At 74.4% G+C, this 55,544-nt stretch carries 55 protein-coding genes, 2 tRNA genes and 2 pseudogenes (2 of these 59 cut by a window edge); 33 read left to right on the top strand and 26 right to left on the bottom strand.

Features of this window, described 5'->3' with window-relative positions; genetic code table 11:
- Together DT076_RS19410 and DT076_RS11140 are read left to right on the top strand one after the other, a co-directional pair.
- A protein-coding gene (locus DT076_RS19410; RefSeq protein ID WP_456073041.1) for a GNAT family N-acetyltransferase crosses the window boundary here: on the top strand, positions 1 to 278 show its 3' portion. 712 nt of this gene lie to the left of the window's left edge; the window shows 278 of its 990 coding nt (coding positions 713–990); its start codon lies off the left edge, out of view; it ends in the stop codon at positions 276 to 278.
- Between the two features lie 35 nt (positions 279 to 313).
- Positions 314 to 2,407 (top strand): hypothetical protein, encoded by a 2,094-nt coding sequence (locus DT076_RS11140; RefSeq protein WP_114126749.1) that lies wholly within the window; start codon positions 314 to 316, stop codon positions 2,405 to 2,407.
- A 15-nt stretch (positions 2,408 to 2,422) separates the two neighbouring features.
- Here the strand turns inward: DT076_RS11140 and DT076_RS11135 are convergent, their stop codons facing one another.
- Together DT076_RS11135 and DT076_RS11130 are read right to left on the bottom strand one after the other, a co-directional pair.
- Positions 2,423 to 3,433 (bottom strand): PHP domain-containing protein, encoded by a 1,011-nt coding sequence (locus DT076_RS11135; protein WP_114126748.1) that lies wholly within the window; start codon positions 3,431 to 3,433, stop codon positions 2,423 to 2,425.
- A 2-nt stretch (positions 3,434 to 3,435) separates the two neighbouring features.
- Entirely contained in the window at positions 3,436 to 4,125 is a 690-nt protein-coding gene (locus DT076_RS11130; protein WP_147264129.1) for a Pr6Pr family membrane protein, read from the bottom strand.
- 39 nt (positions 4,126 to 4,164) lie between these two features.
- Between DT076_RS11130 and DT076_RS11125 the strand changes: the two genes are divergently transcribed.
- From DT076_RS11125 to DT076_RS11075, 11 genes and pseudogenes are all read left to right on the top strand, one after another.
- Positions 4,165 to 4,467 carry a TfoX/Sxy family protein gene (locus DT076_RS11125; RefSeq protein ID WP_114126746.1) on the top strand — a complete coding sequence of 101 codons (303 nt, stop codon included), beginning with the start codon at positions 4,165 to 4,167 and terminating at the stop codon, positions 4,465 to 4,467.
- Positions 4,468 to 4,478: 11 nt separating this feature from the next.
- On the top strand, positions 4,479 to 5,675 hold the full coding sequence (locus DT076_RS11120; RefSeq protein ID WP_114126745.1) for a PucR family transcriptional regulator: 1,197 nt from the start codon (positions 4,479 to 4,481) through the stop codon (positions 5,673 to 5,675).
- Between the two features lie 124 nt (positions 5,676 to 5,799).
- Complete coding sequence (locus DT076_RS11115) at positions 5,800 to 6,759, top strand: DUF222 domain-containing protein (RefSeq protein WP_147264128.1); 960 nt, start codon at positions 5,800 to 5,802, stop codon at positions 6,757 to 6,759.
- Positions 6,756 to 7,319 (top strand): HNH endonuclease signature motif containing protein, encoded by a 564-nt coding sequence (locus tag DT076_RS11110; protein ID WP_147264127.1) that lies wholly within the window; start codon positions 6,756 to 6,758, stop codon positions 7,317 to 7,319. The genes DT076_RS11115 and DT076_RS11110 overlap by 4 nt, the downstream gene beginning before the upstream one ends.
- A 223-nt stretch (positions 7,320 to 7,542) precedes the next feature.
- Positions 7,543 to 8,010, top strand: a complete 468-nt coding sequence (locus DT076_RS11105; protein WP_114126742.1) for an MSMEG_6728 family protein — start codon at positions 7,543 to 7,545, stop codon at positions 8,008 to 8,010.
- Positions 8,011 to 8,113: 103 nt separating this feature from the next.
- Positions 8,114 to 9,331 (top strand): acyltransferase domain-containing protein, encoded by a 1,218-nt coding sequence (locus DT076_RS11100; RefSeq protein WP_114126741.1) that lies wholly within the window; start codon positions 8,114 to 8,116, stop codon positions 9,329 to 9,331.
- Entirely contained in the window at positions 9,328 to 10,365 is a 1,038-nt protein-coding gene (locus DT076_RS11095; protein WP_114126740.1) for a beta-ketoacyl-ACP synthase III, read from the top strand. Before DT076_RS11100 ends, DT076_RS11095 begins: the two co-directional genes overlap by 4 nt.
- Before the next feature lie 97 nt (positions 10,366 to 10,462).
- Entirely contained in the window at positions 10,463 to 10,708 is a 246-nt protein-coding gene (locus tag DT076_RS11090; protein ID WP_114126739.1) for an acyl carrier protein, read from the top strand.
- 84 nt (positions 10,709 to 10,792) lie between these two features.
- Positions 10,793 to 12,043, top strand: a pseudogene (locus DT076_RS11085) (beta-ketoacyl-[acyl-carrier-protein] synthase family protein); the annotation flags it as partial.
- Between the two features lie 65 nt (positions 12,044 to 12,108).
- Positions 12,109 to 13,536, top strand: coding sequence for an acyl-CoA carboxylase subunit beta (locus tag DT076_RS11080; RefSeq protein WP_114126737.1), 1,428 nt, complete (start codon positions 12,109 to 12,111; stop codon positions 13,534 to 13,536).
- A gap of 3 nt (positions 13,537 to 13,539) precedes the next feature.
- Positions 13,540 to 14,355, top strand: a complete 816-nt coding sequence (locus tag DT076_RS11075) for a phosphotransferase (RefSeq protein ID WP_199539124.1) — start codon at positions 13,540 to 13,542, stop codon at positions 14,353 to 14,355.
- Between the two features lie 100 nt (positions 14,356 to 14,455).
- On the opposite strand, the gene DT076_RS11070 is transcribed toward DT076_RS11075, so the two are convergent.
- Positions 14,456 to 15,136 carry a 4a-hydroxytetrahydrobiopterin dehydratase gene (locus DT076_RS11070; RefSeq protein ID WP_199539123.1) on the bottom strand — a complete coding sequence of 227 codons (681 nt, stop codon included), beginning with the start codon at positions 15,134 to 15,136 and terminating at the stop codon, positions 14,456 to 14,458.
- 46 nt (positions 15,137 to 15,182) lie between these two features.
- On the bottom strand, positions 15,183 to 15,680 hold the full coding sequence (locus DT076_RS11065; RefSeq protein WP_114126734.1) for a DUF3145 domain-containing protein: 498 nt from the start codon (positions 15,678 to 15,680) through the stop codon (positions 15,183 to 15,185).
- A gap of 143 nt (positions 15,681 to 15,823) precedes the next feature.
- Here DT076_RS11065 and DT076_RS11060 point away from each other — a divergent pair, with 143 nt between their 5' ends.
- Entirely contained in the window at positions 15,824 to 16,543 is a 720-nt protein-coding gene (locus DT076_RS11060; RefSeq protein WP_114126733.1) for an AAA family ATPase, read from the top strand.
- Positions 16,544 to 16,549: 6 nt separating this feature from the next.
- Here the strand turns inward: DT076_RS11060 and DT076_RS11055 are convergent, their stop codons facing one another.
- The 5 genes and pseudogenes from DT076_RS11055 to DT076_RS11035 form a co-directional block, all read right to left on the bottom strand.
- The gene (locus DT076_RS11055; protein WP_199539122.1) at positions 16,550 to 17,290 is read right to left on the bottom strand and encodes a YggS family pyridoxal phosphate-dependent enzyme; all 741 of its coding nucleotides are present in this window, start codon (positions 17,288 to 17,290) and stop codon (positions 16,550 to 16,552) included.
- Complete coding sequence (locus DT076_RS11050) at positions 17,287 to 18,240, bottom strand: VWA domain-containing protein (RefSeq protein WP_233493877.1); 954 nt, start codon at positions 18,238 to 18,240, stop codon at positions 17,287 to 17,289. The genes DT076_RS11055 and DT076_RS11050 overlap by 4 nt, the downstream gene beginning before the upstream one ends.
- Entirely contained in the window at positions 18,231 to 19,208 is a 978-nt protein-coding gene (locus tag DT076_RS11045; protein ID WP_233493876.1) for a VWA domain-containing protein, read from the bottom strand. The genes DT076_RS11050 and DT076_RS11045 overlap by 10 nt, the downstream gene beginning before the upstream one ends.
- Positions 19,205 to 20,197, bottom strand: coding sequence for a DUF58 domain-containing protein (locus DT076_RS11040; RefSeq protein WP_407642724.1), 993 nt, complete (start codon positions 20,195 to 20,197; stop codon positions 19,205 to 19,207). Before DT076_RS11040 ends, DT076_RS11045 begins: the two co-directional genes overlap by 4 nt.
- 122 nt (positions 20,198 to 20,319) lie before the next feature.
- Positions 20,320 to 21,324, bottom strand: a pseudogene (locus tag DT076_RS11035) (AAA family ATPase); the annotation flags it as partial.
- Between the two features lie 293 nt (positions 21,325 to 21,617).
- On the opposite strand from DT076_RS11035, the gene DT076_RS11030 reads away from it, so the two are divergent.
- Genes DT076_RS11030 through DT076_RS11020 form a run of 3 tightly spaced genes read left to right on the top strand, consistent with a single transcriptional unit; the run spans position 21,618 to position 24,754 of the window.
- Positions 21,618 to 22,532, top strand: coding sequence for a hypothetical protein (locus DT076_RS11030; RefSeq protein WP_114126730.1), 915 nt, complete (start codon positions 21,618 to 21,620; stop codon positions 22,530 to 22,532).
- Positions 22,529 to 23,443 (top strand): HAD family hydrolase, encoded by a 915-nt coding sequence (locus DT076_RS11025; protein WP_114126729.1) that lies wholly within the window; start codon positions 22,529 to 22,531, stop codon positions 23,441 to 23,443. The genes DT076_RS11030 and DT076_RS11025 overlap by 4 nt, the downstream gene beginning before the upstream one ends.
- A 36-nt stretch (positions 23,444 to 23,479) precedes the next feature.
- Entirely contained in the window at positions 23,480 to 24,754 is a 1,275-nt protein-coding gene (locus tag DT076_RS11020) for a glycosyltransferase 87 family protein (protein WP_114126728.1), read from the top strand.
- 153 nt (positions 24,755 to 24,907) lie between these two features.
- Here DT076_RS11020 and DT076_RS11015 read toward each other — a convergent pair whose 3' ends face one another.
- Positions 24,908 to 25,477 carry a protein-L-isoaspartate O-methyltransferase family protein gene (locus DT076_RS11015; RefSeq protein ID WP_114126727.1) on the bottom strand — a complete coding sequence of 190 codons (570 nt, stop codon included), beginning with the start codon at positions 25,475 to 25,477 and terminating at the stop codon, positions 24,908 to 24,910.
- Positions 25,478 to 25,486: 9 nt separating this feature from the next.
- The gene (locus tag DT076_RS11010) at positions 25,487 to 27,268 is read right to left on the bottom strand and encodes a chorismate-binding protein (protein WP_114126726.1); all 1,782 of its coding nucleotides are present in this window, start codon (positions 27,266 to 27,268) and stop codon (positions 25,487 to 25,489) included.
- A 64-nt stretch (positions 27,269 to 27,332) separates the two neighbouring features.
- Here DT076_RS11010 and DT076_RS11005 point away from each other — a divergent pair, with 64 nt between their 5' ends.
- Genes DT076_RS11005 through DT076_RS10995 form a run of 3 tightly spaced genes read left to right on the top strand, consistent with a single transcriptional unit; the run spans position 27,333 to position 28,528 of the window.
- Positions 27,333 to 27,752, top strand: coding sequence for a MarR family winged helix-turn-helix transcriptional regulator (locus DT076_RS11005; protein ID WP_114126725.1), 420 nt, complete (start codon positions 27,333 to 27,335; stop codon positions 27,750 to 27,752).
- Between the two features lie 21 nt (positions 27,753 to 27,773).
- A complete protein-coding gene (locus DT076_RS11000) occupies positions 27,774 to 28,217 on the top strand; it encodes a hypothetical protein (RefSeq protein ID WP_114126724.1) in 444 nt (147 codons plus the stop codon).
- A complete protein-coding gene (locus DT076_RS10995; RefSeq protein ID WP_114126723.1) occupies positions 28,214 to 28,528 on the top strand; it encodes a hypothetical protein in 315 nt (104 codons plus the stop codon). Before DT076_RS11000 ends, DT076_RS10995 begins: the two co-directional genes overlap by 4 nt.
- Before the next feature lie 31 nt (positions 28,529 to 28,559).
- Here the strand turns inward: DT076_RS10995 and DT076_RS10990 are convergent, their stop codons facing one another.
- Positions 28,560 to 29,480 (bottom strand): helix-turn-helix transcriptional regulator, encoded by a 921-nt coding sequence (locus DT076_RS10990; protein ID WP_114126722.1) that lies wholly within the window; start codon positions 29,478 to 29,480, stop codon positions 28,560 to 28,562.
- 102 nt (positions 29,481 to 29,582) lie between these two features.
- Here DT076_RS10990 and DT076_RS10985 point away from each other — a divergent pair, with 102 nt between their 5' ends.
- Complete coding sequence (locus DT076_RS10985; protein ID WP_114126721.1) at positions 29,583 to 30,542, top strand: oxidoreductase; 960 nt, start codon at positions 29,583 to 29,585, stop codon at positions 30,540 to 30,542.
- Between the two features lie 76 nt (positions 30,543 to 30,618).
- On the opposite strand, the gene DT076_RS10980 is transcribed toward DT076_RS10985, so the two are convergent.
- Positions 30,619 to 30,692: transfer RNA gene (locus DT076_RS10980), tRNA-Ile, on the bottom strand.
- Between the two features lie 40 nt (positions 30,693 to 30,732).
- The gene (gene otsB / locus DT076_RS10975; protein WP_114126720.1) at positions 30,733 to 31,590 is read right to left on the bottom strand and encodes a trehalose-phosphatase; all 858 of its coding nucleotides are present in this window, start codon (positions 31,588 to 31,590) and stop codon (positions 30,733 to 30,735) included.
- A 110-nt stretch (positions 31,591 to 31,700) separates the two neighbouring features.
- Between otsB and DT076_RS10970 the strand changes: the two genes are divergently transcribed.
- From DT076_RS10970 to DT076_RS10960, 3 genes are all read left to right on the top strand, one after another.
- Positions 31,701 to 33,116 carry an alpha,alpha-trehalose-phosphate synthase (UDP-forming) gene (locus DT076_RS10970; RefSeq protein WP_407642723.1) on the top strand — a complete coding sequence of 472 codons (1,416 nt, stop codon included), beginning with the start codon at positions 31,701 to 31,703 and terminating at the stop codon, positions 33,114 to 33,116.
- A complete protein-coding gene (locus tag DT076_RS10965; protein ID WP_114126718.1) occupies positions 33,113 to 33,682 on the top strand; it encodes a hypothetical protein in 570 nt (189 codons plus the stop codon). The genes DT076_RS10970 and DT076_RS10965 overlap by 4 nt, the downstream gene beginning before the upstream one ends.
- Positions 33,683 to 33,700: 18 nt before the next feature.
- A tRNA-Asn gene (locus tag DT076_RS10960) sits at positions 33,701 to 33,776 on the top strand.
- A 22-nt stretch (positions 33,777 to 33,798) separates the two neighbouring features.
- On the opposite strand, the gene DT076_RS10955 is transcribed toward DT076_RS10960, so the two are convergent.
- Positions 33,799 to 34,512, bottom strand: coding sequence for a MerR family transcriptional regulator (locus tag DT076_RS10955; protein ID WP_199539121.1), 714 nt, complete (start codon positions 34,510 to 34,512; stop codon positions 33,799 to 33,801).
- An 81-nt stretch (positions 34,513 to 34,593) separates the two neighbouring features.
- On the opposite strand from DT076_RS10955, the gene DT076_RS10950 reads away from it, so the two are divergent.
- Positions 34,594 to 35,070 carry a DUF6194 family protein gene (locus tag DT076_RS10950; protein WP_114126717.1) on the top strand — a complete coding sequence of 159 codons (477 nt, stop codon included), beginning with the start codon at positions 34,594 to 34,596 and terminating at the stop codon, positions 35,068 to 35,070.
- Between the two features lie 9 nt (positions 35,071 to 35,079).
- Here the strand turns inward: DT076_RS10950 and DT076_RS10945 are convergent, their stop codons facing one another.
- Both DT076_RS10945 and dnaG read right to left on the bottom strand, forming a co-directional pair.
- A complete protein-coding gene (locus tag DT076_RS10945; RefSeq protein WP_147264126.1) occupies positions 35,080 to 35,946 on the bottom strand; it encodes a sigma-70 family RNA polymerase sigma factor in 867 nt (288 codons plus the stop codon).
- Positions 35,947 to 36,064: 118 nt separating this feature from the next.
- On the bottom strand, positions 36,065 to 37,948 hold the full coding sequence (gene dnaG, locus DT076_RS10940) for a DNA primase (protein WP_114126715.1): 1,884 nt from the start codon (positions 37,946 to 37,948) through the stop codon (positions 36,065 to 36,067).
- A 72-nt stretch (positions 37,949 to 38,020) separates the two neighbouring features.
- Here dnaG and DT076_RS10935 point away from each other — a divergent pair, with 72 nt between their 5' ends.
- Positions 38,021 to 38,389, top strand: a complete 369-nt coding sequence (locus DT076_RS10935) for a thiol-disulfide oxidoreductase DCC family protein (protein ID WP_199539120.1) — start codon at positions 38,021 to 38,023, stop codon at positions 38,387 to 38,389.
- Positions 38,390 to 38,521: 132 nt separating this feature from the next.
- Positions 38,522 to 39,544: a DMT family transporter gene (locus DT076_RS10930; protein WP_114126714.1), complete on the top strand. Its 1,023-nt coding sequence runs from the start codon at positions 38,522 to 38,524 to the stop codon at positions 39,542 to 39,544.
- A 17-nt stretch (positions 39,545 to 39,561) separates the two neighbouring features.
- Here the strand turns inward: DT076_RS10930 and DT076_RS10925 are convergent, their stop codons facing one another.
- The 5 genes from DT076_RS10925 to DT076_RS10905 all read right to left on the bottom strand — a co-directional run bounded on the left by DT076_RS10925 (position 39,562) and on the right by DT076_RS10905 (position 45,800).
- Complete coding sequence (locus tag DT076_RS10925) at positions 39,562 to 40,653, bottom strand: HD domain-containing protein (RefSeq protein WP_114126863.1); 1,092 nt, start codon at positions 40,651 to 40,653, stop codon at positions 39,562 to 39,564.
- Positions 40,654 to 40,779: 126 nt separating this feature from the next.
- On the bottom strand, positions 40,780 to 41,973 hold the full coding sequence (dusB, locus tag DT076_RS10920) for a tRNA dihydrouridine synthase DusB (protein WP_114126713.1): 1,194 nt from the start codon (positions 41,971 to 41,973) through the stop codon (positions 40,780 to 40,782).
- 41 nt (positions 41,974 to 42,014) lie between these two features.
- On the bottom strand, positions 42,015 to 43,403 hold the full coding sequence (locus DT076_RS10915; RefSeq protein WP_114126712.1) for a glycine--tRNA ligase: 1,389 nt from the start codon (positions 43,401 to 43,403) through the stop codon (positions 42,015 to 42,017).
- 169 nt (positions 43,404 to 43,572) lie between these two features.
- Positions 43,573 to 45,252, bottom strand: a complete 1,680-nt coding sequence (locus DT076_RS10910; RefSeq protein WP_114126711.1) for an MDR family MFS transporter — start codon at positions 45,250 to 45,252, stop codon at positions 43,573 to 43,575.
- Positions 45,252 to 45,800: a MarR family winged helix-turn-helix transcriptional regulator gene (locus DT076_RS10905; RefSeq protein ID WP_114126710.1), complete on the bottom strand. Its 549-nt coding sequence runs from the start codon at positions 45,798 to 45,800 to the stop codon at positions 45,252 to 45,254. The genes DT076_RS10910 and DT076_RS10905 overlap by 1 nt, the downstream gene beginning before the upstream one ends.
- A 90-nt stretch (positions 45,801 to 45,890) precedes the next feature.
- Here DT076_RS10905 and DT076_RS10900 point away from each other — a divergent pair, with 90 nt between their 5' ends.
- Positions 45,891 to 47,840, top strand: a complete 1,950-nt coding sequence (locus DT076_RS10900; RefSeq protein WP_158548110.1) for a prolyl oligopeptidase family serine peptidase — start codon at positions 45,891 to 45,893, stop codon at positions 47,838 to 47,840.
- On the top strand, positions 47,837 to 48,346 hold the full coding sequence (locus DT076_RS10895; RefSeq protein ID WP_114126708.1) for a DUF6328 family protein: 510 nt from the start codon (positions 47,837 to 47,839) through the stop codon (positions 48,344 to 48,346). Before DT076_RS10900 ends, DT076_RS10895 begins: the two co-directional genes overlap by 4 nt.
- Before the next feature lie 4 nt (positions 48,347 to 48,350).
- Here DT076_RS10895 and DT076_RS10890 read toward each other — a convergent pair whose 3' ends face one another.
- Positions 48,351 to 48,668 (bottom strand): antibiotic biosynthesis monooxygenase family protein, encoded by a 318-nt coding sequence (locus DT076_RS10890; RefSeq protein ID WP_114126707.1) that lies wholly within the window; start codon positions 48,666 to 48,668, stop codon positions 48,351 to 48,353.
- Between the two features lie 94 nt (positions 48,669 to 48,762).
- Between DT076_RS10890 and DT076_RS10885 the strand changes: the two genes are divergently transcribed.
- The 4 genes from DT076_RS10885 to DT076_RS10870 all read left to right on the top strand — a co-directional run bounded on the left by DT076_RS10885 (position 48,763) and on the right by DT076_RS10870 (position 52,009).
- On the top strand, positions 48,763 to 49,734 hold the full coding sequence (locus DT076_RS10885; RefSeq protein WP_114126706.1) for a metal ABC transporter substrate-binding protein: 972 nt from the start codon (positions 48,763 to 48,765) through the stop codon (positions 49,732 to 49,734).
- Positions 49,721 to 50,557, top strand: a complete 837-nt coding sequence (locus tag DT076_RS10880) for a metal ABC transporter ATP-binding protein (protein WP_114126705.1) — start codon at positions 49,721 to 49,723, stop codon at positions 50,555 to 50,557. The genes DT076_RS10885 and DT076_RS10880 overlap by 14 nt, the downstream gene beginning before the upstream one ends.
- Before the next feature lie 2 nt (positions 50,558 to 50,559).
- Entirely contained in the window at positions 50,560 to 51,552 is a 993-nt protein-coding gene (locus tag DT076_RS10875; protein WP_407642722.1) for a metal ABC transporter permease, read from the top strand.
- A gap of 67 nt (positions 51,553 to 51,619) precedes the next feature.
- The gene (locus DT076_RS10870) at positions 51,620 to 52,009 is read left to right on the top strand and encodes a Fur family transcriptional regulator (RefSeq protein WP_114126861.1); all 390 of its coding nucleotides are present in this window, start codon (positions 51,620 to 51,622) and stop codon (positions 52,007 to 52,009) included.
- Positions 52,010 to 52,016: 7 nt separating this feature from the next.
- Here DT076_RS10870 and DT076_RS10865 read toward each other — a convergent pair whose 3' ends face one another.
- From DT076_RS10865 to DT076_RS10855, 3 genes are all read right to left on the bottom strand, one after another.
- Positions 52,017 to 53,525 carry a M1 family metallopeptidase gene (locus tag DT076_RS10865; protein WP_114126704.1) on the bottom strand — a complete coding sequence of 503 codons (1,509 nt, stop codon included), beginning with the start codon at positions 53,523 to 53,525 and terminating at the stop codon, positions 52,017 to 52,019.
- Positions 53,522 to 54,265 (bottom strand): DNA repair protein RecO, encoded by a 744-nt coding sequence (gene recO / locus DT076_RS10860; RefSeq protein WP_114126703.1) that lies wholly within the window; start codon positions 54,263 to 54,265, stop codon positions 53,522 to 53,524. Before recO ends, DT076_RS10865 begins: the two co-directional genes overlap by 4 nt.
- Positions 54,266 to 54,335: 70 nt before the next feature.
- Positions 54,336 to 55,544: the 3' portion of a hypothetical protein gene (locus DT076_RS10855; RefSeq protein ID WP_114126702.1), read on the bottom strand. Its footprint extends 198 nt past the window's final position; 1,209 of the gene's 1,407 nt are visible here — the last part of the coding sequence; its start codon lies beyond the right edge, outside the window; its stop codon occupies positions 54,336 to 54,338.

The raw sequence follows: 55,544 nt of genomic DNA, 5'->3' as shown, positions 1-55,544 counted from the left end.
AGGACGGTGGCATCGTGCGGCTGTGGACGTCCCCCGACTCCGGCACCACCCGTTGGGCGGTGCTGTCGTGCCTGTGGGTCAGTCCGCGGCACCGCGGTGAGGGTCTGGGTACCGCGCTGACACTGGCCGCGGCCCGGCGGGCGGCCGAGCACGGCGCCCGGGGGCTGCTGCTCCAGGTGCTGCCCGGCAACGACCCGGCGACCGCGCTGTACGCCCGGCTCGGTCTGCGCCGGCACCACCGCTACGCCTACTGGGGGCGGTCCGAGCCGCAGGCGTGACAGGATGCCGCCCGGACCGGGAGCTGAGGAGGGTCGTGGGACGTCGGGTCGTGCTGGTGCTGGTGCTGCTGCTCGCCACCTGGGGGCTGGCGGTGCCGGCCACGGCGGCCCCTCCGCCGCGGACGCTGGAGGAGCTGGTCCAGCGGCTGCGCCAGGACCCGGTGCAGGTCAACACCATGATGGGCCTGGGTGCCACCGCGCAGGTGGACGCGGCGCTGACCGAGCTCACCGACCGGGCACCGGTGCCGGTGTACGTGGTGATGGACCTGCTGCCCCAGGACCAGGAGCTGCCGGAGTACGACCCCCGCACCGCCGAGCGGCTCGCGGTCCGTCTCTCCGCCGAGCTCGGCCCCGGGTTGTACGTGCTCTCCTTCGGTGAGACTGCCGAGTCGATCATCGGCCACCGCGAGGTGCAGGTCTTCGGGGTCGACCAGCAGGTGCGCAGCGACTTCTACGCAGGCAGCTCCCACTTCTACGACATCACCGACTACACCGGCGCCGAGGCGCTGCGGGTCTACCTCGGCCTGCGCGCGGTGGTCGAGGGCGGCGACGCCGTGGAGGCGCTCGGCCGTGACGACCTGGGGCGGATCGTGCCCTGGGCCTTCCCCGGCGACCTGGAGGACCACCTCGAGGCGCTCGAGCTGCGCGCCGGCACCACGGTGGGCGTGCCGCTGGCGCTGGGCGGGCTGCTGCTCGGGGTGGCCGTCCACCTGCGTCGGGCCCGCCGCCGGGCCGGGCTGCCCGGACGTCCGGTCGTCGCCGTGCTCGGCACCGTGCTGGGGCTGGCGGCCCTGCCCGCCGCCGGCGTCCTCACCTTCGCCCTGCTCACCCCGCAGGTGCCCCCGCTGCCGCGACCGGGCGAGCAGGAGGCAGCCGCTGCGGAGACTTTCCGCTCCGGCAGGCAGGTGCACGTCTCGGCCGACCTCGAGGGCTGGCTCGGTGCCGACCAGCTGCGCCGCATCGAGGACGCCGCCGCAGCCGCCCCGGTGCCGGTGCGGGTCGCCGTCTGGTACCCCACCCAGGGCACCGACGGCCTGGAGCTGACGGCACACGCCCTCGGCGACCCCGCCCTCTACGTCAGCGCCAGCCCCGACGAGGTGGACGGCTTCGCCTACCGCCTCGAGGGCGGCGTCGCGGGCGGCAGCTCGTGGTCGACCGAGGCCGACCCGGAGACCTTCACCGCGGAGGTCCTCGACACGATCGGGCCCGAGGCCCTGGACGACTACCGACCGGCGGGCTCGCCCTACCACCCGCTGCTCGGCGAGGACCCGGGTGAGGCCCTGACCATCGGCGCCTTCCTGGGCGCACTGGCGGCCGCCCCCGCCTTCCCGGTCGGCTGGTTGCTGGCCCTCCCGTGGGCCCGCAGGACCGGCTCCTCGCGGCCTCCCGCGCCGGTGGACCGGGCCCGGCGCCGTGCGGAGGCCGCCGAGGCCCGCCCGACCACCGCTGCGCCGGCCACCGCGGGCTCCTCGTCCGGCGCTGCTGCCTCCTCGAGCGCTCCGACCGCCTCCCCGCCTGCCGCGGCCCTCGGGTCGGACCGGTCCGAGAGGCCGGGCACCCCATCCCCGCCCGGGCCGCCCGAGCCGGCGCGCGGCGGACTGGTCCCGCGTGCGCCGGAGCCCCTCGGCTCCGGGGTGGCGGAGGGCTGGCTGCGTTCGGCCCGCTACGAGCTGGGCAACCTGCAGCGCACGCTGCGCTTCCTCGGCCCCACCGCGGCGGCGAGCCCGGCGGCGGAGGCGGCCCGCCAGCACGCCGCGGCGGCCGAACAGCTGGTGGACGGCTCGACCCGTCCGGCCGACCACCTGGGCGCCTGGGTGCTGGCCCGCCGCGGCTCCGAGGCCGCGGCCGCCGCCACCGCGTTGCGGCCGTTCGAGCCGACGGAGGGCTGCTGGTTCCACCCCGAGCACACTCGCGGCACCGAGCAGCGCACCTTCGAGGGTCGGGCGGTGCCGTGCTGCCGGCGCTGCGCCGACGAGCTGGACGCGGGCCGGGAGCCGGCGATGCTCGACCTGCCCGGCCCGGACGGCGATCCGGTGCACTTCCACCGCTCGGGGGCCGAGCCGTGGGCCTCGACGGGCTACGGGGCGGTCGAGCCGGACCTGCCGGCGCGGCTGGGCGCGCTGCGCTGAGCCCGTCCGGGCTCGTCAGCCGCGGGTCCAGGCGAGCAGCTCCTCGACCGGCCAGGTGTTGATGATCCGCTCCAGCGGGACGCCGGCCGCCTCGGCCCGGGCGCAGCCGTAGGCCTGGAAGTCGAGCTGGCCGGGGGCGTGGGCGTCGGTGTCGATGGAGAACAGGCACCCGGTCTCGACCGCCAGCGCGAGCAGCTCGTCGGGCGGGTCGCAGCGTTCGGGCCGGGAGTTGATCTCGACCGCGACGTCGAACTGCCGGCAGGCCTCGAAGACCACCTCGGCGTCGAAGGTCGACGGCGGCCGGGTGCCCCGCTCCCCCTCGATCAGCCGGCCGGTGCAGTGGCCCAGCACGTTGGTGCGCGGGTTGGCGATGGCGGTGACCATCCGGTGGGTCATCGTCTCGGAGTCCGAGCGCAGCTTGGAGTGCACGCTGGAGACGACCACGTCCAGCTCGCCGAGCAGGTGGGGGTCCTGGTCGAGGGTGCCGTCCTCGAGGATGTCGACCTCGATGCCCTTGAGCACCCGGAACGGGGCCAGCGCCTCGTTGATGGAGTCGACGACGTCCATCTGCTCGCGCAGCCGGTCGGCGGTCAGCCCGCGAGCCACCCGCAGCCGCGGGGAGTGGTCGGTGATCGCGCAGTACTCGTGCCCGAGCGACTGCGCGGTGATCATCATCTCCTCCAGCGGGCTGCCGCCGTCGGACCAGTCGGAGTGGCAGTGCAGGTCACCGCGGACCGCCTCGCGGACCCGTTCCCCGCCGGTGGCCAGCGGCGTCTTCTGCTCGCGCAGCCCGGCGAGGTAGTCCGGGACTCGTCCGGCGAGCGCCTGGGTGACGACCGCCACCGTCTTGGGTCCGAGACCGGGCACCTGCGACCAGGAGCCCTCGCGCTGGCGGCGGGACCGCTCCTCGGCCGGCATCGCCTCCACCGTCGTCGCGGCCCGGCGGTAGGCCTTCACGCGGTGGGTGTCGGCGCGGCTGCGTTCGAGCAGGAAGCCGATCTCGCGCAGGGCCAGCACCGGGTCCATGCTCACTCCTCCCTTGTCGACGACCGGGTCACCGGCACGGGACGGCCGTCGCCGGCCACCACCGGAGGTGGCCAGCGCAGCGCCCGCAACCGGCCCACACCCCACCACAGGTAGCCGGTGCAGAGGAAGGCCGCGGTGAGCACGAGCACCCAGTCGCCGAAGTCCCGCGCGGTCGGGTCGAGGAAAGCGTAGAGGGCCTCTCCCCCGGCGACGTAGCCGACCAGGTAGCCGACCGGCACCACCAGCCAGGCCAGCGGCGTCCACCACGGCAGGTGCTGGTTGCGGCCGACCAGCAGCCAGTCCGCGATCAGGAGCAGCGGGGTGAGCAGGTGGGTGAGGAGACCGCCCGTGGTCGGGTAGCCGCCGCCGAGCAGGCTGGCGTGCACGAGCAGGGTGATGGTCAGGTAGGTGGTCGCCGCCCCGCGGAGCACGCCCCAGCGGGTCTCGGACGCGCCGCGCAGCACGGCCGGGGTGAGCAGCGCGGCGGTGACTGCGACCGCGCCGCAGAGGTTGGACACCACGGTGAAGTAGCGCAGGGTCTCCCAGCCGCCGGGCACCAGGCTGAGCAGCACCCCGGCCCAGGCGCAGCAGGCGACCAGCGTCCGCCACAGCACCACAGCCACCAGCGTCGGGCCGTCGGTGCGCGGACGGGCCCGTCGGAGCACCGCCATCGCCACCTCGCTTCCGGCCACACCCTGTCACGCCGGCCGCAGGTGGGCCACGATGGGGCCGTGGAGGAGCTGGAGGACCGGGTCCGGGCGACGCTGGCGGGGCACGAGGACGTCCGGGAGGTGCGGATGTTCGGCTACCGCTGCTTCATGGTCGGGGAGAAGCTGCGGGTCGGGGTGGGCGGCGCGGGCGGGCTGCTGGTGCGCACCGGACCGGAGCGCTACCAGGAGGCGCTGGGCTGGCCGGGCGCGCGTCCGGCGCTGATGAAGGACCGGCCCATGCCCGGCTGGGTCGACGTCGACGCCGCCACCCTCGGCACGGTCGAGGCGCTGCGGCGTTGGGTGGGGCTGTCGCTGGAGCAGTAGGGTCGCTGCCCATGGCGAGCGGACGGGCGGGTGAGCGCGGTGGCCCCTCGCCGCGGACCCGGACGGCGATCGCCCGACGGCTGTCGGCGGCGTCGGGCCAGATGACCACGGCTGCGGTCGCCGAGATGGAGCTGCGCCACCCCTGGTTCGCCGAGCTGGACGCCGACAAGCGCTCCTGGATCACGCTGGTGGCCCAGGCCGGCATCGACGGTTTCGTGCAGTGGTTCGGCGACCCGGACGGCTCGGCCACCGGCGCCGACATCTTCGGCCACGCGCCGCGGGCGCTGGCCCGGGCGATCTCGCTGCAGCAGACGGTGGAGCTGGTGCGCACCACGATCGAGGCCGTCGAGGAGCAGCTGCAGCAGGTGATGCCCCGCGGTGACCGCGCACACCTGCAGGTGGCCATCACCCAGTACAGCCGTGAGGTCGCCTTCGCCGCGGCCGAGGTGTACGCCCGGGCGGCGGAGATGCGCGGGGCCTGGGACGCCCGGCTGGAGGCCCTGGTGGTCGACTCGGTGCTGCGTGGCGACACCGACGAGACGGTGCTGTCGCGGGCCTCGACGCTGGGCTGGCGCTCCACCCAGTCGGTGGTGGTGATGATCGGACCGGCGGACGAGGACGCGGGCACCTCCGCGCTGGAGGACGTCCGGCGGCTGGCGCGCCAGCGCGGGCTCGACTCGCTGGCGGCCGTCCAGGGTGAACGGCTGGTGGTGGTCCTCGGCGGGGCGGCGCTGGACGACCAGGATGCCGCCGTCGCCGCCGCCACCCATCTCGTCGGTCCGTTCGGGCCGGGGCCGATCGTCGTCGGGCCGCCGGTGGAGCACCTGGTGGAGGCGTCCCGGTCGGCCCGGGCCGCCTTGTCGGGTCTACGCGCGGCGCCGGCGTGGCCGTCCGCGCCCCGGCCGGTGGGGGCCTCGGACCTGCTGCCCGAGCGCGCCCTGGCCGGGGACGGGCACGCCCGCCGCGCCCTGGCCACCGAGGTCTACGCACCCCTGGCCGCGATCAACGGCGAGCTGCTGGAGACCCTCACCGCCTTCCTCGACCAGGGCTCCTCCATGGAGGCCACCGCCCGGGCGCTGTTCGTGCACCCCAACACCGTGCGCTACCGCCTGAAGCGCGTGCAGCAGGTGACCGGCTTCAGCCCCACCGACCCTCGCGAGGCCTACACCCTCCGCATCGCCCTCACCCTCGGCCGCCTGCAGCGCTGACCGCCCGCGACGCCGCGAGCCTTGTTCGGGCGGTGACGGACGGGCCGGTCAGGAGTCGGTGACCATCAGCTCATTCGCACACGCCATCGAAAGACTGTCAGACCCGATCCGTAGCGTGTTCTCCATGACGACGACGGCAGGCCCGACCCCGGCAGGAGTGCTGGTCCGCGCGCGCGAGCTGCGCTCGGTGGCGCTGGCCGCCGAGGCCGCGCTGCTCGAGCAGGCCGCGGTCTGGGCCGACCTGCACCCCCCGGTCGAGCCGTGGCTGGCCGCCGGCCGCAGCGACGGCGGCCGGGCGACCGGGATCCCGCTGGCCGGGGCCGGCACGCCCGAGGTCGCGGTCGATGCGGTGGCCGAGTGGGCTGCCTCGCTCGGGCTGTCGACCGGGTCCGGCGAGCGGCTGATCGGGCAGGCGCTGGAGCTGCGCCACCGGCTTCCCCGGCTGTGGGCCCTCGTGCAGGACGGCGGGGTTCCCGCGTGGCAGGCCCGCCAGGTCGCCGAGCGCATCATGTCGCTCACCGCCGAGGCCGCCGGATTCGTCGACGCCCAGGTCGCTGGTGTGGTCGGTCGCATCGGGCTCACGCAGCTGGAGCGCCTGGTCGAGACCGCCCTCCTCCGCTTCATGCCCGCCGAGGCCGAGGAGCGCCGCCAGCAGGCCGCCGACTCCCGGTGCTTCCGGGTCGAGCACGACACCACCGGCGCCCGGCAGGGCATCTCGACCGTCTTCGGCCGGCTCGACCAGCTGGACGCCGTCGCCCTCGACACCGCCGTCGGCGAGGGCGCGACCGCGCTCGCCCGGCTCGGCTGCACCGACTCCCTCGACGTCCGCCGCTCCCGCGCCGCCGGCGACCTCGCCCGCCGCCAGCCGGCACTCGACCTCCTGCTCGCCGAGGCCGACGGCGACACCCCGGCGGCTCGGGAGGGCGCGGCACGTGCCGTCGAACGCGTCGTGCTGTACGTGCACCTCTCCGCCGCTGCCGTCGCCGGGCCGGCGGAGCCGGGGCAGGTGGAGAACACCGGCACGCCCGTCACCGCCGACCAGGTGAGGGAGTGGTGCGGACGGCCCGGCGCCGGGTCACGGTGAAGCCAGTCATCGACCTAGCGGCCGAGGACGCGACGGAGGCCCACCCCTTCACCACCGCGATGCGGGAGAAGATCGCGTTGCGCGACCGGACCTGCGTGTTCCCCTACTGCACCTGGCCGGCGCACCCGTACCGGCGTGGGGTCGGCTCGGAGGAGACCGGCTGGTCGGTCGACCACGACCACGTCGTCGCCTTCGCCGCGGGTGGTGCAACGTCCACCGCCAACGGCGCGCCGCTCTGCCGGGTGCACCACAACCTCAAGACCCACGCGGGCTGGCGCTACCGGGTGGTGGGCACCCGCTCCTACCTCTGGAGCAGCCCGCACGGGTACCGCTACCGCCGCGACCGTGACGGCGGCACCACCGACCTGGGCCACCCCCGCCCACCGGCACCATCGCCCGGTGACTGGCCATCCCGAGCGGAACCTCTGAGCACCAGCATCCCGGCCGCCCTCGGCCCATCGCGCCGCCTCCGCGGTCGCCTGCCCTGGGAGCGCGACCGAGCCCCGGCGCCACCAGTCGGCGACGCGGCCGGTGCAGTCGGATCAGCACCGCCGTTCTGACCGACCCGGCTCGCGCCCGTCCCCTGCAGCCCCGTACCTGCCGCGAGCAGCACACCTCACCGCTTCCCGTCCGGCCGCACACCGCACCCTGCCGTCAGCTGCGAGCTGCCGGCAGGGCAGTGGTGCTGCACCGACCGCGTCGTCTCCGCCCACCACCGTGTCCAACGGCCACAATCACCAGGGGTCCGACGACCGCGATCGGTCCGCGACGTAGCGTGGACGGGTGCAGACCTTCCTCCCCTACGCCGACTTCACCGCCAGCGCGCGGGTGCTCGACGTCAAGCGGCTGGGCAAGCAGCGGGTGGAGACGCTGCAGGTGATGCGCGCGCTCACCATCGAGGGCTACGGCTGGCGCCACCACCGGGTGGCGAAGATGTGGACCTGGCGGCGGCCCTCGCTGCTGGCCTACCAGCTGGCGGTGTGCACCGAGTGGCGCGCCCGAGGGTTCACCGACACCTGCTGGGACTCGACGCTGGCCGAGATCAGCCGCCCCTCCCTGGCCGATCCCGACAGCAACGACCTGCTGCTGTGGGAGCAGCACGACTTCCCCGCGCCGGTCTGGCTCGGCCGGGAGGAGATCCACCGCTCCCACCGCTCCAAGCTGGTCTCCAAGGACCCGGCGCACTACCGCCCGCTGTTCCCCGACGTCCCCGACGACCTCGAGTACGTCTGGCCCCAGGCCGAGCGCTGACCGGCACGGTGCAGAGCGGTTTGTAGGGTTCGGACAAAGTCTCCGTGACATCTTCGTGATGTCCCTCCGCGACTCCGCGGGCCGGATCGACCAGTGTGGATCTGTGCTCGCCATCGTCGCGCCCGGCCAGGGCGCCCAGACCCCGGGGTTCCTCAAGCCGTGGCTGTCCGAACCCGCCTTCGCCGACCGGCTGACCTGGCTGTCGGCCGTCGCCGGGCTCGACCTCGTCCACTACGGCACCGAGGCCGACGCCGAGACGATCCGCGACACCGCGGTCGCCCAGCCGCTGCTGGTGGCCTCCGGCCTGCTCGCCTCGCTGCAGCTCTTCCCGCACCCGGCCGACGCCTTCGGCTTCATCGGCGTCGCCGCCGGGCACTCCGTCGGTGAGCTGACCGCCGCCGCCGGGGTCGGCGTCATCCGCGCCGAGCAGGCGATGGTGCTCGTCCGTGAGCGCGGCCGCGCGATGGCCGAGGCCAGCGCCGTCCGCCCCACCTCGATGACGGCCGTGCTCCGCGGCGATCCCGACGAGGTCCTGGCCGCCCTCGCCCGCCACGGACTGACCGCGGCCAACCACAACGGCACCGGCCAGGTCGTCGCCGCCGGCACCGTCGAGCAGCTCGACGCCCTCAAGGCCGACCCGCCCGCCGGCGCACGGCTGGTCCCGCTCAGCGTCGCCGGCGCCTTCCACACCGAGCACATGGCCCCCGCCGTCGCCCACCTGGAGCGGCTGTCCCGCGCCATCAGCACCCACGACCCGCGTACCCGGCTGCTGTCCAACGCCGACGGCCAGGTCGTCGCCGACGGACGGGAGGTGCTGCGCCGCATCGTCGGCCAGGTCGCCAACCCGGTCCGCTGGGACCTCTGCCTGCAGACCATGGCCGACCTCGGCGTCACCGGTCTGCTCGAGGTGCCCCCGGCCGGCACCCTCACCGGGATCGCCAAGCGCAACCTCAAGGGCGTCGAGGTCTTCGCGCTGAACACCCCCGACCAGATCCCCGACGCCCTCGACTTCGTCCGCAAGCACGGCGCCGACCAGGTGGCCAACGGCCAGCACGCCAACCCCACCTGGCGGCTCGTGGTCTCCCCCGGCAAGGGCGAGTTCGTCCGCACCGAGGGTGTGGACGTCGACGAGGTGCTGCCCCCGCTGGCGACCGTCGGCACCGTGGCGAACCTGCGCGAGGAGATCCCCGTCAGCGCACCGCACGGCGGCGTGGTGGTGGAGTGGCTGGTGGAGGACGGCGATCCCGTCTCCCCCGGCCAGCCGCTGCTGCGTCTGCACCCGACCGTCGAGACGCTGGCCGCCGCCGAGGTGAACCGGTGAGCCCTGCCTCTCCCGCGCCGCGGCTGCAGCAGTCGCAGGGCGCCCCGTCCTCCCGCCTGCTCGGGATCGGGGGCTACCGTCCCCGGCGGATCGTCGACAACGCCGAGATCTGCACCATGATCGACTCCACCGACGAGTGGATCCGCACCCGGTCCGGGATCACCCAGCGGCGCTGGGCCGGCCCGGACGAGACCATCGCGATGATGGGCACCGAGGCCTCCCGCAAGGCGATCGAGCGCTCCGGGGTCGACCCGGCCGACATCGACTGCGTGATCGTCTCGACGGTCACCCACCTGCACCAGACCCCGGCCATCGCCCCGCTGATCGCCCACGACCTCGGGGCGGCCGGGGCTGCCGCCTTCGACATCTCCGCCGCCTGCGCGGGGTTCTGCTACGCCACCGCGATGGCCGACTCGATGATCCGCACCGGCACGGCCCGCTACGTGCTGGCCATCGGCGTCGAGCGGCTCAGCGACATCACCGACCGCAACGACCGCGCCTCGGCGTTCATCTTCGCCGACGGCGCCGGTGCGGCGGTGATCGGCCCGAGCGACACCCCCGGCATCGGCCCGGTGGTGTGGGGTTCGGACGGCGAGAAGGCCGGCACCATCGTGCAGACCCAGGCCTGGGACGAGGTGCTCGGCCCGCACGGCGAGCCCCGCGAGGGCGACTCGGTCTTCCCCAAGCTGCGGATGGAGGGCCGCGAGGTCTTCAAGTGGGCCTCCTACACCGTGGCCGCCAAGGCCCAGGAGGCCCTCGACCGGGCCGGGCTGAGCGCCGACCAGCTCGACGTCTTCATCCCGCACCAGGCCAACGACCGGATCACCTCGGCGATGACCCGCGCGCTCGGGCTGCCCGAGGACGTGGTGGTCTCCCACGACATCACCGAGCAGGGCAACACCTCGGCGGCGTCGATCCCGCTGGCGATGGAGGCCCTCTACGCTGAGGGCGCGATCCGCTCGGGCCAGACCGCGCTCATCATCGGGTTCGGTGCCGGGCTGGTCTACGCCGGACAGGTGGTCGTCCTGCCCTAGGGCGCACCTGAGCAAGCTCCCGTCGACTCCGACGGCGTGTCAGCCGACACACACCCTCACCGCCGAGTTCCTCACCAAGAAGATGAAGGAGGGCCAGATGGCCACCACCGAAGAGATCCGCGGCAAGCTCGCCGAGATCGTCAACCAGGTCGCCGGGGTCAACGCCGACGACGTCCAGCTCGACAAGTCGTTCACCGACGACCTGGACGTCGACTCGCTGTCGATGGTCGAGATCATCGTCGCCGTCGAGGACGAGTTCGACGTGCAGGTGCCCGACGAGGAGGCCAAGAACCTCCGCACCGTCGGCGACGCCGTCGCCTACATCGAGCGCGCCAACGCCTGACCGCCGCGGCCGGTCGTCCCGTCCCGGGGCGACCGGCGAGCCGCTCCTCCACCACCACACCGTCACCGCACAGGAGAACCCGCCATGAGCAGCCGAACCGTCGTCGTCACCGGGCTGGGTGCGACCACCCCGCTGGGCGGGGACGTCGCCACCACGTGGGCAGGTCTGCTCGAGGGACGCAGCGGCACCCACCTGCTGCAGCACGAGTGGGCCGAGCCGCTGCCCGCGCGGGTCGCCGCCGAGGTGGCGGTCGAGCCCACCACCGTCCTGGAGCGGGTCGAGGCCCGCCGGATGGATCGCAGCACCCAGCTCGCCACCGTCGCCGCGCTCGAGGCCTGGGCCGACGCCGGCCTGACGGTCAAGGGCGACGACGTCGACCCCGAGCGGCTGGCGGTCTCCATCGCCACCGGCATCGGGGGCATGCAGACCCTGCTCGGCACCTGGGACACCCAGAAGGAACGGGGCCACCGCCGGGTCAGCCCGTTCGCCATCCCGATGCTGATGGCCAACGCCTCGGCCGGCAGCGTCGGCCTGCGGCTCGGCGCCCGCGCCGGGGTGCACACCCCGGTGGCGGCCTGCGCGTCGAGCAACGAGTCCATCGCCCAGGGCCTGGACATGATCCGCCTCGGCCGCGCCGACGTCGTGCTCGCCGGCGGCACCGAGGGTGTCGTGCACCCGCTGACCATGGCCACCTTCGGCCAGATGCAGGCGATCTCGCGCCGCAACGACGACCCCGAGCACGCCTCCCGCCCCTGGGACGTCGACCGCGACGGCTTCGTGCTCGCCGAGGGGGCCGCCATGCTCGTGCTGGAGAGCCTCGAGCACGCCCGGGCCCGCGGCGCCCACGTCTACGGCACCGTCGTCGGCGCCGGCTACTCCAACGACGCCCACGACATGGTCCAGCCCGACCCGCGCGGTCTCGGCCAGACCGCGGCGATGACCAAGGCCCTGGCCGACGCCGGGCTCACGCCCCGCGACATCGTGCACATCAACGCCCACGCCACCTCCACCCCGCAGGGCGACGTCACCGAGGCGCTGAGCATCCGCCAGGCCCTCGGGGACGACGTCGACCACGTGGTCGTCAACGGCACCAAGTCGATGACGGGCCACCTGCTCGGCGGCGCCGGTGCGATCGAGACGCTGGCCAGCGTGCTGGCACTGCACCACCGCACCGTCCCCGGCACCATCAACATCGACACCCTCGAGCCCGACCTGGGCATCGACGTCGCCACCGCCACCCGCCCGCTCGGGGACGGGGACCTGGCGGCGATCAACAACTCCTTCGGCTTCGGCGGTGCCAACGTCGCCGTGCTGGTGACCAACGAGAACAGCTCGGACCCCCGTGACCCCGACGCCTCCGGCGCCGCCGCCGGGTCGCCCGGACGGACAGGAGAGAGCGCATGAGCACAGCCACCCGGGAAGCTCCGGTCAAGAAGGTCAAGGTCCCCCGTGAGGAGGATCCCCGCAACCCGAACTTCCGGCTGGCCCACCTGCTCGACGAGGGCTCGGTCGAGCTGATCACCCCCGACGACGACTCCGGCATGCTCGCCGCCACCGGCACCATCAACGGCTGCCGGGTGGTCGCCTTCTGCTCCGACCCGACGGTGATGGGCGGGGCGATGGGCATGCAGGGCTGCGACGTCGTCGTCCGCGCCTACGAGCGGGCGATGGCCGACCGGGTGCCGATCATCGGCATCTGGCACTCCGGCGGTGCCCGGCTGGCCGAGGGCGTCCTGTCGCTCCACGCCGTGGGGCGGATCTTCCACGCCATGACCACCGCCTCGGGCAAGATCCCGCAGATCTCGATCGTCCTCGGCTTCGCCGCCGGCGGTGCCGCCTACGGCCCGGCGCTGACCGACGTGGTGATCCTCGCCCCCGAGGGCCGCATCTTCGTCACCGGCCCCGACGTGGTCCGCTCGGTCACCGGCGAGGACGTCGACATGCTCCGCCTCGGCGGACCCGACACCCACGGCCGCCGCTCCGGGGTGGTGCACGTGGTCGCCGACGACGAGGCGCACGCGATGGCCCAGGGGCGGCAGCTGACCACGCTGTTCGCCATCCAGGGCACCGTGGGCGAGGCGACCGACGTCGACCTGACCGAGTACATGCCCGAGTCCAAGCGCCGCGCCTACGACGTCCACCCGCTGATCGGCGGGCTGCTCGACGAGGACTCCGCGATCGAGCTGCACGCCCGCTGGGCGCCCAACATCTCCGTCGTGCTCGGCCGCCTCGGCGGGCGCACCGTGGGGGTCATCGCCAACAACCCGCTCCGCCTCGGCGGCTGCCTGGACTCCCTCAGCGCGGAGAAGGCGGCCCGGTTCGTGCGGATGTGCGACACCTTCGGCATCCCGCTGGTCGTGCTGGTGGACGTCCCCGGCTACCTGCCCGGCGTGGGCCAGGAGTGGGACGGCGTGGTGCGCCGGGGGGCGAAGCTGCTGCACGCCTTCTCCGAGTCGGTGGTGCCGCGGGTGACGCTGGTGACCCGCAAGGCCTACGGCGGCGCCTACATCGCCATGAACGCCCGCTGCCTCGGCGCCACCAAGGTGTTCGCCTGGCCAGGGGCCGAGATCGCCGTCATGGGCCCGGTGGCCGCGGTGCGGGTGCTGCACCGGCGCAAGCTGGCCGAGGTGCCCGACGACGTCCGCCCCCAGGTCGAGGCCGAGCTCGCCGCCGAGCACGAGCGGATCGCCGGCGGCGTGGACAAGGCGGTCGAGATCGGCGTGGTGGACGAGATCGTCAGCCCCGAGGCCACCCGCTCCGCGATCGCGGCGGCCATCCGCGAGGCCGACCACGGGCTGCGCGGCGAGCACACGAACATCCCTCTCTGACCCGTGACCCCGGGGATGCCCGACGAGTCGGCCGCGCACCGGCCCGAGCCGGCGGGCGGGCCACCGGCGGCCGTGCGGGAGCTGGCCGGCGGACGTCCGCACCGGCTGGTCTGGCACAACGGGCTCGGGGGACTGACCTACGCCGTCGGCGAGCCGGTGGTGGAGTACGTCAAGTGGTCGCCCGAGCACTGGGAGGTCGACCTCGGGCTGGAGGCCGACAAGCTGGTGTGGGCCCGGCGGTGGCTGCCCACCCCCGAGGTGCTGCACGTCGGCGCGGGCATCGACGCGCGGCACGGTCCGAGCAGCTGGCTGCACACCCGGGCACTGCCCGGCAGCAGCGCGATCGACCCCGGCTGGCAGTCCGAGGACACCGTCGTCGAGCTCGGCCGGGCGCTGCGCCGGCTGCACGACGTGCTGCCGGTCCGGGAGTGCCCGTGGTCCTGGTCGGCTGAGAACCGGCTGTCCGAGCTGGCCACCCACCTGCCGCAGAACGACGTCAGCGGGGTGCTCGAGACGCCGGAGGTCGACGTCGAGGTGGTCTGCCACGGTGACGCCTGCAACCCCAACTTCCTGCTCGGCCCGGGCGCGGACGGCCGCCCGGTCTGCACCGGCTACCTCGACCTCGGCCAGCTCGGGGTGGGCGACCGGTGGGCCGACCTGGCCTCAGCCGTCCTCAGCCTCGGCTGGAACTTCGACCGCGTGGTCGACCCGCCGCGCGCCCGCGACCTGCTGCTCGAGGGCTACCAGGTCGACCTGGACGCCGACCGCCTCGACTACTACACCCGCCTCTGGCAGGCCGGCGACCCCACCACCGACTGATTCCCGCCTCCCTGCCGCGGTTCGAGGTGATACCGGACGCCCGGCCGTGCGACATCACCTCGAACCGGGGAGGGACGTGCGGGAGGCAGCGGAGCGGAGCTCAGTCGCGGTCCTGCCTCGGAGCGGAGTCCTGCCACGTGCAGATGCAGGCCTTGTTGCCCTGGGGGTCGGCGAGCACCCAGAACGAGGGCGCGTACTCGTCGGCGACCAGGGTGCCGCCGGCCTCGACCGCGGCGGCGACGCGGGCCTCGGCGAGGTCGTGCGGGACGTGCACGTCGTAGTGGAAGCGCTGCCGCGGCGGCTCGTGCGGTTCGGTGCCCTGGAACCACAGGTTCGGCACCTGGTCGGTGAAGTCGATGAGGTCGTGCGAGGGCTCACCCCGGAACAGGAGGTCGTCCAGCCCCAGCACGGCCTTCCAGAACGGCCGCACCTCCTCCAGGTCGGACGAATCCAGCCCGATCTCGACGAAGGTGAGCTGGTCGACCCGGGCCCGGACGCCGAGGTCGGCCGCCAGCCCGGAGACGGCGGCAGCCAGCCGCAGGTCGCGCTCGGTCAGCCCCTGCACGTCGTGGCTCATCAGCCGCACGTCGAGGTGGCCGTAGCGCAGATCCAGGTCGGGATGGTGGTCCAGCTGCTCGGCGGCCGCCCCGATGGCGTTCACCAGCGCCAGCCCGGTCGCGAAGTCGCGCGTCTCGAACCGCGCGCACAACCGCATCCACAGCTGGCGCCAGTCCGCCAGCCCCGCGTCGGCCACCTGCTGTCCCGTCAGCGTCTCTGCCATGCCGCCCATCCTGGCCCGGTCGCGGCGGACGCGTCGAGACCCGGGCTCAGACCACCTGGTGCAGCCAGCGGACCGGCGCGCCGTCACCGGCGTGGCGGAAGACCTCGAGCTCGTCGTCCCAGGGACGTCCGAGCAGGGCGTCCAGGCTCTCCAGCAGCGGACGGCGTCCGAGCGCGTCGGTGACCACCGCGTGCTTGATGCGGTCCTCGGGGATCATGATGTCGCCGTGCAGGCCGGTGATGGCGTGGAAGACCCCGAGCGTCGGCGTGCAGGAGTAGCGCTCACCCTCGCTGCTCGCGGTCGGCTCCTCGGTCACCTCGAAGCGCAGCCGCTCCCAGCCCCTGAGCGCGCTGGCGAGCTTGGCGGCCGTGCCGACCGGGTGGCTCCAGGACAGCTCGGCCCGGTAGCTGCCGCGCTCGGCCGGCTGCGCGCTCCACGCCAGGTCCACGGGCATGCCGAGGACGCCACCCACGGCCCACTCGACGTGCGGGCACAGCGCGGACGGCGCGGAGTGGACGTACAGGACGCCACGGGTCGTGCTCATCGTTCCTCCAGGCTTCGAGGTTTGCCTTCCCCAGCAGCCTCGTCCCGGACGGACATGCCCATTGTGCACCAGCGGGACCGCCCGCAACAGGGGTCACCCCTGTCACGCGGTCAGGTAGGAAGGGGGTCAGGTAGGAAGGGGCCATGAGCTGGACGTCCCCGCTGCCCGTGCGCCGCGTCGAGGTCGACCCCGAGGCCGTCCACGACGACTGGCCCTTCGACCTCCCCCCGGTGGCCCAGCTGGTGCGCGAGGGTCTCGACCTCGGCCCGCTGACCGTCCTCGTGGGTGAGAACGGCACCGGCAAGTCGACCCTGGTCGAGGCGGTGGCGATGGCCTACGGGCTGTCGCCGGAAGGTGGCTCCACCGGTGCCCGGCACACCACCACGCCGACCGAGTCACCGCTGCACGGCGCGTTGCGGCTGTCCAGGGGTGCGGGGGCGAGCCGGTGGGGCTACTTCGTCCGCGCCGAGACGCTGCACGGGCTCAACTCCTACCTGCAGCACAACCCCGGTGCCGAGGACGCGGGCTACCACGAACGCAGCCACGGCGAGGGCTTCTTCGACCTGCTCGGCACCCGACGCTTCCACGGTCCGGGGTTCTTCGTCTTCGACGAGCCGGAGTCCGGGTTGTCCTTCAGCGCCCAGCTGCGGCTGCTGGTCGCGCTGCTCGACCTCGTCGCCGACGGCCGCAGCCAGGTGCTGGTGGCCACCCACTCCCCCGTCCTGGCGGCGGTGCCCGGGGCGGCACTGCTCGAGCTCGACGCCGACGGGATGCACCAGCGCTCGTGGGAGGAGCTGGAGCTGGTCGACCACCACCGCCGGTTCCTCACCAGCCCGGACTCCTACCTGCGGCACCTCACCTGAGGGCGGTCAGCGCTCGGGCCAGTAGTGCTGGTAGTCGTTCTGGGGCGGCCGCTCGCCGAAGATCGCGGTGCCGACCCGGACGCAGGTGGAGCCGCACTCGATGGCCAGCTCGAAGTCGCCCGACATGCCCATCGACAGCTGGGTGTAGCTGCCGGCGGCCCGGTCGTCGTCGAGCAGCCGGCGCTGCAGCTCGCGGACGCGCTCGAAGCAGGCGCGCACCACCGCGGTGTCCGGGCCGGGGGCGGCCAGCGTCATCAGCCCGACCACCCGCAGGCTGTCGAAGGCGGTCAGCTCGTGGGCCAGGGCCGGCACCTCCTCGGGCGGCAGCCCGAACTTCGACTCCTCGCCCGAGGAGTTCACCTGCAGGTGGACGTCCAGCGAGCGGCCCTCGGCCTGCAACCGCTTCTCCAGGGCGCGGGCCACCTTGACCGAGTCCAGCGCCTGGAACTCCGCGGCGAAGCGGGCGACGTCGCGGGCCTTGTTGGTCTGCAGGTGCCCGATCACCGCCCAGCGCAGGTCGGGCAGGTCGGTGGTCTGCTCGTGCTTGCCGAGTGCCTCCTGCACCTTGTTCTCCCCGAACGTGGTGACCCCGTGGGCGTGCAGCTCGCGGACCAGCTCGACCGGCTTGGTCTTGCTCACCGGCAGCAGCGTCACGTCCTCGGGGCGGCGCCCGGCCCGTTCGGCGGCGGCGTCCACCGCGGCCCGCACCCGCTGGTAGCGCTCCCAGACGCCCGTCGGTTCCGTCATGGCCATCGTGCCGCCAGCGAGACCAGGCCGAGCGAGGCCAGCACGGCGAACACCAGACCGGCGCCGGCGTAGCGCGAGGTCGACTCCATCGGCACCTTCTCGGTGCCGACCGAGCTCTGGATGTCCTCGTAGACCGTCTCCAGCTCCCCGGCCGACCGCGCCTCGTAGGCCTCACCGCCGGAGATCTGGGCGATCTGGCGCAGCTCGGCCTGGTTCACCGGCACCGGCTCGCGCTGGCCGTTGATCTCGACATAGCCGTTCTCGGTGCCGTAGGCGATGGTGTAGACGGGCACCTCCTGGGCCGCGGCCGCCTCGGCCGCCTCCGCCGAGGTGCGGCCGTAGGTGGTGCTGCCGTCCGAGAGCAGCACGATCCGCGCCGGCGGCGGCTCGTCGGGGTTCTCCGGGTCCGGCGGCACCTGCAGCAGGGCGTTGAGCGAGGTGAAGATGCCCTCGCCGATGGCCGTCGACGGCGCCAGCTGCAGGTTGGCGATGGCCGCCGTCGCGGCCCCGTGGTCGGTGGTCGGCGGCACCAGGATGGCCGCGGTCTGGGCGAAGGAGACCACCGCCACGTTGTAGCGGGGCGGGATCCCGTCGACGAACTCGATGGCCGCGGCCTTGGCCGCCTCCAATCGGTTCGGCTCGACGTCGGTGGCCTCCATCGACAGCGACACGTCGATGGTGACGACGATGGTGCCGCGCTCGCTCGGCACCTCCACCTCCTGGGTGGGCTTGGCCCAGGCCACGGTGAGCGTCACCAGCGACAGCAGCGCCAGCGCGACCGCCAGGTGCCGCAACCAGGTGCGGTCGCGCGGGACGACCAGCTGCAGACCGGTGCGGGCGCCGCGGCGGCGGGCCACCCGGTAGGAGCCGAAGGCGTACAGGGCCACCAGCAGCGGCACGGCCGCCAGGGCCCACAGACGGTCCGGGTGCGCGAAGTCGATCACGGCCACCTCACTCCCAGCGAGATCGCACCGAGGGCGGCCAGCAGGGCGAAGACCAGGCCGAACCCAGCGTACTGCGCGGTCACCTGCTGATCGACCTTCCTCGTCCCCGACTCCACCGCCACGTCGGCGTACACCTCGCTCAGGTCGTCGGCGGACTCCGCCTCGTAGGCGGTGCCGCCGGTCCGCTCGGCGATCTGGCGCATGGTGTCGACGTCCGGCGGCACGGGCTCGCGGACGCCCTCCAGGTCGACGTAGCCGTTCTCGGTGCCGTAGGCGATGGTGAAGGTGCGCACCTGCGCCTCGGCCACCTCGGCGGCGGCCTGCTGCGGCGGACGTCCCACCGTGTTCTCCCCGTCCGAGAGCAGCACGATCGCCCCGGGCGCGATGGCGTCGGGGTCGTCGGGGTCGCGCGGTGCCTGCTCGAGCGCCCGCAACCCGGTGATCATCGCCTCCCCGATCGCGGTCGAGTCCTGCAGCTGCAGGGTGTCCACGGCGCGAGAGGCGGCGGCGTGGTCGGTGGTCGGCGGGATGACGATCGCAGGCGAGCCGGACAGGCTGACCACCGACACGTTGTACTCCGCCGGCAGCGAGACGATGAACTCCTTGGCCGCCGTCTTCGCCGCCTCGATCCGGCTCGGCTCGACGTCGGTGGCCCGCATCGACAGCGACACGTCGACCACCACGACGATGGTCGAGCGCGGCAGCGGCTCGTCGGCCTGGGCCACCGGACGGGCGAAGGCCATCGTCAGCGTGACCAGGCTGAGCAGCGACAGCGCCACCGCCAGGTGCCGGCGCCACTGCGACTGCCGCGGCACCACCGACTCCAGCATCGAGGTGTTGGTGTAGCGCATGCCGCGCCGGTTGCGCAGCCGGCTGACCACCACGTAGACCGCGACGATCAGCGGGATGAGCAGCAGCAGCCACAGCCGGCTGGGCACCTCGAACCCGGCCGGCGGGAAGATCCAGTCACTCACTTGGTCACCCCCTGCGGCGGGGCGTGCAGCATGCTCGCCACCCGCCGGTAGGCCAGCACGAAGCGGGCGATGTCCTGCACCCAGTCCCGGTCGGTGCGCAGCTGGATGTGACCCACACCCGCTCGACGAAGGGCGATCCGGATCCGTTCCCGCTGGGCGGCCGCGGCGGCGTCCATCCGCTGCCGGGCGGCGGGGTCGGCGGTGTTGACGTAGCGCTCGAAGTCGGTCTCGGGATCGCGGATCAGCATGTCGCCGACGTCGGGGAACTCCAGCTCGCGCCGGTCCACCACCTCGATGGCGAGCACCTGGTTGCGCACCGAGAGCCGGCGCATCGCGCGCTCCCACTCCGGCTGCACGTTGGGGTCGAGCTCGTGGTCGCCGGGGGTGAGGAAGTCCGAGACCACCACCCGCAGCCCACGCCGGCGCTGGGTGCGCGCCAGCTCCTCCACCCCGGCCGCCAGCGAGAGGTGCCCGGTCTCGTGGTCGGCCACGATCGGCTCGGTGAGCATCCGGCGCAGCAGGCCGTACAGGGCGCTCCGCCCCGAGCGGGCGGGCAGGCGGCGCATCTCGGCCGGACGCATGATCATCCCGCCGAAGCGGTCGCCCTGCTTCTGGCTGAGGAAGCCGATGGTGGCGATGGCGGCGATCCCCAGGTCGCGCTTGGTGACCCCCTCGGTCCCCCAGTTCATCGACGGGGTGACGTCGAGCATCGCCCACACCTCGAGCTCGCGGTCGGCCATGGTGTCGCGCACGTGCGGCTCCATGGTGCGGGCCGTGACGGCCCAGTCGATCTTGCGGACGTCGTCCTCGCCGGCCTGGTAGGGCCGGGCGTCGTTGGTGTCGCTGCCGGGCCCGGGCAGCAGACCCAGGTGGTCGCCCTGCAGGAAGCCCTCCAGCCGGCGCACGATCGCCAGCTCCAGCCGGCGCAGCGCGGCCTCGGGGGCGAGCTTGCTCAGCGGGATGGTCGGCGCGGTGGGCACCCCCACCACCGACGCGGCCGCCGACGGCGGCCCGGTGGGTGCGGGCGGTCCGGCGGGCACGGGCGGCCCGGCCGGGGGGACGCCGCCGGCCGGTGGACCGGTCGGCGGGGGGAAGCTGGGGACCGACACGATCAGTGGAAGTCGGGCTGGGCCTGCGGCTGGCGCCCCTGCTGCGGCTGACGCTGCTCGTTCCAGACCGGGGTGGGCGGCGGCACCATCGCGACCACCCGCTCGATCACCTGGGCGGGGTCGATGTTGTCGGCGATGGCGTCGAAGCCGAGCACCAGCCGGTGCGCCATCACGTCGCGGGCGACCGCCTGGACGTCGGTGGGCAGCACGTAGTCGCGGCCGTGGATCAGCGCCAGCGCCCGCGACGCGGCGACCAGACCGAGGGTGGCGCGCGGGCTGCAGCCGATCTGGATCACCGAGGTGAGGTCGGGCATCCCGAACTCGGCCGGCGTCCGGGTGGCCAGCACCAGCCGCACCACGTACTCGGCGACGAGGTTGTGCACGAAGATGTTGGAGGCCCGGTCCTGCAGGCCGCGGACCAGGTCGGGGTCGAGCACCCGCTCGGCCTCCGGCGGGGTGACGCTCATCCGCCGCAGGATCTCGAACTCCTCGTTGCCGCGCGGGTAGGGGACGTCCACCTTGAGCAGGAAGCGGTCGCGCTGGGCCTCCGGCAGCGGGTACACGCCCTCGGACTCGACCGGGTTCTGGGTGGCGATGACGATGAACGGCTTGGGGGCCGGGTAGGTCCGCCCGCCGAGGGAGACCTGCTTCTCCGCCATCAGCTCCAGCATCGCCGACTGCACCTTGGCCGGGGCGCGGTTGATCTCGTCGGCCAGCACGAAGTTGACGAAGACCGGCCCGAGCTCGATGTCGAAGCCCTCCTGGCTGGCCTTGTAGATGCGGGTGCCGACGATGTCGGAGGGCACCAGGTCGGGGGTGAACTGGACGCGGGAGAAGTCACCGCCGACCACGTTGGCGAAGCTGCGCACCGCCAGCGTCTTGGCCACCCCCGGCACGCCCTCGAGCAGGATGTGCCCCTTCGCCAGCAGCCCCACCATCAGCTGCTCGACCATGTGCTCCTGGCCGACGATCACCCGCTGCACCTGCGAGATGGCCCGTCCGAGGAGCTGCGAGACCTGCTGGTTGCTGAGCTGATCGATGCTGCTCGGAGTACTCACGCATCATCTCCCGTGTGTGTCCCCCCGGGTGGTCGGCGCCTCGGGAGCTGGGTGGCCATCGTGCCCCATCCGCGGTGCAGGCAGGGCCCGGCCCATTCTGGCAGACGGCGCAATCGGGCCCGGGCGGACCGGGCGGCCCCGCCGTCGGGCACCGGGCCGACCCGCGTTGCCCGGCACGGCAGAATGGGCGCCGATCGCCGAGGAGGTCGGCCGGAGCCGCACCTGTGATGAGATGAGGACCGATGTCGACGCCCGAAGAGCCCGCCGGCGCCCGCACCGGCCCGCTCGCGTGCCCGCTGACCGAGGCCGACCCGCCCCGCGTCGACGAGTTCTGGCTGGACGCCCGGCTCAACGCCCAGCCGAGCGGCGTCACCTACCTCGCCCACGACGGCGACGACACGCCCGTGCTGCTGATGCTGCTGTCGGAGGGTGCCGCCGGTGACCTGGCCGCCCGGGAGCGGTTCGCCGGACGGGTCAACGCCCTGCACATCGATGACGTCGTCGCCCGCGGCGGGCACGGCCAGGACGAGGGCCGGCTGGCCCGCCGGTTCCGGCCCGAGGGCGAGGTCCCGCAGACCCTGGCCGGCTCCCCCGCCCCGTGGGCGGCGCTGCGGCACACCGGCCCGGACGCGGTGGCCGGCACCCGCGCGATCCTCGACGACGTCCAGCTGGCGATGCTGCCGCCGCAGGGCCGGCCCGCCGGCCCGGACTACCAGCACTACTGGATCGACCGGGTCCGCCCCGGCCTCACCCGGCTGTGGCCGCTGCCCTGGCCGGGGCGCCACACCCGCGCCGGGTGGGTGAGCATCCTCGTGTCCTGGCTGCTGATGCTGCTGCTGGCCGCGCTGGCCGTGCTCATCGCCATCTGGATCTTCCACGACGACCCGCCGCAGGCGCCGCCGCCGCCCACCGGTCAGAGCTCCTCGCCCCAGTCCGGCTCCCCGCCGCCGGACTCGGCCTCCCCGTCCCCGGAGTCGGCCAGTCCGTCCGACTCCGCGAGCCCGTCCGACTCGGCCAGCCCGTCGGACTCGGCCAGCCCGAGCCCCACCGATGGCTCGCCCAGCCAGTCGCCGTCGCGCTCGGCCTCGCCGTCGCCGGGTGACACGCCCACCGAGTCCGCCGGTCCGGGGTCGCCGACCCCGAGGTCACGGCTGTGACGAGCCGGCTGGAGCCCGCGACGGGTCGCGAGGGCGAGCTCGACCCCGAGGGCGCGACCGACCGCCAGCCCGACACCTCGGCGAGCCCGCGGACGCCCGCCCCCGAGCCCGAGGGCTGGCGTCCCCGGCTGGTGGTCAGCGACCTCGACGGCACCTTCCTCTCCCCCGACGGCACCGTCTCCGACCTCAACCGGCAGGCCGTCGCCGACGCGCTGGCGGCCGGGATCGAGGTGGTCTTCGCCACCGGGCGACCGATCCGCTGGTTGCAGGTGGTCGCCGACCTCGGGCTGCCCAACTCGGTGGTGGTCGCCAGCAACGGCGCGATGCTCTACGACGTCGCCCGCGACGAGGTGCTCAGCAGCAGCCCGATCGAGCCGGAGGTGCTGGCCGCCGTGGTGCGCGACATCGCCGAGGCCGTGCCGGGCAGCCGGTTCGCCACCGAGCAGGGGGCCACCTTCAACGTCGGCGAGGGCTACCACCTGCGCGGCGACGGTGCCGGGGACGTCCGCCGGCTGCCCGCCGCCGAGCTGGTCGCCGTCCCCGGGGCGGTGAAGCTGCTGGTGCAGCAGCCCGACCTCGACCCCGACGAGCTGTCGGCCCGGGTGCGTCCGGTGGTGGGCGAGCGGCTGACCGTCACCCACTCCGCCGCCGACGGCACCGGCCTGCTGGAGCTCAGCGCCCCCGGCGTCACCAAGGCCAGCGCGCTGGCCCACTGGTGCGCCGGGCGTGGGATCACCCCCGACGAGGTGGCCGCCTTCGGCGACATGCCGAACGACCGGGCGATGCTGTCGTGGGCCGGGCGCCCGCACGTGATGGCCGAGGCGCACCCGTCGCTGTCGGACCTGCGCGCCACCGTGATCGGCTCCAACGCCGACTCCGCCGTCGGACGGACGCTGCGCGGCTGGCTCTGAGCCGCGACGGCCCGCGCGCCCGTAGCATCTGCACTCGTGGTGTCCCTCGATCGCGGTCCCGTCCGCCCCGACGACGTCCCGGCCCCGGCCGGGGGCACGTCGGTGGGGTGGTGGCACGCGCTCGCCACCTTCGCGCTGCCGCTGGTGGCCGGGCTGTGGGCGGCGGCCACCACCTTCGGCGGCACCATCGTGCCGTGGCGCTCGGTGATGGTCGACCTCGGCGTCTACCTGCGCGCCGGCGGGCAGGTGCTGCAGCAGCTGCCGGTCTACGACGAGGGCTCGGAGCTGCCCTTCCTCTACCCCCCGCTGGCGGCCCTGCTCGCGGTGCCGCTGACCGCGCTGCCGGTGGCGGTGGTCGAGGTCGGCTGGGTGGTGCTCAACGTGGCGCTGCTGCTCGCGGTGATGTACCGGTTCAACGTGCGTGGGTGGGCGCTCGGGCCGGCGGCCGCGGGGGTGGTGCTGCTGGTCGAGCCGGTCAAGCAGACCCTCGCCTTCGGCCAGCTCGGCATCATCCTCGTCGCCCTGGTGGTGCTCGACCTGGTGCCCGGCGCCCGCTTGCTGGACCGGTGGACCGGCGGCCGCCGGCTGCTGCCGGAGGGCTGGGCGAGCGGGCTGGGAGCCGCGCTGAAGCTCACCCCGGGGATCACCGTGCCCTACCTGTTCCTGGCCGGACGCCGCCGCTCGGCCGCGGTGGCCCTCGGCACCTTCCTCGGGCTGGGGCTGCTGGCGGCGCTGGTGATGCCGCGCAGCTCGTGGGCCTTCTGGACCCGGCTGGTCTCCGGCGAGTCCGGCCTCGGCGGCAGCGTCATCTACTACGCCAACCAGTCGATCAGCGGGGCCTGGTTGCGCATCTTCCGACTGGCCCCCGGCAGCGAGCTGACCGGGCTCGCGGTGAGCGCGGTCGCAGCGGCGCTGGGGGTCGCGGTAGCGGTGCTGTGGCACCGGCGGGGCGAGACCGGTCTGGCGGTCGCCCTGCTCGGGGTGGCCAGCCTGCTCGCCTCCCCCGTCTCCTGGGGCCACCACTTCGTCTGGGTGGTGCCGCTGGCGCTGGTGATGGCCCGTCCGCAGGTGCCGATGGCGGTGCGGGCGACCGGGCTGCTGTTCGCGGTCCACGTCGCCGCCGCGCCGTGGGAGACGCTGCCCGGTGGGGCCGACGTGGAGCTGACCTACGACACCGGTCAGCTGGTGCTGGCCTCCCTCACCCCGGTCCTCGGGCTGGTGCTGCTGACGGTGGCACTGCTCCAGGCCGTGCGCCGCGCGCCGCAGCTCGGCGCACGGCCCGAGCCACCGGGTACCGCGCCGACCCGCTGATCCGCCGCCCCTCCCCGGACGGTCGCTGAGGAGCGCACCGAGCGGGCGGTGCTCAGCATCCGCCGGCTCCCCGCACCCGAGGAACGCACCGACGGGGCGGTCCTCAGCACCCGGCCGGCTGACAGCGAGGCGCAGGCCGGCCGTACGCCGGGGTCAGCGGAGCGGGACGAAGCTCCACACCCCGCCGGTGTCCTCCTGCTCCACCGCGTCCCCCCGCCGGCGGTAGCGCAGCATCCGGCCGCCCACCGGGACGACCATCCGTCCGCCGTCGGCGAGCTGGCGCGCCAGCAGGTCGGCCAGCTCGGGCGGGGCGTCGGCCGAGACCAGGACGGCGGTGTAGGGCGCGGCTGCGGGCACCCCGGGGACGTCCGGGTCGGCCTGGTGCACCTCGGCCACCGGCCAGGGCGCGAGCACCGGCCGGGAGCGGGCCACCAGGGCCGGTTCCAGCTCGACGGCGACCACCCGTCCGGCGGGACCGACCAGCTCGGCCAGCAGGGCGGTGGTCCAGCCCGAGCCGCTGCCCACGTCGAGGACCTTCTCCCCCGGGCGGGGGTCGAGACGCACCAGCATCTCCCGGACGGTGCTGGGCTGGCTGTTCGTCGCGTCGTGGCCGATCGGCAGCGGACGGTCCTCCTCCGCCAGGTCGCGCACGTCCTCGGGCAGGAACCGGGCACGCGGGACGGCGCGGAAGGCCGCCTCGACCCGCTCGCGGGTGTCGTCCATCCTCCTGCGCTACCCCGCCACTGTCGGCTCAACCGGCCCGACCAGCACCGCCGGACGCCACCCGCGCAGCGAGCTGACCAGGGCCAGCGCGTCGGCGCGGTGCAGGTCGGCCGGGGTCAGCGAGCGCTCGGCCAGCGTGCCGTCGGCGAGCAGCCGTCCCCGCCCCACCCCGGGCAGCAGGCCGTCCTGCAGCGGCGGCGTCCACCACCGCCCGTCCAGCCGGGCCGCCAGGTTGGCGACGGTGCTCTCGGTGACGTGGCCGCGGTCGTTGACCAGCAGCACGTCGTCGGCGTCGGGATGACGCTCCCGGCGCACGGTGTAGACGTCGCGCCGGGTGGTCTTGTGGTGCAGCCACACCGAGGACGGGTCGACCGGCTCGGGGTCGAGCGCCAGCCGGACCGGCGCCTGGGGCGGTTCGGGCAGCTCGCCGAGGGTGACGACGCAGCGGCCGTCGCGCTCCACCTGCAGACGGACCCGCGCGGAGGTCAGCCCGGCGGTCGCCGCGGCGAGGGCCTCGCGCACCCGCTCCGGCTGGAGCGGGACGTCGAAGTGGTCCGCCGAGGCGGCCAGCCGGGCCAGGTGCGCCTCCAGGTGCACCAGCGTCGGGACGCCGTCGACCGGCCGCAGCCCCAGCGTCTCCACCAGCGCGGGTTCCGGCTCGGGACGGGTCGGCAGCACCCGGGTCTTGGCCTCCAGCTCGGCGAGCTCCGCGGCGGCGTCCGAACCCCAGGTGATGCCGCTGCCGACCCCGTAGCGGGCGGCACCGGTGGTCCGGTCGACCACCACGGTGCGGATGGCGACGTTGAAGCGGGCGCGCACCGGCTCCCCGGGCGGGGCGACCATGCCGATGGCGCCGGTGTAGACGCCGCGGGGGCCGTCCTCGAGCGCGGTGAGCAGCTCGACCGTCCGCTCCCGCGGCGCCCCGGTGATGGAGGCGCAGGGGAACAGCGCGGTGAGCAGCTCGACCAGACCGAGGTCGGCCGGGACCTCCGCCGAGACGTCGGAGGTGAGCTGCCACACCGTCGGGTACCGCTCGCAGCGGAACAGGTCGGTGACCCGCACCGTGCCGGGCACCGCCACCCGTGACAGGTCGTTGCGGACCATGTCGACGATCATCAGGTTCTCCGCGCGGTCCTTGGCCGAGGCGAGCAGGACGCGGCGGGCCGCCTCGTCGGCCTCCGGCGTGGGCCCGCGGGCTGCGGTCCCCTTCATCGGGCTGCTGGTGACGGTGGTGCCGCTCCAGCGCAGGAACGCCTCCGGGCTGGCGCTCGCCACGACGTGGTCGCCGAGGTCGAGGTAGGCGTGGTGGGCACCGCGCTGCTGGCGGGCGAGGTCGCCGTAGAAGGCGAGCAGGTCGCCCTGCACCGCGCCGGTCAGCCGGGTGGTGAGATTGGCCTGGTAGGTCTCGCCGCGGGCGATGGCGTCGCGGACGGCCGCCACCCGCTCGGCGTGCGTGGCGGTGCCCCAGCCCAGCCGCCACGGTCCGGCCGTCCAGCCGGACCCGCCCGGCACCGAGGCCAGCGCGCGCTCCTCCCGCGGCCGGGCGGTCAGGGCGAACCAGGCCAGCGGCGGCCCGTCCGGGTCGGGGGCGGGGGTCCGCAGGCGGGGGGTGAGGCCGGCGGCGGCCTCGTAGCCGAGGTAGCCGACGGCCCAGCGTCCCGCCGCCGTCGCCTGCTCGACCCGGCGCAGCAGCGGCACCACCTCCTCGGCGGTGCGCGCCACCAGCACCTCCTCGGCGTGGTCGACGACCAGCGCCCGGTCGGCGAGGAGGTCGTCGAGTCTGGCGATCACGCCCGCGACCCTAGGGCCAGCGCACTCCCGGCGTCCCGGACGGGTGGCGCACTAGCCTGCGGACATGTCCGAGCCCCCGGCGTCCAGCCCGACGATCACCCTGCTGACCATCGCCCGGGTCTGGGAGGCGGCGCTCACCGAGGGGCTGGCCCCGCTGGGCCTCACCGTCCGCCGGTACGGGCTGCTGGGCCACATCCGGGCCACCCCCGACATCTCGTTCAGCGAGCTGGCGCGGCGGTCGCGGATCACCGTGCAGAGCGCCCACACCGCGGTCGCGGGGTTCACGGCCGACGGTCTGGTGGAGGTGGTCACCGAGCAGGTCGGTGCCGCCTCGCGGATCCGGGTCACCAGAGCCGGCCGGGAGCTGCTCGACCGGGCGGCGCAGGTGGTGGCCGGCCTGGACGCCGACCTCACGGCCGAGGACGCCGACCTCGCCGAGGCGCTGCGGGTCTCCTTCAGCCGGAGGTTCGGCGGACGCACCTGACCTTCAGTTAGACTGAAGGTTATGGAGAAGCTGTTGCTGGCTGCCCACGTGCTCGCGGGCATCCTCTTCGTGGGCCCGGTCGCCGTGACGGCGAGCCTGTTCCCGCGCTACGCCCCGGTCGTCGGGCCCCCTCCGGGCCGAGGCGCCCCGGACCGCTCGGTCGCCACGGCGCTGCACCGGGTCACCCGGGGCTACGGGGTGCTCGCGCTGGTGGTGCCCGTGGTCGGGCTGCTGCTCGCCGGCGTCCAGGGCCGGCTGGGCGAGGGGTGGATCACCGCCGCGATGGTGCTCACCGCGGTGGCCGGTGGGCTGCTCGCGCTGCGCGTCGTGCCGATCCAGCGCGAGGCGCTGGAGTCCCCCGACGACGGCACGCGACTGCGGGGGCTGCGGGCGCTGACCGGGGTGTTCAACCTGCTGTGGGCGGTGGTGGTCGTGCTCATGGTGGTCCGGCCCGGAGCGGCATGAGACCGCTGCTGCGCGCGCTGGAGGTGCTCTCGGTGCTCGAGCTGCTCAGCGTGCTGGTGCTGCTGGTCAACCTCGCCACGGTGCACGCGGCGGGCGTCTCCTCCGCGCTCGGCCCGGTGCACGGCGCGCTGTACCTCGCCGTCGCGGTGACGGCCCTGCTGGGCCGCGGCCTGCTGCCGCGCACCCGGCTGCTCGCGCTGGTGCCGGTGCTCGGCGGCGTCCTCACCCTGGTCAACGTCCGGCACGAGGCCCGGCGCACGGGCACCGTGGCGCGGGGCGGCAGCGCGCACGCGGCGTGGGGCCGGTGGTGATGGTCGGTGTGGAGCCATGGTGGCGGGAGGCCTAGACGTCCGCTCGTGGGAGCCGGGAGTCGTCACGCCGCCCTGGCACCTCCCGTGAGCTCTCCGAGGACCGGGCGGCGGCATCGAGACCGGAGACGGTGGCGAGCAGCCGCAGGCGGTCCTCGTTGCCGGGTTGCGGTGTGAAGACGATCAGGTGCATCCCCGGCGTCCCGGGGAGCGGGTAGGCGTCCCACTCGACGTCGATCTCGCCGATCCGGGGGTGCCGGATCGTCTTGGCGCCATGGACGCTCTCGCGGACATCGTGCTTGGCCCACATGCGCCGGAACTCGGCGCTCTGGATGCTCAGTTCGCCGATGATCGCGACGGCCCTCGGATGATCCGGGTCGAGAGCGACGGCCGCGCGCAGCATGCCGATGTAGTCGAGCGCCATCGTCTCCCAACCCGCGCAGCGGAGTCGGGACTCCTCGTCACGGAACAGCGTGATGAGCACGTTGCGGTGGCTCGGCGCGAGCGGGAGCGGGTCCCCCAGGAGCTCGGCGGCGAGACCGTTCCATGCGAGGACGTCCAGGTGACGGTTCACAGCGAACGCGGGAAGCCCCAGTGATGCGATCAGCAGCCTGGCGTTGTCGGGCACGCGCTCCCGGGCGCGGCGTCGGGGCGGCGACGGCCGACGAGCCGCCCGGGCGACCGTCATCAGGTGGCGCCGCTCGACCTCGTCCAGGTCGAGCGCATCCGCGATCGAATCGAGCACCGCATCGGACGGACGCACGTTCCGGCCCTGCTCGAGCCGCTGGTAGTAGTCGGTGCTCAGTCCCGCCAGCGCCGCGACCTCCTCGCGCCGGAGACCCTCGACCCGCCGCCGCGGCCCAGGCTCCAGCCCGAGGTCCTCCGGGCGCGTCTGCTCCCGCCGGGAGCGCAGGAACGCGCCGAGCTCGCGCGCGGCAGTCGAAGCGGTGGTCATGTCAGGAGTGTGCGCCGTGATCCGGCGCCGATGGTGGTTCTGCCAGATCCAGGATCCCAGGGACGCTCACGATCAGGCGACGGCTCTCTAGCGTCAGGCGCCATGACTGCATGGAGCACATCCGACATCCCCGACCAGAGCGGCCGGACCGCGATCGTCACCGGGGCGAACTCCGGCCTCGGGCTCGTCACCGCCACGGAGCTGGCGCGGCACGGCGCCCGGGTGGTCCTCGCCGTGCGCAACACGACATCCGGCGAGGAGGCGGCAGACCAGATCCGGTCGGCGGTCCCACACGCCGAGGTGTTTGTGCACACCCTCGATCTCGCGTCCCTCGACTCCGTCCGGAGCTTCGCCGAGCGGGCCGCGCACGAGCTCGACCGAGTCGACCTGCTCGTCAACAACGCCGGCGTGGTGGTCCTCGGCCCCCGGCGCACCACCGCCGACGGCTTCGAGCTGCATCTGGGCACGAACCACCTCGGTCACTTCGCCCTCACCGGGCTGCTGCTCCCGCTCCTGGAGCGCGGCCGCCGGCCCCGGGTCGTGTCGCTCAGCTCGATCTCCCACAAGCCGGCCCACGTCGACTTCGACGACCTCATGTTCGAACGCCGGTGGGACGCCTCCGCCGCCTACGGAGCGTCCAAGCTCGCCACCACGGCGTTCGGGATCGAGCTCGACCGTCGCCTCCGCGCCAACGGGTCCCCGGTCCTCAGCACGCTCGCGCACCCGGGAGTGTCCCGGTCGAACCTCGTGCCCCGCGCCTGGGCCGACCGCGGCTGGATCGGGCGGATCGCATCAAGCCTGTTCCTCTCCGTCTCAACCCAACCCACCGAACAAGGCGCCCTCCCGCAGCTCCGCGCGGCCACCGCGCTGGACGTCCGCGGCGGCGAGTTCTACGGGCCCAGCGGCCGGAACGAGCGCCGCGGCGACGCCATCGAGGTCGAAGCGTCCAGCGAGGCGCTCGACCCCGCCGTCGGCACGCGACTCTGGGAGACCTCGGAGCGGCTGACTGGCGTTTCCTTCCCCTGGCGGGGGGCCGGCTCTCACTCCACGCCGCAGCACTGACCTACCAGGCCAGGCGACGCGCGGGAGAGGGCGTGGTGCCCGCTCACGAAGCGGGTCTCCACCACCCAGCTGACGGTGGGGCGTGCGGGGCTCGAACCCGCGACCCAGGGATTATGAGTCCCCTGCTCTGACCGGCTGAGCTAACGCCCCCGTGCGGTGGTCGGTGCGACACTGTACCGGCGGGAGCCGGTCAGGAGGCGGCGGCGCGACCCTCCAGCAGGTCGGCCACGGCCGAGGTCCAGGCCGCCACCCCGGACGGGCCGTGCACCACCATGTCGGAGAGCTGCTGCAGGGCGTCCTCCTCGTGGGAGGCCGAGCAGAGCAGCAGCGCGGTGAGCCCCTCCTCCCGCAGCCCGCGGGCGGCGTGGAAGGCCGGCAGGTCGCCCAGGTCGTCCCCGCCGAAGACCACCGAGCGGGCACCGCGCTCGGCCACCAGGGCCCGCAGGGCGTCGCCCTTGTCGTGACCGCGGGGGCGGATCTCCAGCACGTTGCGCCCGGGCTCGACGGTCAGCCCGTGCTCCTCGGCCAACCGCCGGACCGGCTCGACGAGGGCGCGGAAGGTGCCGGCGGGGTCGGCCGACTGCCGGGTGTGCAGGCCGATCGCCCGCTCCTTGTGCTCGAGGTGGACGTCGTGCAGCCCCAGCTCGGCGAAGAGCCCGGGCAGGGCCGCCTCGACGTCGTCGATCTCGGCCGGCGGCTCGGGGATCTGGAACTCACCGGTGGCGGCGTCCCAGCGCTCCACCCCGTACTGGCCGAGGACGACCATCGACTCCAGCCCGGGCACCCGGTCCAGCCCGCCGAGGCTGACCGCGGTGCGCGCCGGGCGTCCGGTGATCACGGCCACCGTGCCGACCAGGCGCCCGAGCCGGCCGAGCGCGGCCACCGCGTCGGGGTCGGCGACGGCGCGGGCCGGGTCCTCCACGATCGGGGACAGCGTGCCGTCGAAGTCGAAGGCGACGAGGGCGGAGCCCGGGTCGTCCTGCATCGCCTGCAGGCAGCGGCGCCCCTCGGGGGTCTCGGCCAGCGCCGCGGTGGTCAGCTCGGTCATGGGGCCAGCCTGTCGGAGGTCGCTCCGCCGCGCCAACCCCGGCCGCCGGAGGTCGGTGGCCCGCCGATAGGCTCGGCCGCATCATGGCTGGCACACGCACGAGAGCACAGGTGGAGCGCGACACCGAGGTCTCGGCCTCCTTCGTGGTGGTGGCCAACCGCCTACCGGTCGACCGGGTGGTGACCGACGACGGCAGCGTGGCCTGGCGCACCTCCCCCGGCGGCCTGGTGACCGCGCTGGAGCCGGTGATGAAGAAGAACGAGGGCGCCTGGGTCGGCTGGCACGGCGCCCCCGACGAGACCCTCGACCCCTTCGAGGACGGCGGCATCACCATCGTCCCGGTGCCGCTGTCGACCAACGAGGTCGCCGAGTACTACGAGGGCTTCTCCAACGCCACGCTGTGGCCGCTGTACCACGACGTGGTCGCCCCGCCCGCCTTCCACCGCGAGTGGTGGGACGCCTACGTGCGGGTGAACCGCCGCTTCGCCGAACGCGCCGCCCAGGTCTCCGACACCGGTGCCACGGTCTGGGTGCAGGACTACCAGCTGCAGCTGGTGCCCCAGATGCTGCGCGAGCTGCGTCCCGACCTGCGGATCGGCTTCTTCCTGCACATCCCGTTCCCTCCGGTCGAGCTGTTCCAGCAGCTGCCCTGGCGGCGCCAGATCAGCGAGGGCCTGCTGGGGGCCGACCTCATCGGATTCCAGCTGCCGGGGGCTGCGCAGAACTTCCTGCGGCTGGTGCGCCAGCGGTTGTCGGTGCAGGTCCGACGCGACCGGGTGACCTTGCCCGACGGCCACGTCGCACGGGCCAAGGCCTACCCGATCTCGATCGACTCCCGGGGCTTCCACGACCTGGCCCGCACACCGGAGGTCACCGCCCGCAGCCACGAGATCCGCCGCGACCTCGGCAGCCCGAAGGTGATGTTCCTCGGTGTGGACCGGCTGGACTACACCAAGGGCATCAAGCAGCGGCTGCGCGCGTTCGGCGAGCTGGTCGCCGAGGGACGGCTCGACCCCGACGAGGTGGTCTTCGTCCAGGTCGCCACCCCCTCCCGCGAGCGGGTCGAGGAGTACCGCCACCTCCGCGACGAGATCGACATGCTGGTGGGTCGCATCAACGGCGAGGCCGGCCGGATCGGACGCTCCCCGCTGGTCTACCTGCACGCCTCCTTCCCGCGGGAGGAGATGGCGGCGATGTACTCCGCCGCCGACGTCATGGTGGTGACCCCGCTGCGCGACGGGATGAACCTGGTGGCCAAGGAGTTCGTCGCCTGCCGCGACGGCGACAACGGGGCCCTGGTGCTGAGCGAGTTCGCCGGGGCGGCCTACGAGCTCAAGCAGGCCTACAAGATCAACCCCTACGACATCAACGACATCAAGTCGACCCTCGAGCTGGCTGCCAACGACAGCGAGGCCAACAAGGCCCGGCGGATGCGCACGCTGCGCAAGCAGGTCTTCGACAACGACATCAGCCACTGGGCCGACTCCTTCCTGTCCGACCTGGACGCCGAGGTCTCCCCGGAGTGAACCCGCCCGCCGGCTCGTGGTGGTCCCGGCTGCGGCGACGCCGGCTGCCGGCGGACCGGCTGGCCGCGCTGCGCGAGGTCGTGGGCGCCGAACCGCGGGTGCTGCGCTGGGCGGAGTCCGACCGCGGGCTGGTGGCCGCGCTGCCCGACGCGCTCGCCGTGGACCGCGGGCCGGAAACAGGCTGGGAGCTGCTGGGCTGGCACCAGATCGAGCACGGCGGCTGGAGCGGACCGGACCGGCTGCTGCAGTGGACGACCGTCGAGGGACGCCGCGGACAGGTGCGGCTGGTCGACCCGGGACGGCTGCCGGAGGTGTTCCGGGAACGGGTCAACGCCACCATCGTCGTCCAGCGCGACGTCACCGACGCCGCCACCGGCGCCGAGTTCACCCTCAGCGGACGCCGGGCGCTGCCGGGCTCCGGGACGACGGCGGGACCGACCGCACTGGAGTGGCGGGTGCACCTCAAGCGGGGTACCAGCGCCAGCGCGCCGGGTGTGGCGGAGGCCACGCAGCGGGCGATGCGGGAGCTGCGGCGCGAGTACGACATCTCGCCGCACGGCTGCTAGTGTTGGGCCTCGCGTCGATCCCCTGTAGCTCAATTGGCAGAGCATTCGACTGTTAATCGAAGGGTTACTGGTTCGAGTCCAGTCGGGGGAGCCAGCACAGGCCGCCGGGCCGAGGATCACCTCGGGTCGGCGGCCTTCTCGTTGCTCCGGAGCAGCTCCGCCAGCGCCGCGGCCCCCTCCACCAGAGCCCGCGAACGTCCGGTCAGCGCGGCGTCGCGCGCGGTCAGCACGGTGCCCAGCTCGCCGCGGCCCGCACCCTGCAGCGCCGGGAGCAGCTCGGCCACCGCCCGGACGCCGTAGCCCGCCCGCCGCAGCTGGTGCACCACCCGCGCGGTCGCGACGTCGGCCGGGGTGTAGCGGCGCGCCGCCCGCGGTCCGGCCCGTCCGGGCACCACCAGCCCTTCGGCGTCCCAGTGCCGCAGGGTGGACGGCCGGACGCCGAGCGCCTCCGCCAGCTCGGCGACACTCATCGCGTCCGACGGCCGGACGTCCTCGACCGGCTCGGCGACGATCACGGCCACCGCCTCCCGCGCCCGCGCCAGCTCCTGCCGTTCCCGGTGCAGCGCGGCGTGCACGCCGTCGAGGCTGGCCAGCGCCTGCTCCGGCTCGCCGCTGACGACGGCTCGCAGCAGCTGCTTGGCCTGCACCGGCCCGGCGCCGCGGGACAGCCCCTGGTAGGCCAGGACGGCCCAGCGGTGCCGCTCGTCGTAGACCCGGTAGCCGGCCGCGGTGCGGGCCGCGGGTGGCAGCACCCCGTCGCGCTCGAGGTTGCGCACCTGCTGCACCGAGCACCCGCCGGCCCGGGCCAGGTCCACCGTCCGCAGACTCACCGTTGAGAGACCTCCGGGTCTGCATGCCGCGCCACGGCGCAACCAACCCTCCACAAGCACTTCGATGTGACGCTGGAGCACATGACCATGGATGAGATCTTCGCACTGGTGGAGCAGCTGGACGGCGTGCTCACCCTCCGACCCGTTCCCGGCGACGGCTCCCCCGAGCTCAGCTGGGGTGACGGCTTCTTCTACTACGCCCCCGACGGGGTGCTGCCCCCCGGCCAGCCCTTCGCGACCGTCGTCACCAAGAACTACCCCGACGACGACCGGTCCCGGCTCGAGCGTCCCAGCGCCTTCCGGGTCAACGTGGCCGCCGGGCGGGACGCCTTCGTCCGCTGGACCGGGCACGCACCCCGGGCGACCGGCACCGACGGCCCGTCCGGGCCCACACCGCCCGGGCCGCTGCCCGACGACACCGTCACCGCCCACCCGCTCTACGGCGAGCTGGGCTGGCTCTGCGTCACCAACCCCGGCCCGCACTCGCGCGAGGCCGTGCGGGAGCTGCTGCGCACCGCCCACGCCGCGGCCCGTGCCCGTCACGAGCGCCGTGGCTGACCCCGGGTTTCAGGCGGCGACCCGGTGCTGGGAGGGGCACTCGGACCGCAGCTGCTCCAGCCCGCGCTCGGCCAGCCGGCGCACCTGTCCCGGCGAGCGTCCCAGCCGGCGCCCGATCTCCTGCCAGCCCGACGGGGCCCCGGTGAAGCCGTAGCGCATCGAGACCACGCTGCGCACCGGCTCGGGCAGCCCCGCCACCGCCCGCGCCGCCGACCAGCCGTCCGGCAGCTCGGTGAGCGGGTCGACCGCCGCGGGGTCGGCGACCTCGACCGGGCTGCCGTCGGCAGCGTGCAGGGAGACGACCACATCGGGCTGCAGCGCCCGGGCGACCCACTCCGGCGCGCGGCCCACCGCGGCGGCCAGCTCGGCCCGGGTCGGCTGGCGCCCGAGCCGCTGGGCCAGCCGCATCTGCTCGCCCCGGACCCGGTGCACCTCGCTGCGTCGGCGGACCGGTCCGAGCTGCCCGGGCCGCTCCCCGGCCGCCGCCCGGATCCGGTTGCGCACCCACGGCAGCGCGTACCCGGCGAACCGGGTGCCGCGGCGGTGGTCCCAGCGCGCCACCGCCTCGGTCAGCGCCACCATCCCCTCGCCGAACAGGTCGTCGGGTGGGACGGCGGTGGTGGCGGCGGCCCGGCGGGTCTCGGCGGCCACCAGCCGCACGTTGGCCAGCACGAACCGCTCCCGGGCCCCCTCCCCCACCCGGACCAGCACGGCCAGGTCGTCCCGGTCGTGGTCGGCGGCCGGCCGCTCCAGCGCCTGCCGGGCCAGCACGCCGACCTCCACGGCGCGGGCGAGCCCCACCTCGTCCTCGGCGGTGAGCAGCGGGTGGTCGGTGCGGATCCGGGGGCCGGCGCCCCGGGCGGTGGGTGTCGTCATGACCCCACCGTGGTCGCCGTGGTGCCTGCCGGACCGGCTGTCCACACCGCCGGCGTCCGCGAAGCACGGACAACACCTCTTCCTGGGGACGACTCACACCCTCGGCGGGGCCGGGGTGCTAGTCGGTGGCGCCGATGCTGCGGACCTGCAGCTCCTTGCGGTGGGCCTCCAGCTCGAGCAGCGTGGTGAACATCTGGTTGTAGCGGGTGGTCTGCTCCACCGGGTTGGTCCGCTGCAGCCGCGACTTGAGGTCGGCGATCCGGCGTCCGGCGGCCAGCAGCTGCACCCGGGCGACGTGCATGTCGGCGTAGCGCTGGTCGGGGTCGGGCCGGCGCAGCGGCTGCACCGCCAGCGCCACGGCGACCTGGTCGACGGTCGGGTCGTCGGTGGCGGCGCGGACGTCGCCGACCCAGTCCGCCCCACCCTCGCGGGACAGCGCCGTCCGCATCGCGACCAGCAGCCCGGCGTAGGCGGGGTGGGTGAAGTGCTCCGGGGTGAGCCCGCCGAGCTCGGCGTCGAAGAGGTCCGGGCGCTGCACCACCAGCTGCAGGGTCTCCCGCTCCACGTCCAGGCGCGGGTCGTCGGCCGGCGGCATCGGGGTGCCCGGCGGCCGCTGCTCCTCGCCCTCCTCCGGCTCCGGCGCGGGGTCCCGGTCGGCGCGTCCGCCGCGTACCGGTTGCGGTGCGCGGCGGGCCCGGGCCAGCTCGGCACGGACCTCCTCGACGTCCATCCCGAGCAGCCCGGCCAGCTCGCGGGCGTAGCCGCCGACCAGCGCGGTGTCGCGGATGCTGGAGACCAGCGGGGCGGCCGCGCGGAGGGCCTGCAACCGGCCGTCGGCCCGGTCCAGGTCGTGCTGGGAGAGCACGTTGGACATCACGAACCGGTACAGCGGCACCCGGCGCCCGACCAGCTCGCGGACCGCCGCATCACCGTGCTGCAACCGCAGGTCGCAGGGGTCCAGCCCGGACGGCTCCACCGCGACGTAGGTCTGGGCGATGAAGTGCTGGTCGCCCTTGAACACCTTGAGCGCGGCCGCCTGCCCGGCGGCGTCGCCGTCGAAGGTGAACACCACCTCGCCGTGGAAGGCGTCGGTGCCCCCCATCAGCCGCTGCAGCATCCGGGCGTGGTCGTCACCGAAGGCGGTGCCGCAGGAGGCCACCGCGGTGTCCACCCCGGAGAGGTGGGCCGCCATCACGTCGGTGTAGCCCTCGACCACCACCGCCTGGCCCTTCTTCCCGATCTGGGTGCGGGCCAGGTCGAGGCCGTAGAGCACCTGCGACTTCTTGTACACCGGGGTCTCGGGGGTGTTCAGGTACTTCGCCGGCATCCGGTCGTCGTCGTAGAGACGCCGGCCGCCGAAGCCGAGCACGGAGGAGCCGGCGTCGCGGATCGGCCAGAGCAGACGTCCCTGGAAGAAGTCGAAGCCGCCGCGCTCGCGCACCAGCCCGGCCCGGACCAGCTCCTGCTCGTTGAACCCGCGGCCCTGCAGGTGCCGGGACAGGGCCCGGCCGTCGCGGGGGGCGTAGCCGATCCCGAAGTGCTCGGCGGCGTCCCGGTCGAACCCGCGCGAAGCCAGGAACTGCCGCGCCGCCAGCGCGTCCGGGCTGGTCAGCTGCTCGGCGAAGAACTCCTCGGCCGCCTTGTTGGCCGCCAGCACCCGCAGCCGCAGCCCGGGCGCCGGGCCGGGGCCCTGGCCGTCGGTGTAGCGCAGCTGGACACCGACCCGGTCGGCCAGCTGCTGGACGGCTTCGGCGAAGGAGAGGTTCTCCACCTTCTGCAGGAAGGTGATGACGTCACCGCCCTCCCCGCAGCCGAAGCAGTAGTAGAACCCGCGGGCCGGCGTCACCTGGAAGCTGGGCGTCTTCTCGTCGTGGAAGGGGCACAGCCCCTTGAGCGAGCCGCTGCCGGCGTTGCGCAGGGCGACATGGGAGCCGACGACCTCGTCGATACGGGCACGTGAGCGCACCTCGGCCACGTCCTCGTCCCTGATCCTGCCCGCCACGAGCCGCAGTCTAGGTCGCGCCCGGGCGCCCCCGCCTCCCGCGACCGCGGGGTCCGGCGGTAGCGTCCGGATGTGCCACGCCTGACCGTCCCCGCTCTCCTCGTCTACGACGGGCGGTGCGGGTTCTGCACCGCCTGGGCCCGCTGGGGCGAGGGCCGCCTGGGTGCCGACGAGGTCGCCGTCCGCCCGTCGCAGTCGCTCGACCTGGCCGCGCTGGGGACGACGCAGCAGCGCGCGGACACCGAGGTGCTGCTGATCACCGAGGACCGCCGGGTGCGTGGCGGCGCCGAGGCGATCGCCGGCTGGCTGGCGTACGGCCCGTGGTGGGCCCGCCTCGCCGCGGCGGTGCTGCGGCTGCCACCGGTGCGCCCGCTCGCCCGGGCCGGCTACCGCTGGGTGGCCGACCACCGCTACCGGCTGCCGGCGCCACGACGCCGCTGACTACCCGGTCCGCTGTACCGAGCCGGAGCGCGATGGTCGGCGCCGGTGGCCCTGCTGGCGACGCCGGGCGAGCGCCGAGGCGTAGGTGGACGGCGGGGAGGCGTCCCGGCGGGACGGTCCTAGACTCACCCGGTGAGCCGAGCCGTCCACCCCGACACGCCCTCCCCCACCTCGACGACGCCGCTGACCCCGGCCACCGCGAGCACCCGGCTGAAGGCCCTCACGGTGCCGGCGATGCTGGCGATCGGCGGGTTCGTGTCGGTGCAGTCGCTGATCAACGGCCAGCTCGCCGCCGGCCTCGGCACCGGGTTGCGGGCCGGTGCGCTGGCTGCGGTGATCAGCTTCGGCTCGGGCCTGGTGCTGCTCACCGCCTGGGTGCTGCTGCACCGGCCCAGCGGACGTCGCCTGCGCGGGCTCTACCGGGGCGTCCGGGCCGGTCACGTGCCGCTGCAGCTGCTGCTCGGCGGGCTCTTCGGTGCGGCCTTCGTGGCCTCCCAGGGTCTGGCGACCGGGCTGCTCGGAGTCGCGCTGTTCATCGTCTGCTTCGTCGCCGGGCAGTCGGTGACCGCCCTGCTGGTCGACCACTTCGGCTGGGGACCGAGCGGGCGCACGGCGATCTCCCTGCCCCGCCTGTTCGGGGCGGTACTGGCCGTCGTCGCGGCGGTGCTGTCGGGCGTCCAGGTGGGGCTGAGCTCCACCTCGGTCACCCCGGCGCTGGTGCTGACGGCCGCGCTGCCCCTGCTCGCCGGGGCCGGCACCAGCATCCAGCAGGGCATGAACGGCCGGGTCGCGGTGCACGCCGGGCCGTGGCCCACCACCTGGAACAACTTCCTCGTCGGGACGGCCGGGCTGCTGGTCTTCCTGGCGCTGTCGTTCCTCGCGCCGGGCGAGCTCGTCGGGCTGCCCGGGCAGTGGTGGCTCTACCTCGGCGGGCTCTTCGGGATCGCCTTCATCTCGCTGTCCACGGTGATGGTGCGGATCCACGGCGTGCTGGTGCTGGGGCTCTGGGCGGTCGCGGGCCAGGTGGTCGCCGCGGTCGTCATCGACCTCGTGGTGGCGCCCGAGGAGCTGGGCCCGCTGAGCTGGGTCGCCGCGGGGCTCACGCTGGTCGGCGTCCTCGGGGCGATGACGCTGCGGGCCCGCGGCGTGCGCTGACCCGCCCGCGCCGCCGGCTACTCGGTGGCGTCGATCCCCTGCGGCAGATCGGCCCGGTCCCAGTCGAGCAGCCGGACGGCCGTGTCGAAGGCGTAGCGGTCGGTCATCCCGCCGACCCAGGTGACGGCGGCCCGCACCGCCTCCTCGCTGCCGGCCTCCAGCGCCGTCTGACCGGGCAGCAGCTCGGGTCGGTCGACCAGGTGCTCGACCAGGGCCTGCAGCACCCGCACCACCGCCCGGGCCTGGGCGACCGAGGCGGGGCGGGTGTAGATCCGCTCGTAGTTGAAGGCGCGCAGGGTGGCCAGGGCGTGCGCGGTCTCGGCGTCCATGCCGACCCGGCCGTGCTCCACCACCGACCTGATCACGGCCCGGATGAAGGTGCCGAGCTGCTCGCGCTGGCTGCGCCCGCAGCGCCCGAGCACCTCCGCCGGCACGTCCTCGGCGCTGATGATGCCGGCGCGGATGGCGTCCTCGAGGTCGTGGGCGCAGTAGGCGATCCGGTCGGCCCAGGAGACGATCTCCCCCTCCACCGTCGACGGCGCCGGCCGCGACCAGGAGTGGTTGCGGATCCCGTCGAGGGTCTGGCTGCACAGGTTGAGCGGGGTGAGCACGACGTCGGCGCCCCACGGCCCGTGGTCGTAGCCCTCGGGGAGGAAGGTGTCGAAGGCGTCCTCGCTGGCGTGCCCGCCGGGCCCGTGGCCGCAGTCGTGGCCGAGCGCGATGGCCTCGGTGAGGGCGACGTTGGCCCCGATCCCCCGCGCGATGGAGGACGCGACCTGCATCACCTCCATGGCGTGGGTGAGCCGGGTGCGCTGGTGGTCGTCGGGCCACACCACCACCTGCGTCTTGCCGGCCAGCCGGCGGAAGGCGGTGGAGTGCAGGATGCGGTCCCGGTCGCGCTCGAAGCAGGTGCGCTCCGGATCCGGCTCCTCCGGGCGGGCCCGGTCGCCGGCCCCGGAGGAGAGGGTGGCGCCGGGGGTCAGCGTGGCGGCCTCGAGCTCCTCGCGCGCCTCGCGGGTCAGCGGGCGCGGCGGGGCGATCAGCGCGGTGCTGTCGCGGTGCGCCCGGACGACCGGCGTCCCGTCCCCCGGCGTCTGGTGCCCGGCCATGGTGTCGGCCCAGGCGACCGCCCGCGGCAGCAGCGTGGTCGTCTCCTCGGTGCTCATCGCCCGCCAGGGTAGTCGCGCCAGGAACCTGTCCGCGCACGCCGACGGCGAACCTGTGGACGACTGGCGTCAGCCGCCGGAGACGTCGTCCTCGGCGGAGGCGAGGTCGAGCTCGACGCCGCAGGTGTCGTCGAGCCAGCCCTCGGGCAGGGCCACCTTGTTGCGGGGGTTGCCGCGGCGGCCGCGGGGGGCGCCGAGCTCGCTCTCGGGGAACGGCGCGGACGGGTCGAGGGTGGCCAGCTGGGCGTCCAGGTCGGACATCGAGGAGATGGTGCCCAGACCCCGCCGGACGTCGCCGCCGACCGGGAAGCCCTTGAAGTACCAGGCCATGTGCTTGCGCAGGTCGGTCAGCCCGCGCTCCTCCCCCATCACCTCGGCCAGCAGCTCGGCGTGCCGGCGGACGGTGGCCGCCACCTCGCCCAGCGTGGGCAGGGCGGTGCTGCGGCGGCCGAGGAAGGCCTGGGCGAGGTCGGAGAACAGCCACGGACGTCCCAGGCAGCCGCGGCCGACGACCACACCGGCGGCGCCGGTCTGCTCGACCATCCGCAGCGCGTCGGCGGCCTCCCAGATGTCGCCGTTGCCGAGCACCGGGATGTCGACGTGGTCGACCAGCCGGGCGATGGACTCCCAGTCGGCCTCACCGGAGTAGGACTGGGCGACGGTGCGCCCGTGCAGGGCGATCGCGGCCACCCCGGAGTCCTCGGCGATCCGGCCGGCGTCGAGGTAGGTGAGGTGGTCGGCGTCGATGCCCATCCGGGTCTTGCAGGTCACCGGCACGCCGTGCCGGCCGGCCGCCTTCACGGTGGCGGTGAGGATCGCGGCCAGCAGGTCGCGCTTCCACGGCAGCGCCCCGCCGCCGCCCTTGCGGGTCACCTTGGGCACCGGGCAGCCGAAGTTGAGGTCGACGTGGGTCACCCCGAACTCGCCGCACAGGATGTCGGCGGCCCGGCCCATGTAGACGGGGTCGACGCCGTAGAGCTGCACCGAGCGGACGGTCTCCCCGCGGTCGAAGCCGAGCATCGACAGCGTCTTGGGGTCGCGCTCCACCAGCCCGCGGCTGGTGATCATCTCGCAGACGAACAGCCCGGCCGGACGCCGCACGCCGTCCCCGGTCACCGCGTCGGCCCCGCGCTCGGCCTGCTCGCGGCACAGCGTGCGGTAGGCGACGTTGGTGATGCCGGCCATCGGCGCCAGCACCACCGGCACGGGCACCTCGAGGGGTCCCAGACGCAGGGGTCGGGTCAGCGTGGCGGTCTCGGTCATGGCCCGCCCATGGTAGTCGGCGCCACGCCGCCCGGCTCGGCTCAGCAGCCCACCAGCCGCGCGGCCAGGTAGCTCTCGACCTGCGACAGGGCGACCCGCTCCTGGGTCATGGCGTCGCGCTCGCGCACGGTGACGGCGTCGTCGTCGAGGGTGTCGAAGTCGACGGTGAGGCAGAACGGGGTGCCGATCTCGTCCTGACGGCGGTAGCGGCGCCCGATCGCCTGCGCGTCGTCGAACTCGACGTTCCAGTGCTTGCGCAGCTGTGCAGCGAGGTCGCGGGCCTTGGGCGAGAGCGCCTCGTTGCGCGACAGCGGCAGCACCGCGGCCTTGACCGGGGCCAGCCGCGGGTCGAGCCGCAGCACGGTGCGCTTGTCGACGCCGCCCTTGGTGTTGGGCGCCTCGTCCTCGACGTAGGCGTCCACCAGGAAGGTCATCAGCGAGCGCGACAGCCCGGCCGCGGGCTCGATCACGTACGGCGTCCAGCGCTCGTCGGCGGCCTGGTCGTAGTACTCCAGCTTCTGCCCGGAGTGCTTGGAGTGGGTGCTGAGGTCGAAGTCGGTGCGGTTGGCGATGCCCTCGAGCTCACCCCACTCGCTGCCGGCGAACTGGAAGCGGTACTCGATGTCGACGGTCCGCTTGGAGTAGTGCGACAGCTTCTCGGCCGGGTGCTCGTAGTGGCGCAGGTTGGCCGGGTCGATGCCGAGGTCGGTGTACCAGCGGGTGCGCTCGTCGATCCAGTACTGGTGCCACTCCTCGTCCTCGCCGGGCTTGACGAAGAACTCCATCTCCATCTGCTCGAACTCACGGGTGCGGAAGATGAAGTTGCCCGGGGTGATCTCGTTGCGGAAGCTCTTGCCGGTCTGGGCGATGCCGAACGGCGGCTTCTTGCGCGAGGTGGTGAGCACGTTGGCGAAGTTGATGAAGATGCCCTGGGCGGTCTCGGGGCGCAGGTAGTGCAGCCCGGACTCGTCCTCGACCACCCCGAGGTAGGTCTTGAGCATCATGTTGAACTCGCGCGGCTCGGTCCACTGCCCGCGGGTGCCGCAGTGCGGGCAGGCGATCTCGCCCAGCGGGATCGCATCGGGGTCGCCGCCCTTCTTGGCCGCGATGGCCTCCTGCATGTGGTCCACCCGGAACCGCTTGTGGCAGGAGAGGCACTCGGTCAGCGGGTCGGTGAACTCGCCGACGTGGCCCGAGGCGACCCAGGTCTGACGCGGCAGGATGATGCTGGAGTCCAGCCCGACGACGTCCTCGCGGGCGGTGACCATCGCCTTCCACCACTGCCGCTTGATGTTCTCCTTCAGCTCCACACCCAGCGGCCCGTAGTCCCAGGCCGAGCGGGTGCCGCCGTAGATCTCACCGCACGGGAAGACGAAGCCACGGCGCTTGGCCAGGGAGATGACGTTGTCGACACGGCTGGTGGGGGCCACGGGGTCTCCTCGAGGTCGTCGGTGGTCGGCGGGTGGCCCGCACCGGCTGGCGGGGCTGGCGACCGCGGTCGCCCGGGCCGGACCCGGCCCCTCACCCTAGTCGTTCCGGACGCCCCTCGCCCGCCCGTCGTCGGGAGGACGGCGGGCGGACGGGGGCTGTGGGATGGGCTCAGCGGCGACCGCGGGCCGGGGACGTCCCGGCCTCCTCGGACGGTGCGGCCTCGGCCGCCAGCTCCAGCTCCTCCCGGGTCTGGGCGGCACCGAGCATCGTCTCGCTCTCGCTCTCGGTGCTGACGGCGGGCTCGGGCGCCGGACCGGCCAGCGTGTCGCGCAACGGCTGGGCCTTGATGAACAGCGTCGCCAGGAAGGCGATCCCGGCCAGCGGCAGCGCGGTCAGGAAGACCGTGTGCATGGCGTCGCCGAGCCCCATCCGGATGCCCTCGGCGATGGCCGGCGGCAGCTGCTCGAGCACGGCCGGGTCGAGCACCGAACCGGCACCCACCTGACCGGCCGCCCCCTGGGCACCCTCCGGCAGGTGGCGGGCGATGGCCGGGCCGAGCTGAGAGGTCATCACGGTGCCCAGCACCGCGATCCCGACGGTGGCGCCGGCGCTGCGGAAGAACTGGGTGGCCGCGGTGGCCACGCCGAGGTCGCGCTGCTCGACGGCGTTCTGCACGACCAGGGTGTAGGTCTGCAGGCAGGCGCCCAGCCCCAGGCCGATGACGACCATGGCGATGGTCAGCTGCAGATGGCTGGAGCCGTAGTGCACCCGGGCCAGCAGCGCGAACCCGGCGATGATGACGAGCGTGCCGGCCAGCATGAAGCCCTTGTAGCGACCGGTGCGGGTGATCAGCAGACCGATGACCATCGACGTCCCGATCATCGCGACGCTCATCGGCATGACGATCAGCCCGGAGTTGGTGGCGTCGGCCCCCAGCACACCCTGGGCGTAGACCGGGATGTAGAAGATGGCGCCGAACATCGCCATCGCGACGGCCAGGCTGGCGATCGCGGAGAAGGTGAAGATCGGGTTGGCGAACATCCGCAGCGGCAGGATCGGCTCGGGGTGGCGCAGCTCCAGCGGGATGAACACCGCCAGCGCGACCGCGCCCAGCACGTAGAGCCCGATCACCTGGAAGGAGGCCCAGGGGTAGCTGGTGCCGCCCCAGGAGGTGGCGAGCAGGATGGCGACCAGGGCGACCGAGAGCAGCACCGCACCCTTGACGTCGACCTTCGCCTCGCGCCGGGTGTGGGCCAGGTGGAGGTTCCTGACGATGAAGACCAGCGCGGCGAGACCGATCGGCAGCGGGATGAAGAAGAGCCAGCGCCAGCCGAAGCCGTCGGTGATGGCGCCGCCGGCGAGCGGACCGGCGATCGAGGAGAAGCCGAACACCGCGCCCATCAGGCCCTGGTACTTGCCGCGCTGCCGCGGCGGGATGATGTCGCCGATGATCGTCTGCGACAGCGGCATCAGGGTGCCCATGCCGGCGCCCTGGACGGCCCGGGCGACGACCAGCCACCAGAAGTCCTGGGCGAGCCCGGACAGCACCGAGCCGGCCATGAACACCACCAGACCGGCGATGTAGAAGGAGCGGCGCCCGTACAGGTCGGACAGCTTGCCGACGATCGGGGTGGTGACGGCGGCGACCAGCATGGCGGCGGTGGCCAGCCAGCTGTAGTGCTCGATGCCGCCGAGCTCGGCGACGATGATCGGCATCGCCGGGGAGACGATGGTCTGGCTGATCGAGGCGACCAGCATGCCGCACATCAGCCCGACGAAGATGGTGCGGACGCCCGCCGGCAGCGCGGGCGGCGCGTCCTCGGCGGTGGTGGTCGAGGTGGTGCTCATCAGCTCAGGGGCTCCTTCGGTGCGGGGTTCGTGCGCTCGGGGTCGAGCGCGTCGGTCTGCAGCCGGTCGAGCTCGCCGTTGAGCCGGATCAGCAGGGAGGTGAGGCGCTCCCGGTCGTCGGGTGCCCAGGACTCGATGGTCTGGTGCAGCAGCGCGCTGCGGGTGTCCCGGTCGGCGGTCCAGGCGTCCTCGCCGCGCTGGCTGATCCGCACCAGGCTGGCCCGTCGGTCGTCGGGGTCGGCCGCGCGCTCGACCAGGCCGGCCGCCTCGAGGCTCTTGACGTGCCGGCTGGCGGTGGAGGCGTCCAGACCGAGCAGCGCGGCGAGGTCCTGCACCCGCAGCGGGCTGTGCTCGCGGACGGTGGTGAGGAGCATGAAGGTGTGCGGGTCGAGCCGGAGGTCGCCCACCCGGGTGATGTGCTGCTGCCAGCGCCGCAGCCGTCCGAAGAGGGCCCGGAGCTCGCGTTCGAGGGCGGGGATCTGGTCGCCCCCGGGACCGGGCGGGACCTCCGGGCGCGCGTCGTCGACGGCGGTGGAGGATGTATGCATGCTGCATACATTACATCCGGGCGCCTCCGATCTCAACGGGCGCCCCCGGGCCCCGCGCCGCCGGCGCCGTCGCGTGGCAGGCTGAGCGCCGTGAGCACCGTCCGGCCCTACGGCCACTGGCCCTCCCCGGTCCGCCCCGAGGACCTCGCCAGCAGCGCGTCGGTGGAGGGCCTCACCTCCACCGGGGACGCGCTCTGGTTCACCCGCACCGATCCCGGCACGGGCCAGCAGCGGCTGCACCGCTGGGACGGCGTCGACGTCGTCGCCCGCACCGGGCTGGACGTGCGCAGCCGGGTGCACGAGTACGGCGGCGGCGCGCTGGCCGGCCCGGCCGAGCCGTCGACCGACGGCACCGGCCCGGCGTCGGTGGTGGTGGTCGACTTCGCCGAGCAGCAGCTGCACCGGGTCGGCGCGGACGGGGACGCCGAGACGCTGACCGCCCCGACCGGCGCCCGCACCCGGTGGGGCGACGGCGTCGTGCTCGCCGATGGTCGGCTGGTCGCGGTGCGCGAGACCCACGACGGCGACACCGCCACGGAGGTGCGCAACGAGCTGGTGCTGCTCGACCCGGCCGACGGCACGGCCAGCGTGCTGGTCGGCGACGCCGACTTGGTGGCCGCGCCCACCCCCGGCCCGGACGGCTGGCTGGCCTGGCTGACCTGGGGCCACCCCGACATGCCGTGGGACTCCGCCACGCTGTGGGCCGGCCGGCTCGACGGCACGACGCTGCACGGGGTGCGCGCGGTCGCCGGCGGCGACGGCGTCTCGGTCTCCGAGCTCGCCTGGTGGGGCCGCGACCTGCTGTGCACCGAGGACTCCACCGGGTTCTGGGAGCTGTGGCACCACCGCCTGGACGGATCCACCACCCGGGTCACCGACGAGGGTGCCGACCTCGGACGTCCGCGCTGGACCCTGGGCGGGCGCCGGCTCGCCGTCCTCGCCGACCCGGCTGACCCCGACCGTGCCGAGGTGGTGGTGGCCCGCACCCGCGAGGGCGCCACCGACCTGCGGCTGGTCGGGCTCACCCGCACCGCGGACGGCTCGGTGCGGCCGGCGTCCACCCGCGCCTGGCCCGTCCCGACCGGTCAGGTGGCCGAGCTGACCGCCCACGCCGGCGGGGTCGCGACCGTCGAGACCGATCCCGACGGCGGCCGGGCCGTCCGGCTGCGCACGCTCGACGGCGGCGTCACCACCGTGGCCGCGGTGGCGCCCCCGACCGACCGGCCCGGCGACCTCGGCCCGGTGCAGGCGATCACCGTCGGCGAGGGCGAGCAGCGCACCCACGCGTTCCTGCACCTGCCGGCCAACGCCGACGCCACCGGCCCGCAGGACCAGGCGCCGCCGCTGGTGGTGTTCCTGCACGGAGGGCCGACCGGGCACACCCTGCCGGTGCGCACCGCCGCCATCGCCTACTGGACGACCCGCGGGTTCGCGGTCGCCGACGTCAACTACCGCGGTTCGGCCGGGTTCGGCCGCGCCTACCGCGACGCGCTGCGGGGACGCTGGGGCGAGAGCGAGGTGGCCGACGTCATCGCGGTCGCCACCGAGCTGGCCCGCCGCGGGCTGGTCGACGGCGACAAGATGGCGGTGCGCGGCGGTAGCGCCGGCGGGTTCACCACCCTGGCCGTCCTGACCGCACCGGAGCACCCGTTCGCCTGCGGCACCTCCTTCTTCGGGGTGGCCGACCTCGCCGCGCTGGCCGCCTTCACCCACAAGTTCGAGTCGCGCTACCTGGACCGGCTGGTGGGCCCGCTGCCCGAGGCCGCCGCGGTCTACCGCGAGCGCTCCCCGCTGAGCCACGTCGACCGGCTGTCGGTGCCGCTGCTGGTGCTGCAGGGCACCGAGGACAAGGTGGTGCCCCCGGAGCAGTCGGAGGTGGTGGTGGAGGCGGCCCGCGCCAAGGGCCTGCTGCACGACTACCTGCTCTTCCCCGGCGAGGGCCACGGGTTCCGCCGCCCCGAGCACGTCGCGGCCTGGCACCGGGCCGAGCTCGACTTCTACCGCACCGTGATGGGGCTGGGCGAGGACAGCGCGTCGTGAGGGAGGCCGCCCGCCGGCACGCCGACGAGACCGCCGACCAGCGGCTGGACCGGAACTGGAACGAGCTGCTGCAGGAGCTGCGGGTGGCCCAGACCGGGGTGCAGATCCTCACCGGGTTCCTGCTCACGCTGCCCTTCGGCACCCGCTTCGACGAGCTCAGCCCGGTGCAGCACCAGATCTACCTGGTGGTGCTCTGCGGGTCGGTGGTGGCGACCGCGCTGCTGGTCGCCCCGGTCGCGTTCCACCGGGTCCTCTTCCGCGGGGGGCTGCGACCCTGGCTGGTGACGCGGGCCCACGGGGTGGCCACCGCGGGGCTGGTCGCCCTGGCGCTCACCATCGTCGGCGTGCTCTTCCTCATCTTCGACGTGGTGCTCGGCCGCGGGCCGGCGCTGGTGGCCCTGGCCGGCGGTCTGGTGCTCTTCCTCAGCCTCTGGGGCGCCTGGCCCTCGCTGATGCTGCGGCACCGGATCCCGCGGGACGAGCGGCGGGAACCGGCGGGACGCTAGCCGTTCAGCCGTCGGCCTGCCCGCGGGGCCGGTTGACGCCGACCCGGTCGGGGTCGTCGTAGGCCGTCGGCTCGTCCACCGCCCGGCTGAGCAGCGGCACCACCACCATCTTCGCCTCCAGCCCGTTGAGCGCCCGCCGGTAGGAGCCGACGTCGGCCCACCGGGTGGTGATGGTCCACAGGTCCGGCTCGTCGAGGTTGCGGCCGAGGTCGACGCCGAGGAACCCGGGTCGGGCCGACAGCACCGCGACCGCGGCCTCCGCCTGCGCCCGGAACTCCGCGGCGCCCTCGCCGGGCACCCGGAACCGCGTCAGCACGATCACGCCTCCTCCTCCGCTCCTCCACCCGGCCACACCCTACGGCTCCGCGACCGCGCCGGTTTGACTTCTCCGCACCACAAATTCGAGAATCATTCTCATGTCGAAGTCCCTGCGCGTGCTCGTCGGCACGCTGTCCGCATCGGCCCTCCTCCTGGTCGCCGGTTGCGGCGCTGGCACGCAGTCGCCCGAGTCCGAGCCTGGTCAGCTGCGGGTGGTGACGGCGCTCTACCCGTTCCAGTTCGTGTCCGAGCGCGTCGCAGGGGCTTCGGCGCAGGTCTCCAACCTGGTCGCACCCGGGTCGGACCCGCACGACCTCGAGCTCAGCCCCCGCCAGCTGATCGAGATCGCCGAGGCCGACGTCATAGTCTACCAGAGCGGGTTCCAGCCCGCGGTGGACGAGGCCGTCGCCCAGAACGCCCCGGACCTCGTGGTCGACGTCGCCGACCTCGTCACCCTGCAGGAGGTGCCGGGCCACGCGCACGACGAGGAGGAGCACACCGAGCCGGCGCACGCCGAGGAGGGCCACGACCACGGTCTGGAGGAGGCGGGACTGGACCCGCACACCTGGCTCGACACGGACAACATGGCAGCCGTGGCGACCGGGGTCGCCGACGCGCTGGCCACCGCCGCCCCGGAGCAGGCCGCGACGGTGCGCTCCAACGCCGAGGCCCTGCAGCAGGAGCTCCACACCCTCGACCAGGACTTCGCCGCCGGGCTGGAGACCTGCGAGCGGCGCGAGTTCATCACCTCCCACGCCGCCTTCGGCTACCTGGCCACCCGCTACGACCTGGAGCAGATCGGGATCAGCGGGATCAGCCCGGACGCCGAGCCCTCACCGGCCCGGATCGCGGCGATCCACGCCGAGGCCGAGGAGCACGGGATCACCACCATCTTCACCGAGACCCTGGTCTCCCCCGCCGTGGCGGAGGCCATCGCCGGGGACCTCGGCCTGACCACCGACGTCCTCGACCCCATCGAGGGGTTGACCGAGCAGTCCCGCGGGAGCGACTACATTGCGGTGCAGCGGGCCAACCTCGAGGCCCTGCGGACGGCGAATGGCTGCAGCTGAGGGGGTGCCGGTGGTCGCGGACCGGCAGCACCCCCCGACCCCGGCCGTCCCCGCCGACGCACTGGTCGAGGTCGACGACGTCACCGTGCTGCTCGGCGGCCGGCCGGTGCTGCGCGGCGTGCACGCGGTGGTGCGGGCCGGTGAGGTGGTGGCCGTGATGGGCGCCAACGGGTCGGGCAAGACGACACTGGTCCGGGCCGTGCTCCGGCTGCTGCCGGTCGCCGCCGGCACGGTGCGGCTGCTCGGCAGCACCGGGAGCCGCGGCACCGACTGGGCCCGGATCGGCTACGTCCCCCAGCGCTCGACGCTCAACCTGCGCAACGCCACCGTCGCGGAGGTGGTGACGTCGGGACGCCTGCCGCACCGCCGCCCGTTGCTGCCCGCCTCCCGGCGCGACCGGCAGCGGGTGCGGGAGAGCCTGGAGCGGGTCGGCATGGCCGCCCGGCGCAGCGACCAGATGGTGCACCTGTCCGGCGGCCAGCAGCAGCGGGTGCTGGTCGCCCGCGCCCTGGCCGGCGACCCCGAGCTGCTGGTGATGGACGAGCCGCTGGCCGGGGTGGACGCCGAGAGCCAGCAGGCGATCGCCGACGTGCTGGCCGGTCTGGTCGCCGACGGGCTGACCGCGCTGGTCGTGCTGCACGAGACCGGTCCGCTGCGGCCGCTGCTCACCCGGGCGCTGGTGCTGCAGGACGGTCGGCTGGTGCACGACGGCCCGGTGCCCGAGGTGGGGCTCCCGGGCGGCCACGAGCACCACGAGCTGCTGGGCTCCCAGGGTGACCACCGGCGGGTCTTCCGCGACCCGGCGGCGGAGGAGGAGGACTGATGCTGGAGCTCCTCGGCTACGACTTCATGCGCCGGGCGCTCCTGGTGGCCCTGCTCACCGGGGTGATGGCGCCGGCCATCGGCACCTACGTGGTGCAGCGGCGGCTCAGCCTGCTCGGTGACGGCCTCGGCCACATCGCCATCGCCGGGGTCGGCCTGGCCCTGCTCACCGGCACCCAGCCGCTGCCGGTCGCCGTGGTGGTCGCCGTGCTCGGCGCGGTGCTGGTGGAGCTGCTGCGCCAGCACGGCCGGGCCTCCGGCGACGTGGGGCTGGCGATCCTCTTCTACGGCGGGCTGGCGGCGGGCGTCCTGATGGCGGGGATCACCGGGGCCGGCGCGGGGGCGCTGTCGCAGTACCTGTTCGGCTCGCTGACCTCGCTCACCACCACCGACGTGGTGGTGGTCAGCGTGCTCACCGTGGTGGTGCTGGTGCCCGCGGTGGGGCTCAGCCCGCAGCTGTTCGCCGTCTGCGCCGACGAGGACCACGCCCGGGTGCTCGGGCTGCCGGTGCGGCTGCTCAACCTGCTCGTCGTGGTGCTGGCCGCGGTGGCCGTGACGGTGTCGATGCGCACCGTCGGGCTGCTGCTGGTGAGCGCCCTGATGGTGGTGCCGGTGGCGGCCGCGCAGGGTCTGGTCCGCGGGTTCACCGCCGGGCTGCTGTCCGCGATGGGCATCGGCGGGCTGGTCGCGGTCTCGGGCGCGGTCGGCAGCTTCTACGCCGACGTGGCACCGGGGGCGCTGATCGTGCTGCTGGCGATCGCGGTGTTCATCGTGTCCTGGCCGTTGAGCGCCGCCCTGCAGCGACGCCGCCAGCGCGGCCACGCGGTCGCCGACCCGCCGCTGCTGCCGCTGCCGCACGCGGCCGCCGAGCAGCACCTGCATCGCCACGGCGGCCCCGACTGCGACCACGAGCCGGTCCGCCACGGCGACCACACCGACTGGGTGCACGACGGGCACCGCCACGCCCGGCACGGGGACCACTGGGACGAGCACTGACGCGCGACGTGAGCCGTCGTCGGTCCCGGGTAGGGTCGGGGGCCGAGCACGACAGGAGGTGGACGTGATGGCGACCAGCACACCGCAGCGACGCACCCGCCAGCAGGCGGCCGTCGCCGACGTCCTGGCCCGGCTCGACGACTTCCGCAGCGCGCAGCAGATCCACGCGCTGCTCCGCGAGGGCCCCTCCCCCGTCGGGCTGGCCACGGTCTACCGCGCGCTGCAGTCGATGGCTGAGGCCGGCACCGTCGACACGCTGCGCACGGCCGAGGGCGAGCAGCTGTACCGGCAGTGCTCCACGGGGCACCACCACCACCTGGTCTGCCGCTCCTGCGGGCGCACCGTGGAGGTCGCCGCGCCGGAGGTGGAGGCCTGGGCCGCCCGGGTGGCCGCGGCCAACGGCTTCCGCGACGTCCGCCACGACCTGGAGATCTACGGCACCTGCGGCGACTGCTGAGGCCGGCTCAGCCCAGGCCGACCGCCGCGGTCCGCGGCGGGGCGGTGGTGCCGCTGATCCAGGCGTCGTACCAGGGGTCGAGGTCGGCGTCGGTGCGCGAGCGGGCCTCGGCGACGAAGTCCTCCAGGCTGGCGGTGCCGCCGCGCTGGGCCCACTCACGCATCAGGGTGGTGAACTCCGCCTCGCCCATCACGTTGCGCAGTGCCTGCAGCGCCATCGGACCGCGCTCGTAGACGGTCGCGAAGAGCTGCTCGGCGCCCGGGTCGTCCATCCGCACCCGCCAGAAGTCGGCCCGTCCGGCCAGGCCGTCGTAGTGGCGCTGCAGCTCCTGCTGGGCGGTGCGTCCGCCCTCGTCCTCGGCCACCACCCACTCCAGGTAGGAGGCCCAGGCCTCGTTGACGAAGATGTCGTCCCAGCGCTCCAGGGTGACGTGGTCGCCGAACCACATGTGCGCCAGCTCGTGCACCAGCAACGTGTCGGCGAAGTCGCGGTCGTCCAGGCTGCGCACGTGGTACACCGGCCTGGTCTGGGTCTCCAGCCCGCCGAACCAGAACGGGAACGCCGGCACCACCCCGCCCATCTCGGTGAACGGGTACGGGCCGAGGTGCTCCTCCAGCGCCGCCACCCACTGCGGCGTCTCGGCCAGCTCGGCGAGCAGCCGCTGCTGCTGGTCCGGCGGCAGGGCCTCGCTGACGGCGTACACGTAGGGGCGTCCGGCGACCTGGCCGGCCTCGAGGCGGTAGCGGCCCACCACCACGAAGTTGAGGTAGGTGGCCATCGGCTGGCTGGCCCGCCAGTGCCAGGTGTCCCAGTCGGCCTCGGTGCCGATGTCGCGGCTGACCAGGGCGCCGGTGCTGACGGCCTGGGTGCCGGCGCGCACCCGGATCTTCGACTCCATCAGGGCCGGGTCGCTGGGGTGGTCGTTGGCCGGGAACCACCAGGCCGAGCTCTCCGGCTGCCCCGCCGCGCCCTGCTCATCGCCCTGGCGGTACCAGGGGGTGCGGACGCCGCGGACCGGGGCGACCTCCAGCGGGTCGCCGGCGTAGGCGATCCGGACGACGAACGTCCGCCCCTCGGCGACCGGCCGGTCCGGGGTGATCTCGACGTCGTGCTCGGGCCAGGTCTCGACGTCGGCCTCCTCGCCGTCGACCCAGGCCGCGCTGACCGGCAGCGCCAGGTCGACGTGGATCTCGGCGAGCTCGCGGGTGGCCCGGGCGGTCATCTCGGTGACCCCGCCGACGGTGGTGCCGTCCACGGTGACGTCGATGAGGTAGTGCTGGGCGTCGTAGCCGCTGGCGCCGTAGGACGGGTGGTACGGGTCGCCGGCCCCGGCCAGCTCCTCGTCCCGGCTGGGACGGCCGATCCCGAGCACCGCGACCAGCACGACCACCATCACCACCGGCAGCGCGAGCGCCGGCGCCAGCGCCGCCCACCCGCCCCGGCCGGACGTCCGCGGCGCGACCTGCTGCCCGGGCGGACGGGTCAGCAGCGGCGGCCCGGCCGGCGGCTGGCTCACTCCCGCTCCAGGTGGGCCAGCGACCGCAGCCCGCGCTCCAGGTGCCAGGCCACGAACGCCGCCACCAGACCGCTGGCCTCCCGCTGCCGCGCCGGTTCGACGTCCCGGGTGGCCGGCCAGTCCCCGGTCAGCAGGGCGCCCATCAGCGCGAGGGTGGCCGGGGCCGGGACGGCCGTGCCGGGAGGCCGGCAGCGCACGCAGACCACCCCGCCGGCGGCCGGGGAGAACGACTGGTGCGGGCCGGAGACGCCGCAGCGGGCGCAGTCGGTGAAGCTGGGTGCGTAGCCGGCGGCGGCCAGCGCGCGCAGCAGGTAGGAGTCCAGCACCATGGTCGCCGGACGCTCCCCGTCGGTGGTGCCCTGGCTGAGCACCCGCAGCGCCCCGGCCAGCAGCAGGAACTGCCGCCGCGACGGCTCGCGCTCCTCCACCACCAGCCGGTCGGCGGTCTCCAGCATCACCTGACCGGCGGTCCAGCGCCGGTAGTCGCGGGAGAGCGGGTCGCCCCAGGCGTGCCGGCACTCCACCTGGGTGACGACGTCGAGGGTCCGCCCGGTGGCCAGCTGCAGGTCGACGTGGCCGAACGGCTCCAGCCGCGAGCCGAACTTCGAGGTGGTCCGGCGCACCGAGCGGGCCACCGCGCGGATCTTCCCGCGCTCGCGCGACAGCATCGTGATGATCCGGTCGGCCTCACCCAGCTTGTGGGTGCGCAGCACGATCGCCTCGTCACGGTAGGTCGGCACCCGCTCATTCTCCCCCGCCGGCCAACCACCCGGCGGTGCGGCACGCGGTCCGGTGCGGCCGGCCCGAGGGTCAGACCGTGAGCTGCCGCCCGCGGGAGGACGCACCGGGCCTGGTCAGCGCGTCGAGCAGCAGCTCGGCCTCCGCGGCCACCCGCTGCAGATCGGCGACGATGTTCTGTCGCCGACGCTCGGGCACCTCCGACCCGGCCCCGGCGGGCAGCCGCCGCGGGATCGTCATCAGCAGCCACCAGTACGCCTTGCGGACGAACCGGCTGCGCACCGCCAGACCGACCTCGTCCTCCCCGATCCGCACCCCGGCGTCGGTCAGGCCGTCGCGGTAGGCGCGGTGGCAGTCCCCGGCCAGTCCGGGCTCGCGGCCCAGCACCGGGTTGGGCAGCCCGATCAGGTCGGCCAGGTCGCGTCCGACCGGCGTCAGCTGCACCGCGGTGAGGTCGAACAGCACCAGCCGGCCGTCACGCACCGCGAGGTTGGAGCGGGTGGCGTCACCGTGGCTGGTGGTCAGCGGCAGACCGGCGACCTGGCGGGTCAGCTCGTCCTCGGCCTCCGCCAGCGCGGCCAGCTGGTCGGCGCAGCGGTGCCGGACGTCCCCGGGCACCCGGCCGGCCAGCACCCCGGCGCGGCGGCGCAGCTCGGCGAAGGGAGGCAGCGTCCACCGGCCGACCTCGGCCAGCCAGGGGTGCTCGTCGTGCAGGTCGCCCGCGGCCCCGGCCGGCACCAGGCGACGGCCGTTGAGCTCTCCCAGCGCGCGGGCCGCGAGCAGCAGCTCGGCCGGGTCCTGCAACGGGCGGACCTCCCCCAGGTCCTCCAGGAAGAGGTGCCAGCGGTCGGCGCCGTCGGGCTCGGCGTGCAGCAGGCGCGAGGGGCGGTAGCGCTCGCCGCCCTCCAGCAGGCCGCTGCGGTAGGCCAACAGCTCGCGCGGCACCGGCCCAGCCAGGGTCTTGCGGACCAGGCTGAGCGGCCGGGTCCGGCCCGGGCCGTCCAGCACCGTGCGGACGTCCGCGCCGGGCACCCGGTGCCGCACCACCGCCTCCACGTCGGAGCCCGAGCCGACCGCGATCGGCTCCTCCAGCCAGCGCCGCGGAGCCTGCCCGGCCAGCCGCTCGAAGGCCCGCCGCACCGCGGTCGGGTGGACCGGTCGGCCGGCCGCGAGCCGGCGGCGGGCGAGCACCACCGGCCGGGGCGAGCGTGGCACCAGCGCCGGGTGGTGCAGCAGCGCCACCGCCCACTGCTGCAGCCCGAGCCGGTGCGCCCGCTCGGC

This window comes from Desertihabitans brevis, from assembly GCF_003327535.1.
Classification (GTDB): Bacteria; Actinomycetota; Actinomycetes; order Propionibacteriales; family Propionibacteriaceae; genus Desertihabitans; species Desertihabitans brevis.
Note: the sequence above shows the minus strand (reverse complement) of the source record. Positions and strands in the feature narration are given on the sequence as shown.

Excerpts from the sequence above, each read along its gene's own strand:
- DT076_RS11000 (WP_114126724.1), top strand. The coding sequence starts at position 27,774 with ATGGAGAAGCTGTTGCTGGCTGCCCACGTGCTCGCGGGCATCCTCTTC.
- DT076_RS10950 (WP_114126717.1), top strand. The coding sequence starts at position 34,594 with ATGACCATGGATGAGATCTTCGCACTGGTGGAGCAGCTGGACGGCGTG.
- DT076_RS10990 (WP_114126722.1), bottom strand. The coding sequence starts at position 29,480 with ATGACCACCGCTTCGACTGCCGCGCGCGAGCTCGGCGCGTTCCTGCGC.
- DT076_RS11055 (WP_199539122.1), bottom strand. The coding sequence starts at position 17,290 with ATGACGGAACCGACGGGCGTCTGGGAGCGCTACCAGCGGGTGCGGGCC.
- DT076_RS11015 (WP_114126727.1), bottom strand. The coding sequence starts at position 25,477 with ATGGACGACACCCGCGAGCGGGTCGAGGCGGCCTTCCGCGCCGTCCCG.
- DT076_RS10995 (WP_114126723.1), top strand. The coding sequence starts at position 28,214 with ATGAGACCGCTGCTGCGCGCGCTGGAGGTGCTCTCGGTGCTCGAGCTG.
- DT076_RS10910 (WP_114126711.1), bottom strand. The coding sequence starts at position 45,252 with ATGAGCACCACCTCGACCACCACCGCCGAGGACGCGCCGCCCGCGCTG.
- otsB (WP_114126720.1), bottom strand. The coding sequence starts at position 31,590 with ATGACCGAGCTGACCACCGCGGCGCTGGCCGAGACCCCCGAGGGGCGC.
- DT076_RS10945 (WP_147264126.1), bottom strand. The coding sequence starts at position 35,946 with ATGACGACACCCACCGCCCGGGGCGCCGGCCCCCGGATCCGCACCGAC.
- DT076_RS11080 (WP_114126737.1), top strand. The coding sequence starts at position 12,109 with ATGAGCACAGCCACCCGGGAAGCTCCGGTCAAGAAGGTCAAGGTCCCC.
- DT076_RS11115 (WP_147264128.1), top strand. The coding sequence starts at position 5,800 with ATGACGACGACGGCAGGCCCGACCCCGGCAGGAGTGCTGGTCCGCGCG.
- DT076_RS10880 (WP_114126705.1), top strand. The coding sequence starts at position 49,721 with ATGGCTGCAGCTGAGGGGGTGCCGGTGGTCGCGGACCGGCAGCACCCC.
- DT076_RS11070 (WP_199539123.1), bottom strand. The coding sequence starts at position 15,136 with ATGGCAGAGACGCTGACGGGACAGCAGGTGGCCGACGCGGGGCTGGCG.
- DT076_RS10870 (WP_114126861.1), top strand. The coding sequence starts at position 51,620 with ATGGCGACCAGCACACCGCAGCGACGCACCCGCCAGCAGGCGGCCGTC.
- DT076_RS10985 (WP_114126721.1), top strand. The coding sequence starts at position 29,583 with ATGACTGCATGGAGCACATCCGACATCCCCGACCAGAGCGGCCGGACC.
- DT076_RS11065 (WP_114126734.1), bottom strand. The coding sequence starts at position 15,680 with ATGAGCACGACCCGTGGCGTCCTGTACGTCCACTCCGCGCCGTCCGCG.
- dusB (WP_114126713.1), bottom strand. The coding sequence starts at position 41,973 with ATGACCGAGACCGCCACGCTGACCCGACCCCTGCGTCTGGGACCCCTC.
- DT076_RS11135 (WP_114126748.1), bottom strand. The coding sequence starts at position 3,433 with ATGGACCCGGTGCTGGCCCTGCGCGAGATCGGCTTCCTGCTCGAACGC.
- DT076_RS10905 (WP_114126710.1), bottom strand. The coding sequence starts at position 45,800 with ATGCATACATCCTCCACCGCCGTCGACGACGCGCGCCCGGAGGTCCCG.
- DT076_RS11030 (WP_114126730.1), top strand. The coding sequence starts at position 21,618 with ATGTCGACGCCCGAAGAGCCCGCCGGCGCCCGCACCGGCCCGCTCGCG.
- DT076_RS11005 (WP_114126725.1), top strand. The coding sequence starts at position 27,333 with ATGTCCGAGCCCCCGGCGTCCAGCCCGACGATCACCCTGCTGACCATC.
- DT076_RS10885 (WP_114126706.1), top strand. The coding sequence starts at position 48,763 with ATGTCGAAGTCCCTGCGCGTGCTCGTCGGCACGCTGTCCGCATCGGCC.
- DT076_RS11120 (WP_114126745.1), top strand. The coding sequence starts at position 4,479 with ATGGCGAGCGGACGGGCGGGTGAGCGCGGTGGCCCCTCGCCGCGGACC.
- DT076_RS10925 (WP_114126863.1), bottom strand. The coding sequence starts at position 40,653 with ATGGCCGGGCACCAGACGCCGGGGGACGGGACGCCGGTCGTCCGGGCG.
- DT076_RS11060 (WP_114126733.1), top strand. The coding sequence starts at position 15,824 with ATGAGCTGGACGTCCCCGCTGCCCGTGCGCCGCGTCGAGGTCGACCCC.
- DT076_RS11090 (WP_114126739.1), top strand. The coding sequence starts at position 10,463 with ATGGCCACCACCGAAGAGATCCGCGGCAAGCTCGCCGAGATCGTCAAC.